The organism is Janthinobacterium salmonicoloratum (assembly GCF_051380845.1).
In the GTDB taxonomy this organism is placed as follows: domain Bacteria; phylum Pseudomonadota; class Gammaproteobacteria; order Burkholderiales; family Burkholderiaceae_D; genus Janthinobacterium; species Janthinobacterium lividum_F.
Map to the genome: position 1 here is coordinate 227452 of NZ_JBNYXV010000002.1, position 56235 is coordinate 283686.

The 56235-nt window shown below is 60.3% G+C and carries 59 protein-coding genes and 1 pseudogene (2 of these 60 cut by a window edge); 9 read left to right on the forward strand and 51 right to left on the reverse strand.

Annotated elements, in window-relative coordinates; all coding sequences use genetic code 11:
* The 5 genes in view from mutM to ACQ4WY_RS14215 are tightly spaced (at most 43 nt apart) and all read left to right on the forward strand, a layout consistent with a single transcriptional unit that may run on beyond the window.
* Window positions 1-319, forward strand: the 3' portion of a protein-coding gene (gene mutM / locus ACQ4WY_RS14195; protein ID WP_436504663.1) for a bifunctional DNA-formamidopyrimidine glycosylase/DNA-(apurinic or apyrimidinic site) lyase. It extends 518 nt beyond the left edge of the window; 319 of the gene's 837 nt are visible here — the last part of the coding sequence; its start codon lies off the left edge, out of view; it ends in the stop codon at window positions 317-319.
* Window positions 320-341: 22 nt separating this feature from the next.
* Window positions 342-2243, forward strand: coding sequence for a dynamin family protein (locus ACQ4WY_RS14200; RefSeq protein WP_436504664.1), 1902 nt, complete (start codon window positions 342-344; stop codon window positions 2241-2243).
* 43 nt (window positions 2244-2286) lie between these two features.
* Entirely contained in the window at window positions 2287-3450 is a 1164-nt protein-coding gene (mutY, locus tag ACQ4WY_RS14205) for an A/G-specific adenine glycosylase (protein ID WP_436504665.1), read from the forward strand.
* Window positions 3450-5243: a sensor histidine kinase gene (locus ACQ4WY_RS14210; protein WP_436504666.1), complete on the forward strand. Its 1794-nt coding sequence runs from the start codon at window positions 3450-3452 to the stop codon at window positions 5241-5243. The genes mutY and ACQ4WY_RS14210 overlap by 1 nt, the downstream gene beginning before the upstream one ends.
* Window positions 5240-5863, forward strand: coding sequence for a response regulator transcription factor (locus ACQ4WY_RS14215; protein ID WP_436504667.1), 624 nt, complete (start codon window positions 5240-5242; stop codon window positions 5861-5863). Before ACQ4WY_RS14210 ends, ACQ4WY_RS14215 begins: the two co-directional genes overlap by 4 nt.
* Here the strand turns inward: ACQ4WY_RS14215 and ACQ4WY_RS14220 are convergent.
* The 10 genes and pseudogenes from ACQ4WY_RS14220 to pilM all read right to left on the reverse strand — a co-directional run bounded on the left by ACQ4WY_RS14220 (window position 5860) and on the right by pilM (window position 19811).
* Complete coding sequence (locus tag ACQ4WY_RS14220; RefSeq protein WP_436504668.1) at window positions 5860-9069, reverse strand: molybdopterin dinucleotide binding domain-containing protein; 3210 nt, start codon at window positions 9067-9069, stop codon at window positions 5860-5862. The genes ACQ4WY_RS14215 and ACQ4WY_RS14220 overlap by 4 nt on opposite strands.
* A gap of 10 nt (window positions 9070-9079) precedes the next feature.
* Window positions 9080-10192: an NrfD/PsrC family molybdoenzyme membrane anchor subunit gene (gene nrfD / locus ACQ4WY_RS14225; RefSeq protein WP_436504669.1), complete on the reverse strand. Its 1113-nt coding sequence runs from the start codon at window positions 10190-10192 to the stop codon at window positions 9080-9082.
* 3 nt (window positions 10193-10195) lie between these two features.
* Window positions 10196-10906 carry a sulfate reduction electron transfer complex DsrMKJOP subunit DsrO gene (gene dsrO / locus ACQ4WY_RS14230; protein ID WP_071079747.1) on the reverse strand — a complete coding sequence of 237 codons (711 nt, stop codon included), beginning with the start codon at window positions 10904-10906 and terminating at the stop codon, window positions 10196-10198.
* A 145-nt stretch (window positions 10907-11051) separates the two neighbouring features.
* Entirely contained in the window at window positions 11052-12200 is a 1149-nt protein-coding gene (locus tag ACQ4WY_RS14235) for a deoxyguanosinetriphosphate triphosphohydrolase (protein ID WP_436504670.1), read from the reverse strand.
* Between the two features lies 1 nt (window position 12201).
* The gene (gene aroKB / locus ACQ4WY_RS14240) at window positions 12202-13821 is read right to left on the reverse strand and encodes a bifunctional shikimate kinase/3-dehydroquinate synthase AroKB (RefSeq protein ID WP_436504671.1); all 1620 of its coding nucleotides are present in this window, start codon (window positions 13819-13821) and stop codon (window positions 12202-12204) included.
* A gap of 39 nt (window positions 13822-13860) precedes the next feature.
* Complete coding sequence (locus tag ACQ4WY_RS14245) at window positions 13861-16038, reverse strand: Ig-like domain-containing protein (RefSeq protein WP_436504672.1); 2178 nt, start codon at window positions 16036-16038, stop codon at window positions 13861-13863.
* Between the two features lie 112 nt (window positions 16039-16150).
* A pseudogene (locus tag ACQ4WY_RS14250) lies at window positions 16151-17476 on the reverse strand (type IV pilus secretin PilQ); the annotation flags it as partial.
* A gap of 92 nt (window positions 17477-17568) precedes the next feature.
* On the reverse strand, window positions 17569-18606 hold the full coding sequence (locus ACQ4WY_RS14255; RefSeq protein ID WP_436504673.1) for a pilus assembly protein PilP: 1038 nt from the start codon (window positions 18604-18606) through the stop codon (window positions 17569-17571).
* Between the two features lie 15 nt (window positions 18607-18621).
* Entirely contained in the window at window positions 18622-19164 is a 543-nt protein-coding gene (locus ACQ4WY_RS14260) for a PilN domain-containing protein (protein ID WP_436504674.1), read from the reverse strand.
* A gap of 14 nt (window positions 19165-19178) precedes the next feature.
* Window positions 19179-19811, reverse strand: a complete 633-nt coding sequence (gene pilM, locus ACQ4WY_RS14265) for a pilus assembly protein PilM (protein WP_436504675.1) — start codon at window positions 19809-19811, stop codon at window positions 19179-19181.
* Between the two features lie 300 nt (window positions 19812-20111).
* Between pilM and ACQ4WY_RS14270 the strand changes: the two genes are divergently transcribed.
* Window positions 20112-22457 (forward strand): penicillin-binding protein 1A, encoded by a 2346-nt coding sequence (locus ACQ4WY_RS14270; RefSeq protein ID WP_436504676.1) that lies wholly within the window; start codon window positions 20112-20114, stop codon window positions 22455-22457.
* A 57-nt stretch (window positions 22458-22514) separates the two neighbouring features.
* Here ACQ4WY_RS14270 and cyaY read toward each other — a convergent pair whose 3' ends face one another.
* A complete protein-coding gene (cyaY, locus tag ACQ4WY_RS14275; protein WP_436504677.1) occupies window positions 22515-22853 on the reverse strand; it encodes an iron donor protein CyaY in 339 nt (112 codons plus the stop codon).
* Between the two features lie 40 nt (window positions 22854-22893).
* Between cyaY and lptM the strand changes: the two genes are divergently transcribed.
* The gene (gene lptM, locus ACQ4WY_RS14280) at window positions 22894-23076 is read left to right on the forward strand and encodes an LPS translocon maturation chaperone LptM (protein WP_034778304.1); all 183 of its coding nucleotides are present in this window, start codon (window positions 22894-22896) and stop codon (window positions 23074-23076) included.
* Here lptM and msrQ read toward each other — a convergent pair.
* From msrQ to ACQ4WY_RS14305, 5 genes are all read right to left on the reverse strand, one after another.
* Entirely contained in the window at window positions 23073-23726 is a 654-nt protein-coding gene (msrQ, locus tag ACQ4WY_RS14285) for a protein-methionine-sulfoxide reductase heme-binding subunit MsrQ (RefSeq protein ID WP_436504678.1), read from the reverse strand. The two genes, lptM and msrQ, sit on opposite strands and share 4 nt — an antisense overlap.
* Before the next feature lie 8 nt (window positions 23727-23734).
* A complete protein-coding gene (gene msrP / locus ACQ4WY_RS14290; protein ID WP_436504679.1) occupies window positions 23735-24712 on the reverse strand; it encodes a protein-methionine-sulfoxide reductase catalytic subunit MsrP in 978 nt (325 codons plus the stop codon).
* A 72-nt stretch (window positions 24713-24784) separates the two neighbouring features.
* Window positions 24785-25936 (reverse strand): c-type cytochrome biogenesis protein CcsB, encoded by a 1152-nt coding sequence (gene ccsB, locus ACQ4WY_RS14295; RefSeq protein ID WP_353659145.1) that lies wholly within the window; start codon window positions 25934-25936, stop codon window positions 24785-24787.
* A 49-nt stretch (window positions 25937-25985) separates the two neighbouring features.
* A complete protein-coding gene (locus ACQ4WY_RS14300; RefSeq protein ID WP_436504680.1) occupies window positions 25986-28082 on the reverse strand; it encodes a cytochrome c biogenesis protein ResB in 2097 nt (698 codons plus the stop codon).
* 184 nt (window positions 28083-28266) lie between these two features.
* The gene (locus ACQ4WY_RS14305) at window positions 28267-28938 is read right to left on the reverse strand and encodes a c-type cytochrome (RefSeq protein ID WP_436504681.1); all 672 of its coding nucleotides are present in this window, start codon (window positions 28936-28938) and stop codon (window positions 28267-28269) included.
* A 186-nt stretch (window positions 28939-29124) separates the two neighbouring features.
* Between ACQ4WY_RS14305 and yihA the strand changes: the two genes are divergently transcribed.
* Window positions 29125-29868: a ribosome biogenesis GTP-binding protein YihA/YsxC gene (gene yihA / locus ACQ4WY_RS14310; RefSeq protein WP_034778293.1), complete on the forward strand. Its 744-nt coding sequence runs from the start codon at window positions 29125-29127 to the stop codon at window positions 29866-29868.
* Window positions 29869-29947: 79 nt separating this feature from the next.
* Here yihA and ACQ4WY_RS14315 read toward each other — a convergent pair whose 3' ends face one another.
* The 5 genes from ACQ4WY_RS14315 to ACQ4WY_RS14335 form a co-directional block, all read right to left on the reverse strand.
* Window positions 29948-30835: a hypothetical protein gene (locus ACQ4WY_RS14315; protein WP_436504682.1), complete on the reverse strand. Its 888-nt coding sequence runs from the start codon at window positions 30833-30835 to the stop codon at window positions 29948-29950.
* A 271-nt stretch (window positions 30836-31106) separates the two neighbouring features.
* A complete protein-coding gene (locus ACQ4WY_RS14320) occupies window positions 31107-34217 on the reverse strand; it encodes an efflux RND transporter permease subunit (RefSeq protein WP_436504683.1) in 3111 nt (1036 codons plus the stop codon).
* A complete protein-coding gene (locus ACQ4WY_RS14325; protein WP_436504684.1) occupies window positions 34214-35386 on the reverse strand; it encodes an efflux RND transporter periplasmic adaptor subunit in 1173 nt (390 codons plus the stop codon). The genes ACQ4WY_RS14320 and ACQ4WY_RS14325 overlap by 4 nt, the downstream gene beginning before the upstream one ends.
* A gap of 88 nt (window positions 35387-35474) precedes the next feature.
* Window positions 35475-36833 (reverse strand): ATP-binding protein, encoded by a 1359-nt coding sequence (locus ACQ4WY_RS14330; RefSeq protein ID WP_436504685.1) that lies wholly within the window; start codon window positions 36831-36833, stop codon window positions 35475-35477.
* Complete coding sequence (locus ACQ4WY_RS14335; RefSeq protein WP_034753223.1) at window positions 36830-37558, reverse strand: response regulator; 729 nt, start codon at window positions 37556-37558, stop codon at window positions 36830-36832. Before ACQ4WY_RS14335 ends, ACQ4WY_RS14330 begins: the two co-directional genes overlap by 4 nt.
* A 186-nt stretch (window positions 37559-37744) precedes the next feature.
* Here ACQ4WY_RS14335 and ACQ4WY_RS14340 point away from each other — a divergent pair, with 186 nt between their 5' ends.
* Window positions 37745-38278 carry a Spy/CpxP family protein refolding chaperone gene (locus tag ACQ4WY_RS14340; protein WP_436504686.1) on the forward strand — a complete coding sequence of 178 codons (534 nt, stop codon included), beginning with the start codon at window positions 37745-37747 and terminating at the stop codon, window positions 38276-38278.
* 71 nt (window positions 38279-38349) lie between these two features.
* On the opposite strand, the gene dsbD is transcribed toward ACQ4WY_RS14340, so the two are convergent.
* From dsbD to creD, 30 genes are all read right to left on the reverse strand, one after another.
* The gene (dsbD, locus tag ACQ4WY_RS14345) at window positions 38350-40302 is read right to left on the reverse strand and encodes a protein-disulfide reductase DsbD (RefSeq protein ID WP_436504687.1); all 1953 of its coding nucleotides are present in this window, start codon (window positions 40300-40302) and stop codon (window positions 38350-38352) included.
* Between the two features lie 173 nt (window positions 40303-40475).
* On the reverse strand, window positions 40476-40868 hold the full coding sequence (gene rplQ / locus ACQ4WY_RS14350; RefSeq protein WP_131688284.1) for a 50S ribosomal protein L17: 393 nt from the start codon (window positions 40866-40868) through the stop codon (window positions 40476-40478).
* Window positions 40869-41002: 134 nt separating this feature from the next.
* Window positions 41003-41980: a DNA-directed RNA polymerase subunit alpha gene (locus tag ACQ4WY_RS14355; RefSeq protein ID WP_008444343.1), complete on the reverse strand. Its 978-nt coding sequence runs from the start codon at window positions 41978-41980 to the stop codon at window positions 41003-41005.
* Window positions 41981-42082: 102 nt separating this feature from the next.
* Complete coding sequence (gene rpsD / locus ACQ4WY_RS14360; protein ID WP_010394478.1) at window positions 42083-42706, reverse strand: 30S ribosomal protein S4; 624 nt, start codon at window positions 42704-42706, stop codon at window positions 42083-42085.
* Window positions 42707-42963: 257 nt separating this feature from the next.
* The gene (gene rpsK, locus ACQ4WY_RS14365; protein ID WP_010394475.1) at window positions 42964-43368 is read right to left on the reverse strand and encodes a 30S ribosomal protein S11; all 405 of its coding nucleotides are present in this window, start codon (window positions 43366-43368) and stop codon (window positions 42964-42966) included.
* Between the two features lie 17 nt (window positions 43369-43385).
* Window positions 43386-43751 (reverse strand): 30S ribosomal protein S13, encoded by a 366-nt coding sequence (gene rpsM / locus ACQ4WY_RS14370; protein WP_046681666.1) that lies wholly within the window; start codon window positions 43749-43751, stop codon window positions 43386-43388.
* Between the two features lie 14 nt (window positions 43752-43765).
* Window positions 43766-43879: a 50S ribosomal protein L36 gene (rpmJ, locus tag ACQ4WY_RS14375; protein ID WP_010394471.1), complete on the reverse strand. Its 114-nt coding sequence runs from the start codon at window positions 43877-43879 to the stop codon at window positions 43766-43768.
* Between the two features lie 42 nt (window positions 43880-43921).
* A complete protein-coding gene (infA, locus tag ACQ4WY_RS14380; protein ID WP_005663428.1) occupies window positions 43922-44140 on the reverse strand; it encodes a translation initiation factor IF-1 in 219 nt (72 codons plus the stop codon).
* An 18-nt stretch (window positions 44141-44158) separates the two neighbouring features.
* The gene (gene secY / locus ACQ4WY_RS14385; RefSeq protein WP_010394438.1) at window positions 44159-45493 is read right to left on the reverse strand and encodes a preprotein translocase subunit SecY; all 1335 of its coding nucleotides are present in this window, start codon (window positions 45491-45493) and stop codon (window positions 44159-44161) included.
* A 32-nt stretch (window positions 45494-45525) separates the two neighbouring features.
* Window positions 45526-45957: a 50S ribosomal protein L15 gene (gene rplO / locus ACQ4WY_RS14390; protein ID WP_034753211.1), complete on the reverse strand. Its 432-nt coding sequence runs from the start codon at window positions 45955-45957 to the stop codon at window positions 45526-45528.
* 30 nt (window positions 45958-45987) lie between these two features.
* A complete protein-coding gene (rpmD, locus tag ACQ4WY_RS14395) occupies window positions 45988-46167 on the reverse strand; it encodes a 50S ribosomal protein L30 (protein WP_010394435.1) in 180 nt (59 codons plus the stop codon).
* Between the two features lie 10 nt (window positions 46168-46177).
* Window positions 46178-46696 carry a 30S ribosomal protein S5 gene (gene rpsE / locus ACQ4WY_RS14400; protein ID WP_010394433.1) on the reverse strand — a complete coding sequence of 173 codons (519 nt, stop codon included), beginning with the start codon at window positions 46694-46696 and terminating at the stop codon, window positions 46178-46180.
* Between the two features lie 9 nt (window positions 46697-46705).
* Window positions 46706-47068 (reverse strand): 50S ribosomal protein L18, encoded by a 363-nt coding sequence (rplR, locus tag ACQ4WY_RS14405; RefSeq protein WP_010394431.1) that lies wholly within the window; start codon window positions 47066-47068, stop codon window positions 46706-46708.
* A 13-nt stretch (window positions 47069-47081) separates the two neighbouring features.
* Window positions 47082-47615, reverse strand: coding sequence for a 50S ribosomal protein L6 (gene rplF, locus ACQ4WY_RS14410; RefSeq protein ID WP_034778281.1), 534 nt, complete (start codon window positions 47613-47615; stop codon window positions 47082-47084).
* 10 nt (window positions 47616-47625) lie between these two features.
* Window positions 47626-48021, reverse strand: coding sequence for a 30S ribosomal protein S8 (rpsH, locus tag ACQ4WY_RS14415; RefSeq protein WP_034753208.1), 396 nt, complete (start codon window positions 48019-48021; stop codon window positions 47626-47628).
* Window positions 48022-48035: 14 nt separating this feature from the next.
* Entirely contained in the window at window positions 48036-48341 is a 306-nt protein-coding gene (gene rpsN / locus ACQ4WY_RS14420) for a 30S ribosomal protein S14 (protein ID WP_010394423.1), read from the reverse strand.
* Window positions 48342-48343: 2 nt separating this feature from the next.
* Window positions 48344-48883: a 50S ribosomal protein L5 gene (gene rplE, locus ACQ4WY_RS14425; protein WP_010394421.1), complete on the reverse strand. Its 540-nt coding sequence runs from the start codon at window positions 48881-48883 to the stop codon at window positions 48344-48346.
* 6 nt (window positions 48884-48889) lie between these two features.
* Window positions 48890-49204, reverse strand: coding sequence for a 50S ribosomal protein L24 (gene rplX, locus ACQ4WY_RS14430; RefSeq protein ID WP_010394419.1), 315 nt, complete (start codon window positions 49202-49204; stop codon window positions 48890-48892).
* Window positions 49205-49213: 9 nt separating this feature from the next.
* Window positions 49214-49582 (reverse strand): 50S ribosomal protein L14, encoded by a 369-nt coding sequence (gene rplN, locus ACQ4WY_RS14435; protein WP_008444317.1) that lies wholly within the window; start codon window positions 49580-49582, stop codon window positions 49214-49216.
* Window positions 49583-49835: 253 nt separating this feature from the next.
* Window positions 49836-50108: a 30S ribosomal protein S17 gene (gene rpsQ / locus ACQ4WY_RS14440; RefSeq protein ID WP_010394415.1), complete on the reverse strand. Its 273-nt coding sequence runs from the start codon at window positions 50106-50108 to the stop codon at window positions 49836-49838.
* Window positions 50105-50296: a 50S ribosomal protein L29 gene (rpmC, locus tag ACQ4WY_RS14445; RefSeq protein ID WP_010394412.1), complete on the reverse strand. Its 192-nt coding sequence runs from the start codon at window positions 50294-50296 to the stop codon at window positions 50105-50107. Before rpmC ends, rpsQ begins: the two co-directional genes overlap by 4 nt.
* Before the next feature lie 12 nt (window positions 50297-50308).
* A complete protein-coding gene (gene rplP, locus ACQ4WY_RS14450) occupies window positions 50309-50728 on the reverse strand; it encodes a 50S ribosomal protein L16 (protein ID WP_034753201.1) in 420 nt (139 codons plus the stop codon).
* Window positions 50729-50730: 2 nt separating this feature from the next.
* A complete protein-coding gene (gene rpsC / locus ACQ4WY_RS14455) occupies window positions 50731-51555 on the reverse strand; it encodes a 30S ribosomal protein S3 (RefSeq protein WP_034753199.1) in 825 nt (274 codons plus the stop codon).
* 9 nt (window positions 51556-51564) lie between these two features.
* Window positions 51565-51897 carry a 50S ribosomal protein L22 gene (gene rplV, locus ACQ4WY_RS14460; protein ID WP_170840583.1) on the reverse strand — a complete coding sequence of 111 codons (333 nt, stop codon included), beginning with the start codon at window positions 51895-51897 and terminating at the stop codon, window positions 51565-51567.
* Window positions 51894-52169 (reverse strand): 30S ribosomal protein S19, encoded by a 276-nt coding sequence (rpsS, locus tag ACQ4WY_RS14465; protein WP_008444295.1) that lies wholly within the window; start codon window positions 52167-52169, stop codon window positions 51894-51896. The genes rplV and rpsS overlap by 4 nt, the downstream gene beginning before the upstream one ends.
* Before the next feature lie 10 nt (window positions 52170-52179).
* A complete protein-coding gene (gene rplB / locus ACQ4WY_RS14470) occupies window positions 52180-53007 on the reverse strand; it encodes a 50S ribosomal protein L2 (protein ID WP_034753198.1) in 828 nt (275 codons plus the stop codon).
* On the reverse strand, window positions 53007-53324 hold the full coding sequence (gene rplW / locus ACQ4WY_RS14475; RefSeq protein ID WP_010394398.1) for a 50S ribosomal protein L23: 318 nt from the start codon (window positions 53322-53324) through the stop codon (window positions 53007-53009). Before rplW ends, rplB begins: the two co-directional genes overlap by 1 nt.
* Window positions 53321-53941 (reverse strand): 50S ribosomal protein L4, encoded by a 621-nt coding sequence (gene rplD, locus ACQ4WY_RS14480; RefSeq protein WP_034753197.1) that lies wholly within the window; start codon window positions 53939-53941, stop codon window positions 53321-53323. Before rplD ends, rplW begins: the two co-directional genes overlap by 4 nt.
* Window positions 53942-53944: 3 nt before the next feature.
* Window positions 53945-54601, reverse strand: coding sequence for a 50S ribosomal protein L3 (gene rplC, locus ACQ4WY_RS14485; protein WP_010394393.1), 657 nt, complete (start codon window positions 54599-54601; stop codon window positions 53945-53947).
* A gap of 364 nt (window positions 54602-54965) precedes the next feature.
* Window positions 54966-56235, reverse strand: the 3' portion of a protein-coding gene (creD, locus tag ACQ4WY_RS14490) for a cell envelope integrity protein CreD (protein ID WP_436504688.1). The gene runs 122 nt beyond the window's last position; 1270 of the gene's 1392 nt are visible here — the last part of the coding sequence; its start codon lies beyond the right edge, outside the window — the gene reads right to left on this strand; it ends in the stop codon at window positions 54966-54968.

Consider the following 56235-nt stretch of genomic DNA (forward strand, 5'->3'; position numbering starts at 1 on the left):
CGTCGGCGTGGGCAATATCTATTGTTCCGAAAGCCTGTTCCGCGCAGGGATCAACCCGAAGACGCCGGCACGGCGCATCGGCCTGGCCCGCTATGAAAAACTGGCGCAATCGATCCGCGACGTGCTGGCCGAAGCCATCGTGCAAGGCGGCAGCACCCTGCGCGACTTCATCGGCGTGAACGGCCAGTCCGGCTACTTCCAGCAGACGTATTTCACGTACAACCGCGCGGGCAAGCCATGCCGCGTCTGCGGCGCGCCTATCCGCCAGATCGTGCAGGGACAGCGTTCCACGTTTTACTGCGTGAATTGCCAAAAGTAAGCACACTCACAGAGGGAGTCAGATGGTCAGGGACTTGGAACAATACAGTGCATGGCGCCAGGACGTGCAGGCCGCCTTGCAGGCATACCGGCAAGCCGCCAGCGCGGCGGGCCTGGTCGACGGCGCTTCCGCGCTGCGCCTGGCGCGCTGTGCCTCCCGCCTGCTCGATGACCGCCTGTCGGTGGCCTTCGTGGCGGAGTTCTCGCGCGGCAAATCCGAGCTGATCAACGCCATCTTCTTTGCCGGCTATGGCCAGCGCATCCTGCCCTCGGGCGCGGGCCGCACCACCATGTGCCCCACCGAGCTGCTGTACGACGCGGCTTGGCCGCCATCGATCCGGCTGCTGCCCATCGAAACGCGTGCGCAGAACCTGTCGACCAGCGACTACCGCGACCTGCCCGCCGCCTGGACCGTCCTGCCCCTGAACATCGAAGCGGGCGGCGACATGCAGGAAGCCATCCGCCAGGTCAGCCTGACAAAAAAAGTCAGTCAGGAGGAGGCGGCGCGCTACGGCCTGTACGACGCCGACGATGCGGACGCCCCCGCCATGCTCGACGAGGACGGCCAGGTGGAAATCTCGATGTGGCGCCATGCCATCATCAACTTCCCCCATCCGCTGCTGAAACAAGGCCTCGTCATCCTCGACACGCCGGGCCTGAACGCCATCGGCACGGAACCGGAGCTGACCCTGAACCTGATCCCGAATGCGCACGCGGTGCTGTTCATTTTGGCGGCCGACACGGGCGTCACGCGCAGCGATATCGAGGTATGGCGCAACCATATCGGCGCCGGCGCGGGGCGCCTGGTGGTGCTCAACAAGATCGACAGCATGTGGGACGAATTGCGCGGCGATGCCGAGGTGGCGCTGGCCATCGAACGCCAGCAGGCCAGCGTCGCGCATCTGCTGGCACTGGACGCTGGCCAAGTATTTCCCGTCTCGGCGCAAAAGGCCCTGGTGGGCAAGATCAACCACGATGCGGCGCTGCTGGAAAAGAGCCGCCTGCTGCCGCTGGAGACGGCCCTGTTCGAGGAGCTGATCCCCGCGCGCAAGGACATCATCCGGCGCCAGCTGGCGTTCGACCTAGACGCCATCGAAGCGGCGCAGCAGGTGCAGGCGGCGGCCCGCGCGCGCGGCATCGCCGAGCAGCTGCACGAGCTGCACAGCCTGCGCGGCAAGAACCAGAGCGTGATCGCGCACATGATGCGGCGCATCGATATCGAGAAGAAGGAATTCGACAGCAGCCTGTTCAAACTGCAGGCCACGCGGGCCGTATTTACCCGTTTGTCGACGGAACTCTATACGAGCCTGGGCATGGACATCGTGCGCGACGATATCGATGGCGTGCGCGCGGCCATGCAGCGCAGCCGCTTTTTCACGGGCCTGCGCGAAGCCGTGCGCCAGTATTTCGAGCGCATCGCCAGTAACCTGGACCGCTCGGAAGGCAAGACGGCCGAGATCACGGAAATGATGAACGTGATGTACCGCAAATTCGCCTCCGAACATGGCCTGGCGCTGGCCTTGCCGATGCCGTTTTCACTGGCCCGCTACCGCCAGGAGATCGCCGATATCGAAGCCGTCTATCATAAACAGTTCGGCACGGCGACCCTGCTGACCACCAGCCGGGTCGTGCTGATGGAAAAATTCTTCGACACCATCGCCTCACGCGTGCGCCGCAGTTTCACCAACGCCAACAACGACGCCAGCGCCTGGCTGAAAGTCATCATGGCGCCGCTCGAAGCGCAGATCGTCGAGTACAAGGAACAGCTGAAACTGCGCTTTGCCTCGATCCAGCGCATCCACGACGCCACCGGCAGCCTGGAACAGAAAATCGCCGGTTTCGAAGCCAGCCTGGCGGCGCTCGAACGCGACAAGGCGCAGCTGGCGCAATTGCTTGCCGCCTTGCGCGCGGCAAGCGCAAGCTGAAACACGCACTAACAACACGCACTACAAAACACTGGAACCCTGCATGAAACGTCTGCTGCATCCGCTCTCGCCCGCCACGGGCGCGGCCCCCTTTGAAGACTATATCGACCCGACTTTTTCCGCTACCGTCATCGCCTGGCAAAAGCAGCATGGCCGCCATGCGTTACCGTGGCAAAACACGCGCGACGCCTACCTGATCTGGCTATCCGAAATCATGCTGCAGCAAACGCAGGTCACCGCCGTGCTCGGCTATTACGCGCGCTTCCTTGAACGCTTCCCCACCCTGCGCGACCTGGCAGCAGCCCCGGTGGAAGACGTGATGGCGCAGTGGAGCGGTCTTGGTTACTACACGCGGGCGCGCAACCTGCACAAATGCGCGCAGCGCGTGGTGGCCGAATACGACGGCATCTTCCCCAGCGACCCGGCCCTGCTTTCCGATCTGCCCGGCATCGGCCGCTCGACGGCCGCCGCCATCTCCGCGTTTTCCAGCGGCACCCGCGCGGCCATCATGGACGGCAACGTCAAGCGCGTCTTCGCACGCACATTCGGCATCGATGCCTATCCGGGCGAAAAACGGGTCGAGGAAGCCATGTGGCGCCGCGCCGAAGCGCTGCTGCCTGAAACAGGCATCGAAGCCTACACGCAGGGCCTGATGGACTTCGGCGCCACACTCTGCACGCGCAGCAGCCCAGATTGCGGCCGCTGCCCGCTGCAGCCGCGCTGCGTGGCCTACGCCACCCAGCGGGTCAAAGACTTACCCGTGCGCAAACCGAAGAAAACCAGCCCGGAAAAGCACGCCATCATGCTGGCCATCGTCGACGATGGCCAGGTGCTGCTGGAGCAGCGCCCGGGTTCGGGCATCTGGGGCGGCTTGCTGTCGCTGCCGGAACTCGATGGCCACGTGCTGGCCGGCGAAGACTCTCCGCGAGAGATAGACCCGCAAGCGCTGGCGCGCGCCGTGGCGCCGTTCGGCGAGATCGAAACGCAGGAACGGCTGCTGCCCATCGTGCACGTGTTTACCCACTACAAACTGCACATCGTCCCCTGCCGCATCACCCTGGCGCGCCGCCTGGCGCTGGCCGGGGAAGCGACGCACGTCTGGTACGACGGCGCGAAAATCGCCGACGCGCCGCTGCCCGCGCCCATCAAGAAACTGCTGCTGGACCTGTTCGGCGATGCGCGTTCGGCGCAACGCAGCATGTTCTAGTGCGGCGTTTTTTACTGTTCGCGCTGACGGCGCTGTGTTTGCACGGCGTTCAAGCGGCTGACGAGCTGCCAGAGGTACGCATCGGTGTACTGGCCTACAAGGGCGGCGACGCCGTGCAGCAGGACTGGTCGTACGTGACGCGTCACCTGCAGGCCAGCATCCCCGGCATCCGTTTCATCCTGGCCGACTACGACCAGGCTGGCCTGACGCGCGCCGTGCAGTCGCAAGCGGTCGCCTTTGCCATCACCAGCAGCGGCCACTACGTGGCGCTCGAACACAGCGATGGCGCCAGCCGCATCGCCACCCTGGAATCACCATGGACGGATTCGCCGCGCCAGGCCATCGGTTCGGCCATCGTCGTGCGCAGCGCGTCACCGCTGCATGATCTGGCCGACCTGGCGGGCAAGAACGTGATGGCCGTGGCGCCCGACGCGTTTGGCGGCTACCAGATCGCCGCGCGTGAACTGCTGGAAGCGGGCATCGATCCCACGCATGATTTTGCCAGCCTGCGCTACAGCGGCTTTCCCTCGCAGCAGATCATCGACGCCGTGCGTGCGGGGCACATGGATGCAGGCATCGTGCGTACCTGCCTGCTGGAACAGATGGTGGCGCGCGGCGAAGTGCGCGCCGAGGAACTGCGCGTGATCACCACGCGCCCGATTCCCGGCTTTCGCTGCGCCAGCTCGTCGCGGCTGTATCCTGACTGGCCCTTCGTGGCCCTGCGCCAGACACCGCCCGCACTGGCAAAAAAAGTGGCGCAAGCCCTGCTGGCCATGCCGCGTACCGATGAAGGCTATAGCTGGACGGTGCCCAGCGATTACCAGATCGTCGATGAGTTGTTCCGCGAATTGCGCATCGGCCCCTACGCCTATTTGAACAAGCTGACGTTCGAGACGGCGCTGCGCCGCTACTGGGGCTGGATGCTGCTGGTACTGGCCTTGCTCGTGGCCTGGGCCGTGCACACGGTGCGCGTGGAATACCTGGTCAGCCGGCGCACGGAGCAATTGCGCGCCGCCCAGCACCAGCAGCGCGCGCTGGAAGAACAGGCGCGCCAGCGCCAGGCCACGCTCGATCACACGGCGCGCCTGGCGATTCTGGGCGAGATGGCCAGCGCCATCGCACACGAATTGAACCAGCCGCTGGCCGCCATCGGCAATTTCGCGCGCGGCATGGCGCGCCGCATCACGGCAGGCAGGCTCGATGCGGCGCCCCTGCTCGATGGCGCGCAGGAAATCGCCACGCAAAGTGAACGCGCGGGCGCCATCATCCGTCACATCCGCACGATGGCGCAAAAGCGTCCCGCACACAGCACGGCCTTCGCCCTGGCCGACGCCGTGGAGCAAGCGGTATCGCTGTTCCGCGCGGCCCATCCGCAAGCGAAGATCGACTGGCGCCACGACCGCGCCAGTCTTGAGGCGCGCGTGCTGGCCGACCCGCAGCAAGTGCAGCAGGTGCTGCTCAATCTGCTCAAGAATGCGCTCGATGCGCAGGTGGAGAACGACAATCCGCAGCATGCCATCGGCGTGCTGCTGCACCGGGAAAACGGCGCCTGCACGGTGGCCGTGCGCGACGCCGGCTGCGGCCTCGATGCGGCGCAGATGGCGCGCCTGTTCGAGCCTTTCTTTACCACCAAGGCCGAAGGCCTGGGCCTGGGCATGTCGCTCAGCAAAAGCATCATCGAATCGTTCGGCGGCAGCCTGTCGGCGCACGCCAACGCCGATGCGCCGGGCTTGACGGTCTGGTTCCGCCTGCCCGAAGATAGCAGCATGGACGCAAACAAGGAAACACCATGAATGAAAGCGATGCCATCATCTTTGTCGTCGACGACGATGCCGCCATGCGCCGCTCGCTGGCCTATCTGTTCGATTCGGCCGGCTGGCAAGTGGAGACGTTTGAATCGGCGCGCGATTTCCTGCAGCGCTATGAGGGCCATGCGCCCGGCTGTTTGCTGCTCGACGTGCGCATGCCCCTGATGAGCGGACTGGAATTGCAACAGGAGTTGAATAACAAGAGCGGGCACGCCATATCTCTGCCCGTGATTTTCCTCAGCGGACACGGCGACCTGGCCATGGCAGTGCAGACGATGAAGGCAGGCGCCTGCGATTTTTTGGAAAAGCCGTGCAAGGACCAGGTATTGCTGGACGCCGTCAGCCGGGCCGTGGCCCGCAGCGTGGAAGAAAGCCGCAGCGCCGCCAGCGCGAATACGGCGCAAACGGCGCTGGCCAGGCTCACCGCGCGCGAGCGCGAAGTGGCACTGTTGATGGCCGAAGGCAAAGCCTCGAAAGTCATCGCGCGCGAGCTGGGCATCAGCGACAAGACGGTGCAGGTGCATCGCCATAACACGATGGAAAAACTGGGCCTGCATTCAGCAGCCGAGGTGGCCCGGCTGCTAATGGCCAGCGGGGAGATTTAAGCCCGCACGATACGCGCCGGCAGTCCTTGCCGCACCGACGTGCCCGAGACGGGATCGACAAACACATTCTTGTCGCCGCGGCTCGGATCCGTCAGCCCCAGGTCGTTCAGGTTGATGCCCGCGCCGATGGCCGGTTCATCGGGCTGGCGCAGCTTGCCGATGCGGTGGGCGCGCGCGCCGTGCTCCTTGTGGCCGAAACCGTGTTCGATGGCGATCACGCCCCGCTGCACGCCATGGCGCAGCATCACCGTGGCCCTGGCCCTGCCGCCCGGCGTTTCCAGATAAATGGCATCGCCATTTTCCAGCTTCAACCGCGCCGCATCGTCAGGATGCACCGCGACGGGATTGTCCGGATGGATGCCGCGCAAGCGCCGCGCGCCGATGCTGTACGAGTTCTGCAGCGCCGATTTAAAACTGATCAACTCGAACGGCCATTCGCTGGCCGGGTAGGTTTTGCGCACAGGCGTGCCGTCGGCAAACGCCGCCACTCTCCAGGCGGGCGTACCGGGGAAACGCTTGCCGCTCAAGCTGTTCTTGCTCACGCCCAGGCCCTCGTTGTACAGCATCATCGGCTTCAGATAGCGGTGCGTGGACCAGTCCTGCGGATACGGCGTCTCTTCAGCCACCGGTGCAGGAGCCACGGGTGCCTTGGGATTTGCCGGCGGCGGCAGGCGCAGGCCGAACATCTCGCCATAGCTCTGGTAGCGCCCTCCCCGCGCCAGCATGAAGGCTACCTTGCGCCACTCTTCCGGCTTCAGGGTGCGTTCCAGTTCGGGGCGGATGCGCGCCACGCCAGACAGATCGATATCATCGTCGCTGGCGTCAGGCACGGACGTTTTCCCTTGCCAGGCGATGTTGGCGCCTCCACGCAGATACCAGTCTTCCGCGCGCTGCAAGGGGAAGCGCTGGCCATCCATGTCCTGCAAGGCTTCCGGGCCGAAGCCGGGCAAGGCCATCGTTTTTGCCAGCGCGATGAAGAACGATTCCATGCAGATGGTCTGGCCGTCCGGCGTCTTTTGCACGCGCGGCTCGACCACGGGCCAGCGCGCCGTGCTCATTTTGACAGGCATGCCGCCCCAGGCGCCGGCCCAGCCCCAGCTTTCATACAGCAAGGTATCGGGCAGCAGATAGTCGGCAAACGCCGAGCTTTCATTGATGAAGGGGTCGATGGCGACGATCAGGGGAATCTTCTTCGGATCGGCCAGCTCCGTGCCGATCTGCGCGCGCAAGCCCGTGATACCGTAGACAGGATTGCAGCTCCACAGGATCAGCGCCTTCAGGGTGTACGGGTAGCCATTCATGGCGCTGGTGAGCCATTCGGTCGCCAGCGCGGGCGCGTTCGGATACCACGGCGCCCTGGCCGGATACGCCTTGCCCGCTTCTTTCTTCAGCTTGAATTCCGAGGTTTTTTCATAGGGAACATTGCGTCCAATCGGCATGCCGGTCGCCTTGATCTCGCCGTCGAAACTCTCGAGGTTATAGCGCGGACCGGGTCCCGCATCCTTGAAGCTGCCGCCATTGACCAGGGTGCCACCCTTGCGGTTCAAATTGCCGATCAGGGTGTTGAGCATGACCAGCGCATACGCGTTATAAAACCCCGCACCCGACATCATGCCGCCATGCGCATTGACGGCTGCGCGTTTGCCGTGGCTGGTCAGTTCCTGCGCCAGGCCCTCGATGATGTCGCGCGCGATGCCGCAGGCGCTTGAATACTCATCCATGCTATGGCGCTGTGCTTCCTCGTTCAGCATCGTCATGGCCGTCCTCAGGTGCAGCGGCGCGCCTCCCACGTCAAGCGGACCGTCGAAGAACAGCCGCGCCTCGCCCTTGGCGGCGTTGTGCGGCGCGATCGCTTGCGTGGCGGCGTCGATCACGCAAAATGCGTCGCCATCCTTGTAGCGCTCCTCTTCCGCCAGTTCCACCGCGCCGATGTCCGACGCGCGCAGGTAGCGGCCGTCGCGCGGATGGCCCTTCTCGTTGATGATCAGGTGCGTGGCATTGCACCAGGCGGCCTCGCCCGCCGCTTCTGCCACCTTCAGGTTCGGCTGCACGAGGAAGTTACGGTCATAGCGTTCGTGCTCGATGATCCAGCGGATCATGGCCATGGCCAGCGCGCCATCCGTGCCCGGCTTGATCGGTACCCAGCGGCTGCGGTCTCCTGCGGCCAGGCTGTCCGCGTTCGTCAGCACGGGGTCGACGACGACGTAGCTGAATTCGCGCTTGCCCGAGCGGGCCTTGGCGATCAGGGTGCCCTGGCGCTTGAACGGATTGCCCGCATTGCCGGGCGCCGTGCCGACGAAAATGCAGAATTCCGTGTTTTCCAGGTCCACTTTTGCGTGCGGCATTTTCTTCATGTCGCCGAACATGGCGCCCGAGCCGCTGCGGTAGGCGCCGCCGCAATACGAGCCGTGGTTGACCAGGTTCAAACTGCCGTACGACTGCTTGAAAAAGCGCGTGCCGAGCGCCAGGCGCCCATCGTCAGTGCTGCACATCAAGCCCACCTGGTTGACTTGCGGGCCCAGTTCCGGCTGCGCCGGATCGATCGGCTTTTCCAGCTCGCGCAAGGCACGCAAGCCCTGTACGTGGCCTTCGCCAAACAGGTCGCCGCCTTCCGTCACTTCCTTGACCAGCTGGTCGAAGGCGATCGGTTCCCACTGGCCGCCGCCGCGCGGTCCCACGCGCTTCATGGGCGCCAGCACACGGAACGGCGACTCCATCTGTTCCAGCACGCCATTGCCGCGGCCACAAGCGGTGGAGCGCCCTTTCAAGCCCTTTTCCTGGAAGCGCGAGAGCGACACAAAGCTGTCGCGTATCGAGGTCTGGTAGGGCAGCGCCGGGTCGGCCGACAGGGGGCTGTACGGATTGCCCGCCACGCGCAACACCTTGCCGCTTTTTTTATCCAGGCGCACGCGCACGCCGCAAAACGTGGTGCAGCCCATGCACATGGTGTAGCTGACCTGCTGATCGGGATTGACCGTCAATTTCCCCGTCGCCGTGTCGACGGAAAACTCGGGTTGCAGGGAATTGCCGTGCAGTTTCTGCACAGGTTTATCTTTGCCCAGCGCATGGTCGACCATGCGGCCTGCCGTGGTGGAAAAACTGGCGGCAAACGCGGCCAGGCCGCCGCCGATGGCGCCATAGCGCAGCAGCTTGCGGCGTTTTTCGTTTTCGTCTTCGGGGACGTCGTTATGTACTTGATCGTTCATCTTTAACTCCTCAGTGCGTGGCCATGGCGGGACGGCTGCGTGCAGCGACGACGCGTCCGGCCCATGGCAAAAATTCCAGCATCAGCAACAACAGCGCGATCCACAGGCCGGCCGTGCCGATGATTCCCATCAAGCCATCGTTCCCCATCGGCAGGTGGTAGTCGTACAGGCCCGCGCCCGTTTTCGGGATCGTCTGGCCGCCGATAAAAATCGTCCAGCGCATCATCCAGGCGCTGTGCAGCGCGATCAGGCCATTGACCAGGCCACTCGTGGCGGGACGCCAGATGGCCAGGGCCATCGGCACAATGGACGACAGCACGGCCCAGACTGCGGTGAACTGCCATTGCGGCATGCCCGCCACCTGGGTAAAGGCCATGCTGTGGCTGGCGCTCACGCCGGAGAGACTGACGAACAGCCAGCCGCCGCCCAGTGCCAGCACCAGCGCCAGCGACAGGGCCAGCGCGCGGTTCAGCGACACTTCCAGGGCCTGGTCGCGGCCCGGCAGGAAACGGTTGAACAGCAGCGCCAGTCCGATCGCCCCGACAAAGGCCGTGGCGGCAAATTGCGCCGGCAGGAAAGGCGTGAACCACAGGGGACGGGCGCGCACCACCATCACTTCCATGCCCGTATACAGGCCCACGACAAAGGCGGCGAGCAAGGTGAAGGCGGCGGCGACGCGAATCGCGCGCAGCGAAGCTGCGCCGCCGCGTCCCAGCAGGCGATAGGCGAAGGCCAAACGGTCCTGTCCCTGCCCCCGCGTGGCAAAGTCCACGCGCAGCGCCAGCCACGCGTACAGCATCAAACAGCCCAGATACAGGGGAATGAAGAACGAGCCCCACGACATCCACGACTGCGGCTGGAAGTAAATATAGAAGTGGTAGAAGCGCCCCGGCCCGTGCAAGTCGGCCAGCAGCGCCACGGGCGCCGTCATGCCGCAGACGAGGGACGCCAGCAGCGCGATGCGCCCCAGGCGTTCATACGCCTTGCGGCCGAAGACGAAGTACGGCAAGGTCAGCATGAAGCTGCCGTAACTGAGGCCGATGAGGAAAAAATACTGCACCGCCCACGGCAGCCATGCCGCTTCGCGCGTGACGTTGAGAATTTCGGTGATGTGGCTGTCCATGGTTTATTTCCCGTGTTTGCTCGGTTGCCAAAGAGTCGCTTCGCCCTCGACGTGGCCGGCGAAGCGCGTGTCCAGTCCCAGGTAGAACACGTGGGGCTGGGTACCCTGCTCGGGTTTCAGCACCTTCACCTTGTTCTCGGTGAGCAGCTGATGCACCATGCTTTCCGGATCATTCAGGTCGCCGAAGATGCGCGCGCCGCCCACGCAGGTTTCCACGCAGGCCGGCAGCAAACCTTCGTCGACCCGGTGCGCGCAGAACGTGCATTTGTCGGCCTTGCCCGTCTCGTGGTTGATGAAGCGCGCGTCGTACGGGCAGGCTTGCACGCAGTAGGCGCAGCCCACGCAGCGGTCGCCGTCGACGACGACGACGCCATCCTTGCGCTGGAAGGTGGCGCCCACGGGACAGACGGGAATGCAGGGGGGATTGGCGCAGTGGTTGCACAGGCGCGGCAGCATGTAGGTGCCGCAGCGGTTCTCTTCCTTGACTTCATAGGTCGAGACGACGGTGCGGAAGCTGTTTTCCGGCACGGCGTTTTCCATGATGCAGGAGACCGTGCAAGCCTGGCAGCCGATGCATTTCTGCACATCGACCACCATCGCCCAGCGCTGGCCGCCTTCGCCCTTGGTGGCAGCCTTGCCGGGCAGCGGCGCGATGGCCGCTCCGATGGTTACGGCTGGCAAGGCGCGCAAGAAACTGCGGCGCGATTCAATCATGACACTCTCCTTGACTATGGGCGGCAAGCCCTTGTTGACTTGCTGCCATGATAGAAAAGAAAGTGTTACGGGGATATTGGGGTGATAGTGCGGGGACCTAGATGATCATGCCAATTGACAGGGGAAAGGAATAGGCGTAATGCGCTTACAGTTCGTCGAGCGAATACAGCCGGCGGTGCTCGCGGATCGCGTAGCGGTCCGTCATGCCCGCGATGTAGTCGGCGATCTTGCGCGCCTGCTGCGTGACGTCGCCATCCTTATCGTGGCCAATAAGTTGATAGTCGGGCGGCAGCAGGGCCGGTTCGGCCATGAAACTGTCGTACAGTTCGCGCACGATGCGGCTCGCTTTGACGCGCATGCGGTTGACCTGGTAGTGACGGTACAGGTTCGCTCGCAAAAAGCGTTTCAGGTCCGTCGCATCACGGCGCATGGCGTCCGAAAAACGGATCAGCGGGGGACTGGCGCGCACTTCGCTGACGTCGCGCGGCGCGGCGTCAGCTATCAAACCTGTCGACGTGACGATCAGATCGTCGGCCAGGGCCGTGATCAGGCGGCGCAGGGTTTCGTAGATGGCGCGCCGGCCCGACAGGCCGGGAAACGCCTGCTGCACGTCGCGCCACAGGCGGCCGAAAAACTCCACCTCTTCCAGTTGGGCGATGGTGATCAGGCCGGAGCGCAGGCCGTCGTCGATATCGTGGCTGTTGTAGGCGATTTCATCGGCCAGGTTGGTCAGCTGCGCTTCCAGCGTCGGTTGCGTGCGGTCGATGAAGCGCTGGGCCACGGGACCCAGTTCGCGCGCATGCGCCAGCGAGCAGTGTTTCAATATGCCTTCGCGCGTCTCAAACATCAGGTTCAAGCCATCAAAAGCGCCGTAGTGCTCTTCCAGCGTGTCGACCACGCGCAGGCTTTGCAGGTTGTGCTCGAAGCCGCCGTGCTCCTGCATGCATTCATTGAGCACGTCCTGGCCCACGTGGCCGAACGGCGTGTGGCCCAAGTCATGCGCGAGCGCGATGGCTTCGACCAGGTCTTCGTTCAGGCGCAGGTTGCGCGCGATAGAGCGGCCCACTTGCGCCACTTCCAGGCTGTGCGTCAAACGCGTGCGGAACAGGTCTCCCTCGTGGTTGAGGAAAACCTGGGTCTTGTATTCGAGGCGGCGGAAGGCCGAAGAATGGATGATGCGGTCGCGGTCGCGCTGGAACTGGCTGCGCGAGGCGTGTGGCGCCTCGGCAAAGCGACGTCCCTGCCCCTGTGCCGAGTGAGCTGCGTAGGGAGCAAGGAAGTCTTCTGGCAGCATGTTATTGCACTCCGGCGGCCAGGGTGGCCAGCACTAGTTCGTGCGGCGCGGACGTGATGCACGGGCTGCCCAACGGTTTCAACAGGATGAACTTGATGGCGCCGCCCTCGTTCTTCTTGTCCACTTCCATCAGTTCCAGCCAGCGCTCGACACCGAGGTCCGGCGCCTTGATCGGCAGGCCGGCGGCGGCGACGAGCTTGCGCACGCGCTCCACGGCTGCCTGGTCGATATAGCCCATGCGGCAGGACAGGTCGGCCGCCATCACCATGCCGCAGCCGACGGCTTCGCCGTGCAGCCAGTGGCCGTAGCCGAGGCCCGCCTCGATGGCGTGGCCGAAGGTGTGGCCGAAGTTCAGGATGGCGCGCAAGCCGCCTTCGCGCTCGTCCTGGCGCACCACGTCGGCCTTGATTTCGCACGAACGGGCGATCGCATACGCGAGGGCGCCCTTGTCGCGCGCCATCAACTTGGCCATGTTCGCCTCGATCCAGTCGAAAAACGCCGCATCGATGATGGCGCCATGCTTGATCACTTCGGCCAGGCCGGCCGACAGCTCGCGCGCCGGCAGGGTTTCCAGGGTCGAGGTGTCGGCGATCACGGCGCGCGGCTGGTAGAAGGCGCCGATCATGTTCTTGCCCAGCGGGTGGTTGATGCCCGTCTTGCCGCCGACGGAGGAATCGACCTGCGCCAGCAGGGTGGTGGGCACCTGCACGAAGCCGATGCCGCGCATGTAGCTGGCCGCCGCATAGCCGGTCAGGTCGCCGATCACGCCGCCGCCCAGCGCCACCAGGGTGGTCTTGCGGTCGCATTTGTTGGCCAGCAGCGCGTCGAAGATCTGCATCAGGCTGGCCCAGTTTTTATATTCTTCGCCGTCCGGCAGGACGATGCAGATCACCTCGCGGCCATCGCTGGCCAGCGCCGCCTGCAGGCGGCCCAGATACAGGGGCGCGACGGTGGTATTGGTGACGATGGCCACCTTGTGGCCGCTGATATGGCGCAGCAGCGCATCGGCGTCGGCCAGCAGGCCGGGACCGATGGCGATCGGATAACTGCGTTCGTCGAGGTCTACGCTCAACAACATTTTGGATTGCTCGTTCATCGAAGGCTCTGCATGAATGACGCAGTTGGGCGAAGCCTCGCATTCGAGGCTGGCCAGCTGCATCAGGATGGTCTGAACCATCGATTGTACGTTAGGACGGCCCGTGTCGATCACAATGTCGGCCACTTCCATGTAGTGGGGCTCGCGCTGTGACGTCAATTCTTCCAGCTTGCGGCGCGGGTCGGCCGTCTGCAGCAGGGGGCGGTTCTTGTCGTGGCTGGTGCGCGCGAGGATGTTGCTGACGCTGGCGCGCAGGTACACGACCGTGCCCCGCTCCTTCAGATAGGCGCGGCTGTCGGCGTTGAGGATGGCCCCGCCGCCGGTGGCCATGACGATGCCTTCCTGGGCGCTCAGGTCGCGAATGACTTCGGCCTCGCGCCGGCGAAAGCTGGCCTCGCCCTCGATTTCAAAGATCCATGGGATGGTCGCTCCCGTGCGTGCCTCGATTTCGTGGTCGGAATCGACAAAGCGCAAGCCCAGCTTGCGGGCCAGGATGCGCCCGATCGTGGTTTTGCCGGCGCCCATGAGGCCTACTAAAAACAGATTTTGCATGTGCTGCGACAGTTAATTTGGATTACGACAATCAGTGGCTTGCCCATACGGACTATTGACGCCTGGAGGTGAAACATCCACGCGGTTAAAGTCCGAAGCCAGCCCCGGAAGCAAAGTGTAACCGACATAAGTTGCCTCCGTCCCGGAACTATTGCCACGAATCGTCAATTCGACGTCCAGCCAGTTGGCTCTGTCGCGCGGATAAGTCAGGGTGACGATTGCTGTTCCCGTGCTGTCGGTCTTGCCTCCGGTCGACAGATTGAGCGGAATGCCCGGATCGAGACGGCCATTGAGGTTGAAGTCGTTATTCGGATTGAAGGTGCCGCTGCGGTCTCTGTCTTCATTGTCGCACTTCAGCGCGGCCGCCACCACCCACGACTGGGCAGCCTGGGAATATTGCAGATAGCCTTTGTAATAATAGCGGGGCCAGGCGGCGGCGGTGATGATCACATCCGGCACGGGGTTGCCGGCGGCGTCCGTCACAAACACGCTATACGTCTTGCGATAGGTGCTGCTGTCAGAGGCGTCAAGTGCATTGCCGCTGCCGGCACTGATGAACAGCGATTTTTTCGTCACCGTCAGCTTGACCGTGGCGGCATTGCTCGACACGCCCTGCAGTTGCGCCTTGACAACGACGCCATCGACACCGGTGGTGCCCTGCCCCGCGATGTAGCTGACCGTGGCCACGCCATCGCTGTCCGTGGTCGCCAGCGAAGGCGAACTCAGGGAGCCATTGCTGGCATCGGCCTGGATCGAGAAGCTCACTTGTGCATTCTTGACCAGGTTGTTTTCCACCGTGCCATCGTGCACGATGGCACGCAAGGCGCTGCGCTGCGCCGTGCTGCCGGCCGTATTGGCGCCGATGACTGCCGGGTCGGCTTGCAGGCTGATCGTGGCCTGGGCCGTCAATGGCGCAACAAACTCCACCTCGGACTGCACCGAGGCGCCGCTGCCTTCGTACTGCGCCGTCAGGGCGGTCAGGCCGGCGCCGCTGGCCTGTACGTAGGCAATGGCATTGCCTCCCACCAGCGCCAGCGGCGCCTGCAATGGCGTGCCGCAGGCGGCATCCTGGTAGATGGCGCCGCGCGAGGTACTGAAACGCACATTTCCCGTTTGTGGCACGCCAGCCACATCGCTATGCACCGTCACCGCATAGCAGGTGTTCGTGTTCAGGGTGCTCAACGCAACATTGCTGCCCGACACTGCATTGATCGTGAAGTTCGATGCATTAATTGAAATTGGCAACACGACGCTGTCACCCTGCGCCTTGACGCTGATGCTGTCGCTGCTGCCCGCTTGGGCGTTGTAGGTCAATACTAGCTGGCCGTTGTTATCGGTCAACGCGGGACTAGCGCCGCCGCCCTTGACCGTGATGGCATTGCTGCGGGCACTGAATGTCACCGGCTTGCCAACGAGGGGATTGCCGCTCGAGTCGACCAGCTTGACCACCATGTCAGTGCTCGTCTTCAGGTTCACCGTCGAAAAGGCATTGATGACCAGTCGGGTGCCGCTGACGCCGATGTCCGTGCTGGCCGTTTGCGCGCCTGCACTGGCCGTGACCTTGATCGTGCGCAAGCTGGCGTCGCCCCCCGTATTCAGGCTGACCTGCGCCTGTCCCTGCGCATTGGTACTGACCTTGGTCGCGCCCAGCGCGCCCGAATCGGCGCTGAATGTCACGCTGGCATTGGGCACGACAGCATTGTTGGCATCCTTGACAAAGGCGATCATGTTGACGGCGGTACCGCCCGATGAAGCCAGGGTGCCACCGGAGGAAGTCAGCAGCAAGCTGGCAATGCCGGAAGTGACGGGCACCACTTTCACCACTACAGGGGCCGATTCAACGCCGCCACTGCTGGCCTTGATGGTAATGTCGCGCAAGCTCGCATCGCCTTTCACACTGAGTTTTTCCGTCACCGTGCCATTGGTATCCGTCACGCGGTTGGTGTTGCTGATGATGCCGGAACTGGCGGTGAAGGTCACCGTCTGGCCTGTCATGGCATTATTGCCGGGATTTTTCACCACGGCCGTCAGCACGACTTCCGTGCCGTCCGCGCCTGAGGCAACAATCGTTGTTGCACCAGCAACCAGTACCACACTGCCAACGCCGGCATTGGCGCCATCCTTGACGCCCAGAGTCGGATCACCACCACCGCCGCCACAGGCGGCCAGTACTGTGCTAATGACCAGCAAAACCAGCCAAGTCGATACCCGACTCCAATAAGTGTTGCCCCAAGATACATTCCGCATAGTCGCCATCAGTCCGCTTTCGTTTGCATTGTTACTTAAACGTAAAGATGTGACATTAACGTGTTGCTGGCCGATCTGCCACTATTTTCGGCGTAATAAACACCATCAGTTCCGTTTTTTCTTGACTGCGGCCCGTGCTGCGGAAAAAAACACCGAACACGGGGATGTCGCCAAGAATCGGCACCTTGCTGTCCGTGCCCCGTTCGGATTGCTGATAAATGCCGCCCAGCACCACCGTGCCACCGTCTTCCACCATCACTTGCGTGCGCACGTGCTTGGTGTCGATGGCGAAGCCGGAACGCGTTTCCTGGCCCACGCTGTCCTTGTTGACGTCCACTTCCAGCACCACGTTGCCGTCCGGCGTGATCTGCGGCGTCACTTCCAGGCGCAGGTTCGCCTTGCGAAAAGTGATCGACGTGGCGCCGCTGCTGGTGGCCACCTGGTATGGCAGCTCGATGCCCTGCTCGATCAGCGCCAGCACCTTGTCGGCCGTTACCACGCGGGGGCTGGAAATGATCTTGCCCCTGCCGTCCGCTTCCAGCGCGGACAGTTCCAGGTTCAAAAAGCGGTTGGCGGCCGCCGAGAACAGGCTCAGGGCGAAACTGGCCGGCTGCAAGCCATTGATGCTGGCGGCCGGCAAGTTGACAAATTGCGTGTTCGGCACGAAGGCGCCGGCGCCGGCCACCGTTTGCCCCGTCGCCTCGCCCACGCCCTGATAGCTGCCGCCGATGGCTGCGCGGCGCCCGCTGCTGCCTAGGGAAAAGCCGGGCAACTGGCCCGCTGCCAGGCGCTGGTCCGTAAAACCCAGGCGCGCGCCCAGGTTGCGGCTGAAACTGTCGTTCGCCTCGACGATGCGCGCCTCGATCATCACTTGTCGCGTAGCAATATCTGTCTTGGCGATCAACTGACGGATCTGCTCCAGGCGCGCCGGCACGTCGGTGACGAACAGCTGGTTCGTGCGCGGCTCGATCAGCACGCTGCCACGGCGCGACAGCAGCCGGCTGCGCCCTTCCCCCGCGTCCAGGCCAAACACGGTGCGGAATGCTTCGGCCTTCTGGTAATTGAGCTGGAAGATGGCCGACTGCAAGGGTTCCAGTTCCGCGATCTGCGCGCGCTGCTCCAGTTCCAGTTTTTCGCGCGCCAGCATTTCCTCGCGTGGCGCAATCCACAGCACGCTGCCATTGCGCCGCAGGTCGAGGCCCTTGGCCTGCAGCAGCACGTCGAGCGCCTGGTCCCACGGCAAGTCGCGCAGGCGCAGCGTCACATTGCCCGCCACGCTGTCGCTGGCGACGATGTTTTGCCCCGACGCATCGGCCAGGATGTGCAGGGCCGCGCGCACGCCCACGTTCTGGAAATCGACGGAAATCTTCTCGCCCGCGTACAAACGCGGGGCCGACACGTGCACCACGGCCTCCTGGGCGAGACTGCTGGCATGCAGACACAGCATGGCGGCCAAGAGCATGCGGCGCGGTCTCATGGCGCCGCCTCGGGCAGGCTGGCCTTCGCCCCCGCCACCTGCAAGGCCAGGCTGCCGCGCCGCTCGCGCCAGGGGCCATCGGCCTCGCGCAGCAGTTCACGGTACTGCACGGCCTGTTGACTGATGTCCGTCACCACGCCGTGGTCTTGCCCCAGGTACTGGCCCACCGCCACCCGGTACACGCGCTGGCCCGCCAGCAGCAGCGCGCTCAGGCGCCCGTGCTGTTGCACGCTGCCGACCATGCTGATGGCCGGCAAGGCCAGGCTTTCCAGCGGTTCGCGCACGCGCCGCGGGTCAGGTCCCTCCACAGCGACCCGCTGCCCCGGCGCACTGGCCGGCGGCAAGGCGCCAAAGGGATCGGCCAGGGCGGCGGCCGCGTACGGCTGCGGCGCGACAGCGGCAAGCGGACGCCATGTTGGCGCCGCTGCGGGTGCAGGCGTGCCTGCCTTGGGCGCCAAAGCCGCTTGCGCTACCCGTTCCCCCGCTTCGGGCAAGCGATACGCGTGCAGCACGGCATCGAGGGTCAGCAAGCGATCCTTGCCGAGGGTCAAGGCCAGCGCATGCACCGTAACGATGCGCGGCAGGCGCGCCAGGTCCGCCAGCAGCGCGCCCATGGCGTGATAGCCGCCGCGCAACTGTATGGCGATCGGCAAGGCGACATAGGGCGCTTGCGGCTGGGCCGCGCCCGGCTTGAACAGCGAAAATTGCAGGCCGCGCGACTGGCCTGCGGCATTGATCTCCGTCAACAGCAGCGCCATCGCTTGCTGGTCGGGCAGTTGCTGTTCCAGGCGGGCCAGCTCGGCACCGGCCTGGCGCTGCTGTGCGCGCCATTGCGGCAACTGCTTCGCCCTGGCCTGCGCCGACAGATAGGCGGCGCGCAAGCGGGCCTCCTCGCCTTGCGCCACCTGCACGGCCGCACGCAGTCCATCCAGCCACGCCAGATGCAGCAGGGCTGCCACCAGCGTGCCGGCCAGGGTGGCACCAGCGAGGCGCGCGGGTAGCGGCCACAGCGACGCGGTCTTCAAGCTCAGCATGATCAATCTCCAGGACTAGGGTGCCAAAGCCAGCCGTACCGTCCATTCCACGGCGCCATCGGCCGCACCGCGCACTTCCAGCCGCACTTCGACCAATTCCGGCCGGGACCAGGGCGCCGCTTGCTGCAGCGCCAGCAGCAGTGCCGCGACTTTATCCTGCGACACAGCCTGTCCTTGCAAGCGCACCATCGCCGTTTCCTGGCGCACGCTATGCAAGGCCACGCCAGCCGGCATCGCCCGGGCCAGCGCGTCCAGCATGCGCACCCAGGCGTTGCGCTGCTCTTGCAGACTGGCCATGGCTTGCTGGCGCAGCAACAGCGCCGCCGTCTCGCCCTGCACCCGCTGGCCAGCGACAAGCACGGCATCGACTTGCTGCATGGCACTGCGCCAGTCCTCCTGGCGGCGCAGCTGCGCGCCGAGCTGGTACTGCAGCCAGGCACCTGCCGCCAAGGCCAGCAGCAATCCCAGCAGCGCCCCACCCGCCAGTTGCCATAGCAGCAGCTGAATACGCCTGCGTCGTGCCGCCTGGCGATAGGGCAAAAGGTTGATGCGTTGCACTGGCGCCCGGCGCATCATCGGGCGTACCGGTGCAAGGCCAGGCCCCAGGCCAGCTGGTAGGCCACGCCACCGTCGGGCAAGACTTGCCAGCCACCCTGCGCCAGCGCCGCCTGCAAGGCCAGCGCCTCGCTATCCATGACGACAGCCAGCAGGCCCGCCCCCCTGGCCGCCTCGAGACGGCGCTGCACGCTGGCGCGCCGCGCCGCCACCAGCAACACGTCGATCTCCTTGCCTGGCGCTCCGGCCAGCGGCGACGCGGGGCCGAGAATGGAAAAATCCAGGCTGGCGTCTTCCAGCGCAAACGGCATGTATTGCGCCGCTTCCAGTTCCACGAGGATTTCCAGCTGTTCCTCCGGCAATCCCGCGGGCAGGCGGATCGCATGCGTGATCAGGGCCGTGGCCGGCATGGCCAACGCCACCCGCGTACAGGTGCTGCCACTGTCGCGGTGGGCCTGGCGCAAGGCATCGGCCAGGCCCACCATGTCCTCGACATTGCCCTCCGATATCACGCCGGGCGTCAGCGCGGCGGCGCCGCAATGCCGGCACGACAGTTTTCCCCGCCGGCGCCTCAACTCGACCACGCGCACGGCGTCGTCCGCGATGTCGACGCCCAGCAAGCCGTTGCCAAGAAAATTGCTGATGGACATGTTTTTCATAGAGAAACGTCAGCGTGGGAGGGATTCCTGCCATCCGAAAGCCTAGTCCCGGCGGCGCCGGCTTGTAAACGGATTTCACGCCGGAGTCTGCGACGCGCGGCGCCTATCTGGCCGGTCCGTGATCTGGCGCAGAATAATTGTTACCAAATCCTGGTTGCCAGCGGGCCAATACACGCTTATATAGAGTATCGGCAAATTTCGACACTCCCCCGGCAAGCGCCACAGCGCGCTGCCACCCCGGCAAGCTCGCTTATAATTGGCCGGCATAATTAACCGAAAGACATACGACGCATGACATCTTCAAAATCCGCTGGCCCCGCTGGCTCGAAGCCGCCCACCAAGGGCAGCAAACCCAAACGTTTCCTGCTGATGGCCCTGGTATCGCTGCTGGGCCTGGGCATCGTCGGCGTCTTGCTGGTGGTCTTTGGCCTGGCCATGGCCTATCCCAACCTGCCGGCGCTCGATACCTTGACCGATTACAAGCCAAAGATGCCACTGCGCGTGTTCACGTCCGACAGTGTGCTGATCGGCGAGTTCGGCGAAGAGCGGCGCAACATGGTGCACATCAAGGATATTCCCGATGTCATGAAGAAAGCCGTGCTGGCCATCGAAGATGACCGCTTCTATGAACATGGCGGTGTCGATTACTTGGGCATCACGCGTGCGGCCCTGCACAACCTGACGGGCGGCGCCAAGCAAGGCGCCTCGACCATCACGCAGCAGGTGGCGCGCAATTTCTTCCTGTCCAGCGAACAAACCTTGAAACGCAAGGCGTATGAAGTCTTGCTGGCCTGGAAAATCGAGAAAAACCTCAGCAAGGACCAGATCCTCGAAGTCTATATGAACCAGATTTATCTGGGACAGCGCGCCTACGGTTTCGCCTCGGCCGCGCAAATCTACTTCGGCAAGAACATCCAGGACCTCACCGTGGCCGAAGCAGCCATGCTGGCTGGCTTGCCGAAAGCGCCGTCGGCCTACAACCCCGTCGTCAATCCGAAGCGCGCGCGCATGCGCCAGCAATACATCCTGCAGCGCATGGCGCAGCTGGGCTACATTACGCCAGAGCAATATACGGAAGCCAAGAATGAAGAGCTGAAAGTGAAAACCGACAGCAGCGCCTTCGGCGTGCACGCGGAATACGTGTCGGAAATGGCGCGCCAGCTGGTCTACGAGCAATTCAAGGAAGATACCTATACGCGCGGCCTGAACGTCTACACCACCATCACCAAGGCCGACCAGGATGCCGCCTACATTGCCTTGCGCAAGGGCGTGATGGATTACGAGAAACGCCACGGCTACCGTGGCCCGGAAGCCTACATCGAGATTCCGAAAACCAAGGCCGAAGCGGATGACGCGATCGAGACGGAACTGGCCGACCATCCGGACAGCGACGACATCATCGCTGCGATGGTGCTGCAGGCCTCGCCCAAATCGTTGCAGGCAGTCACGTCGGCCGGCGAGGAAATCACCATTACCGGCCCTGGCCTGACCTTTGGCGCGGCCTGGCTGTCGGAAAAAGCGGCGCCGAACCGCCGCATCAAGCGCGGCGCCGTGATCCGCGTCATGCAGGAAGGCAACACCTGGGTCTTGACGCAAATGCCGGAAGTGCAATCGGCGTTTGTGTCGGCCAGCACCACGGACGGCGCCATCCGCGCCATGGTGGGCGGCTTCGATTACAACCGCAACAAGTTCAACCACGTCACGCAGGCATGGCGCCAGCCCGGTTCGGCCTTCAAGCCCTTCATCTATTCCGCTTCGCTGGAACGGGGCCTGTCGCCAGCCACCATCATCAACGATGCGCCGATCTCGTTCGACGCGGGCCAGACGGGCGGCCAGGCGTGGGAACCGAAGAACTACGACAGCAAATACGACGGTCCGATGACCATGCGCAAGGGCTTGATGAAATCGAAAAACATGATTTCCATCCGCATCCTGCACAAGATCGGCGCCAAGTATGGCCAGGAATATGCGACGCGCTTCGGCTTTGATGCGGACAAGAATCCACCGTACCTGACCCTGGCCCTGGGCGCCGGCAACGTGACGCCGCTGCAGATGGCGGGCGCGTATGCCGTCTTCGCCAACGGCGGCTACAAGATCAACCCTTACCTGATCGCCAAGGTGACCGATAGCGACGGCAATATTCTGTCGCAAGCCAAGCCGGACCTGGCGGGCGAGGAAGCCAACCGGGTCATCGATGAGCGCAATGCCTTCATGATGAACAGCATGCTCAACGACGTCGTGCGCTTCGGCACGGCCAATAAAGCCATGGCCTTGAAGCGCCCTGACCTGGCCGGCAAGACGGGCACGACCAACGATTCCATCGATGCGTGGTTCGCCGGCTACCAGGCCAAGCTGGTGGGCATTGCCTGGATCGGCTACGACCAGCCGCGCAACCTGGGTAACCGGGAAACGGGCGGCGGCCTGGCCTTGCCGATCTGGATCAGCTACATGGCGAAAGCCCTGAAAAGCATTCCCGTCGAGGAACGCGCCGTGCCGGAAGGCCTGATCCACGTGGGCGACGAGTATTACTATGCGGAAAATCCACCGGGCACGGGCGTAGGCAGCCTGGAAGGCGCAGCGCGCGGCACGCCGGAGGAAGAGAAAGCCAAGGAAGCCGTCAAGAATGAACTGTTTTAAGTTCGTTTGACGCAAAAAGGGCAGCCTGAAGAGGCTGCCCTTTTTTATTGCGCGCGGCTAAAACAATTGCTTCAGCACGACAGGTGTACCCGCCTGCTCGCTGGCCATGCCGGACAGGGCCGCAAACAATTCGGAGCCATCGCGCGTATTGATCCACTCGTCGCCCACGCGCTTGTAGTGGAAACCGCCGGAACGGGCCGCCACCCACATTTCGCGCATGGGGGCCTGGCTGTTGACGATGATTTTCGTGCCGTTATCGATGAATTCGATTTCCAGCACATTGCCGCTGCGGCTGCATTCGACGTCGAGCACGTCTTCATCGTTCAGCCGGTCCAGCGCCGCCTCGATCTGGGTCAGGGTGGCTTCGGCCAGGGCCAGGAATTCCGATTCGCTCATGCTACACTCCAAAGATCTTAATCAAACCGTGATTCTAATCGTGAAGTCATCCTCAGCGTTTTATATCGGCACCGCCATTGTGGTTTCTAGCGTCCTGGCTGGCTGCGGCCAGCCCGGCCCCCTGTACCTGCCCAAGCCGCCAGCGGCCAAAGGCGCGCCAGCCAAAGGCCCGGTCGAACCGGCGCCCGTGCCGCCGCCGCCGGTCATCGTACCAGCCACCTAAACGGAACGCACCGGGGTGGCTGTCTTGGCCGCCCTGGCACTCTTTTCTCGCTTGTTCCAGGCAAAATACACGCGTATTAGCAGCAGTAGTGCGACGATACTGCCGAACAGGATCGGTTGCGCGAAATTGTGCTTGCCCGCCTTCATCCACCAGAAGTGCAAGATGCCCAGCGGCGCGATGACGTAGATCAACCGGTGCAGCCACTGCCAGCGCTTGCCGCCCAGCCGTTTTACCATGCCATTCGTGCTCGTCACGGCCAGTGGAATGAGCAAGACAAAGGCGATGAAGCCCACGGTGATGAACGGGCGCTTGAGCACATCCTTCCACATTTCCTGCACATCAAAGAAGTGATCGAACCATAAAAAAGTGGTGAAGTGCAGCGCCGCGTAGAAAAAGGCAAACAGGCCCAGCATGCGCCGCAGCTTGATCAGCCAATTCCACTGCGTGAGGCGCCGCAAGGGCGTGACCGCCAGGCTGATGCACAGGAAATACAGGGTCCAGTCGCCCGTGCCGCGCGTGATGAATTCCAGCGGCTCCACCAGCTGCCCCGTGTAGGTCAGCCAGACCATGCGTGCAAACGGCAGCAGCGCCAGCAAAAAGATCAGGCTTTTCAGCAGCGACAACTGCTTGCTCGTGGGATTGATGGCCATGGTGTCCCTTAAAAGAACTTCTTCAGATCCATGCCCGCGTACAAGGAAGCGACATCGTTGTAACCGTTGAACATCAGCGTCTTGCGCTTGCGCGTAAGAAAACCGTCTTCGCCGATGCGCCGCTCGGAAGCTTGCGACCAACGCGGATGATCGACGTTCGGGTTCACATTCGAGTAAAAACCATATTCGGACGGCGCCGACAGGTTCCACGACGTGCGTGGTTGCTCCTTGACGAAACGGATCTTGACGATGGATTTGGCTGACTTGAAACCATATTTCCACGGCAAGACCATGCGCACGGGCGCGCCATTCTGGTTCGGCAAGGTTTCGCCATACATGCCCAGGGTCAGCAGCGCCAGCGGATGGTTCGCCTCATCGATGCGCAAGCCTTCCGTATAGGGCCACTGCAGCACGCGGCTGCCCACGCCCGGCATCTGTTTCTTGTCAACCAGGGTGATGAATTCCACGTACTTGGCATTGCCCGTCGGCTCGACCTTCTTGATGATTTCCGAGAAAGAATAACCGACCCACGGGATGACCATCGACCAGCCTTCTACGCAGCGTAGCCGGTAGACGCGCTCTTCCAGCGGCGCCAGCTTCAGCAGCGCGTCGAGATCGAGCGTCATCGGCTTTTTCACTTCGCCTTCGATGCTGACCGTCCAAGGCCGCGTGCGCAGGGTACCCGCGTTTTGCGCCGGGTCGCTCTTGTCCGTGCCGAATTCGTAGAAATTGTTGTAGCTGGTGGCGTCTTTATAGGCCGTCTGCTTTTCCAGCGCCGAATAGGCGGGATTGAGTTTGGCAGCCAGTTTGGGATTGGTGCCTTGCGCGAAGGCCTCGCGGCTGGCCATTTCCAGCAAGGCCGCGCTGGACATCGAGCCCAGCGCGACTTGCTTGATGAAGCTGCGGCGCGATTCAAACACGGCGCGCGGCGTGATTTCTGAGGAATACGGCAACTCAATGCCGTTGGGACTGCGCTTGATCAACATGGCGGCTCCGGGAAAAGGTGATTATTTCTACCTTACACCAGTTTTCCCGGGCCGTTCATGACGCTTCTGTCATTAAAGTTTGCCGTAAGAATGCAGACCCGAGAGGAACATGTTGACGCCCAGGAAGGCAAACGTTGTCACCAGCAAGCCCACCAGCGCCCACCACGAGGCGACGCGGCCGCGCAAGCCCGTCATCAGGCGCATGTGCAGCCAGGCTGCATAGTTGAGCCAGACGATCAGCGCCCACGTTTCTTTCGGGTCCCACGACCAGTAGCCGCCCCACGCTTCGGCCGCCCACAGGGCGCCCAGGATGGTCGCTACCGTGAAGAAAGCGAAGCCCACGGAAATGGCCTTGTACATCACATCGTCGAGCACTTCCAGCGACGGCAGGCGGTCGACCAGGTAGCCGCTCGATTTGAGCAGATACGCCGCCGCCACCATGGCCGAGAGGGCGAACGTGCCGTAGCCGATGAAGTTGGCCGGCACGTGGATCTTCATCCACCAGCTTTGCAGGGCCGGCACCAGCGGCTGGATCTCGGCCGCGTCGCGCGTAACCGTGTACCACATCAGGAACACCACGGCCGCCGAAATGACCAGCATGACGAAGGCGCCCAGCTGGCGCGTCGCGTAATGCTGCTCGTAGTACAGGTAGAACATGGCCGTGATCAAGGAAAACAGGATGAACACTTCATACAGGTTCGACACGGGGATGTGGCCCACGTCGGCGCCGATCAGGTAAGACTCGTACCAGCGCACCAGCATGCCCGTCAGGCCCAGTACCACGCCGGCCCAGCACAGCAGGGAGCCGACGGACGAGCCGAATTCCGAGCGCGCCACCAGGCCAATCCAGTAAAACAGGGTCGACAGCACGAACAGGGTACCCATCCACAGGATGGCGGACTGGCTCGACAAGATGTATTTCAGGAAGAATTTCTGGTTCGCCATCTCCAGGTGGCCGGCGTACAGCTCGATGGCGAACAGCGACAGCACGGCCGCCAGGGGGATCAGCCAGCGCACGGGCTTCCAGTACCAGCCCAGCCACGCGAACGTGGGCGCCGCGGCCAGCAAGATGGCTTTTTCATAGATATCCATGAAGGCGCCAAAGCGCATCAGGCCGAACAGGGAGGCGGCCAGCAAGCCGGCGCCATACAGCCAATCAATCAGGCTCAGGCGCTTGAAAAATCCTGGTTCCTGCGTATATATTTGCTTGTTTGCCAATTCCATCATTTTCTCCATTCCCAGCGATGCTGCAGCGTCCCGGACACAGCGCAGCTTACGCCGATTGCGGCAGCTTTGCCTTCAAAGTCTCAAATTCTTTTTCAAAATCCAGCGTCTTGCGTTGCGTGCTCATGGCCATCAAGGCCTCGCTGCCGCCCTCGCCATCCTTGATCCACACCCACAGGCGGCGCTCGCGGATGTAAAACATGGAAAACACGCCGATCACGAGGAACAAACAACCGAGGTACACCACGCTCTTGCCCGGCGAACGCGTCACCTGCAGCACGGACGCCTTGATTTCCGTAAAGTCGTCGAGTTGCAGATACACGGGCGCGCCATAGAAGAAGCTGTCGGATAGCGCATTCGTGGCCAGTTGCAGGAAGCGGCCGTGCTTGTCATCGGCCTCGATGGCTTTCAAGCCATCCTGGGCGCGCGCCGCCTGCCACAAGTCCCACAGGCTGCCATTCAAGATCTTCATGAAGATATCGGCCGCTTTTTCTTGCTCAGCGGCAGGAATTTTCTCCAGGAAGCGTGAAATGGCGAGGAAACCACCCTCTTGCCCATTGCCGGCAAAAATACCCAGGCTTTTCGCCGCCGACTCCTGCAGCTGGCTGCGCAAGGCTTCCGCGCCCGCCTGCGGCATGGCGCGCGCCGCATAGCGCGTGGCGGCCTGCTGGCGCAACGCGGGATCTTGCAGCGCGGCACGCAAACGCATCCACTCGTTTACGCTGTAATTGTCATCGGCGGGAATGCGCAGATAGCTGAACGGGTCGCTGGGGTTGACGCGCATGCCGGCCAGGAACACCGTCGTGCCATCCACGGTGACAGGCTGCATGTAGTTCTGATACTCGCGCGCCTGGCCCGTCTTGTCGCGCAATTTGTATTGCACCGACGGGCCCACGTTCTTGAGATCCTTGTTATTCGCGTTCTTCGCGGCCGAGCCAAGGCGCTTGTCCAGGCCCACAGAGAATTTCTCGTTAAAACTTTCCGCCTTGTTGACGGCGCGCACATCCTGGCCGGCGCTGAGGTTTTCCACGTTAAACGGACGGAAAGCCGACCATTCCACCGTGTAGGAATTGCCATCGCTGCGCTCGAGCGGCGTGCTGCCACCCACTTCGCCGCCGATATCGAAGCGTTTCGTCGTCTTGCCCGTCATGGGAAAACCCGTCAACTTGAGTTTGCTGCCACCATCCTCAAAGCTGGACTGGTACAGGGCCAGGCCCTTGTACAGCAGGGGCTGGTTGACTTTGATGGTTGCAGGGAACGTCTCGCCCGTTGCATGGTCAGTGATGACGACATCGCTGGCAAACAGTTTGGGCATGCCGGTGCTGTAGAAATCGATGTGGAATTTTTTCAGCAGGATGGTGATGGGCAGATCCTGGATCAGCACGCCATCGGCCTGGGGAATGATGGCCGTGTTGCTCGACGAGCCTTCCGGGATCATGGTATTGCCGCGGAAAGTGGGATTCGACAGGCTCAAACGGTGCTGGGCAGGAATGTCGGCGATCACGCCGCTGCCGGAAAACGGCGTCTTGCCAAAGAACCATTGCTGTACACGGATCGGCATCTCCGAATCGAGCAAGCCGCCCACGCAGATGATGACGATGGCGCCGTGGGCAAAGATATAGCCCCATTTATTGGCGGCGCCCCGCTTGGCGGCCACCAGGGTGGCATTGTCCTTCTCGACCACCTTGGCCCCGTAGCCGGCGTCTTTCAGGCGCATCACCATCTGCTGCGCCAGCACGGCGCGCGGCAGCGGCGCCTGCCATTCCATCTTGTGATGGAAATTGCGCAGCGATTGCTCGCGCACATTGTCGCGCCAGCTGCGCATGTCCTTGAGCATCTTCGGCGCATTGCGCACGATGCACAGCGAGGTCGAGGCGACGAGGAAACCCATGATCACCAGGAACCACCAGGCCGAATACACGGAATACAGGCTCAACTTGTCGAAGACGGCGAACCAGAACGGCCCGAACTGGTTCACATAATTGGGCATGGGCTCGTTTTGCTTGAGCACGGTGCCGATGATGGAAGCGACGGCGATCAGGGTCAGCAGGCTGATGGCAAAGCGCATCGACGAGACCAACTCGACAAATTCAGCCAGGCTGCGGCGTTGGGTCTTTAACTCGATTCCGGTCGTGCCTGTGCTCATACGTGGATACTCATACGGGATATGCAATCTTCAAGAAAATGTGGCATGGAGCAGATAGTTTCTCCGCGCAAGGCGGCAGCATACTCCTGTTTAGCCCTTGCCATAAAAAAGGGCAGCCTGTTGAGACGGCCGCCCTTGTTCATGCGCGCTGGTGCGCCTGGCAATCTTTTGCCACTATGAAAACTTACTTCAGGCCGGCGATATAATCGGCCACGGCGGCGATCTCGTCATCCGACATACGGGCGGCGATGGTGTGCATTTGCGCGCTGTTCTTGCGGGCATCAGCCTTGGTGCTGCGGAACATGGTCAGCTGGGCCACCGTGTAATCCTGGTGCTGGCCGGCGATGCGCGGATACTGGACGGGAATGCCATTGCCCGTCGCGCCATGACAGCTGGCGCAGGCGGCAACTTGCTTGGAAGCAATGCCACCACGATAAATTTTCTTGCCCAGGTCGATCGTGTCCTTGTTTTTCGCGGCGCCCGGCTTGGACAGCTGCGCACCCAGGTAGGCGGCGATATTCTTCTTGTCGGCGTCGCTCAGCATCTTCGCGTACGTCGTCATGACGGGCTGGTTGCGCTCAGGCGTGGTGAAGTCGACCAGTTGCTTGTAGATATAGCTTTCGTGCTGGCCGGCCAGCTTCGGATTGACCGTGATGGTCGAATTGCCGGCCGCGCCATGGCAGGATACGCAGGCAGGCAAGCCACGCGTCGCATCGCCATCGGCGTACAGGGTAGCGCCCTTGGCAGCGTCAGCCTTGACGGCCGGTTTCGGTGCTTCGACCGCCGAAGCAGTTGCCGATACAGCCAGCAAAGCGAGCAGCATGGATTTGATAAACGGTGAAAACGCACGATTCATTCAGGCACCCTGAGACAGTGAGAAATTAGTGGTGGACATTGCCGCGCCCTGTGGATTTTTGCTTTATTTTCAGGGCCGCAAGCCGCATCGCTGCTACGCCGGCAACAATAAACAACCCCTTATTGTACAATAGCTTCTTGGCGTTATCGCTCCCTTATCGCTCCCTTTTGTTGCTTTACTACTCCCATGTCAAAACTCTGGCAAGCCCGCTTCTTTACGACCGTCAACCAATTGCGTGACCTGCCCGATACCACGGTGCCGGAAATCGCCTTTGCCGGCCGCTCCAATGCCGGTAAATCGACCGCCATCAACATCTTGTGTAATCAGAAAGGCTTGGCGTTCGCCTCCAAGACACCTGGCCGTACCCAGCACATCAACTACTTCTCCATCGGCGGCGCCCACGTGGCGCAGCACCGCAAGGATGCCACCATCGTCGAAGAGATCGAATGCCTGCTGGTCGACTTGCCTGGCTACGGCTACGCGGAAGTCTCGGGCTCGGCCAAATTGCACTGGCAGCGCCTGTTGGGCGACTACGTGCAGCGCCGCGAGCAATTGGCCGGCCTGATCCTGATCATGGATTCGCGCCGTCCGTTCACCGACCTGGACATTCAAATGCTGGAATGGTTCGCCCCGACGGGTAAACCGATCCACTGCATCCTGACCAAAGTCGATAAGCTGAACCGCAATGAATCCGTGAATGCCTTGCGCCAGGCGAAAGCCAAGCTCGACAGCTATGTGGATGAAGACGGCGTCGGCTTCCCGTTCACCGTGCAACTGTTCTCGGCGTTGAAACGCGTCGGCATCGACGAAGCCAACGACAAGATCATGGAACTGGCCGGCATCAGCGAAGATGGCGCGGCCCAGATGGTCGAACTGATCGACATGGAAGACGACGTCGAACCGGAAGCGGGAACCGACAAACCGGCTTGATCGACATCAACGCTGCGTAAAAAAAGGCTGCCCGTTCACACGGTGCAGCCTTTTTTATTGCCGTCAGTTTCCCGACCGCCTAACGCCGTCCCGGCCCTGAGCGCTTCTCGGAAAAGAATTCCTGGCGCAGGAAGGCCATCAGCTCGGCCGTGTCTTCCACGCGGGCACTGAGGTTGACGTTACGTCCCAGGCGCCGCGATTCCCAGACGAAGTCGCCGGGCTTTTCGGCACGGATCAGCTGGATCATCTTCTTCACGATGGCCGTTTCGATATCGGGTTCATTGCCCAACTCCACTTTTTCCTGCTTCAGCCAGTTGCGCTTGAAGTTGCCATTCCAGCCCTTGAACTTGACTTCGGCACTGAACGAGGTCTGGTTGACGATGGAAAACACGCCGCCCGAATCCTCGCGGTCGCTGCCGGAATTGCGTCCCTGGGCGCCGGCGATATTCGCCTTGGCCACGCGCATGGCGCGGTCGTTTTCGCTTTCCTCGGCCGGCGGCGTGGGATTTTGCGCCTCGCGCTGCTTGCGGCGCTGCTCGATCATCGAACTCATGTCTTCAGCCGGTGGCGGCGGCAATGGCACTTTCGACACCAGCGGTGGCGTGAATGTTTCCAGTTTTGGCTTGTCGCGCGGCACATCCTTCGTCACCACGCGCTTGCTCGGCGCCGGTGGCGGTTTTACCTTGGCCACTTTCGTGTCCTTCGGTTTCGGCGTGGGTTTCGGCTGCGGCTTCGGTTGCGGTTTGTCTTTCAGCGGCGCAATGTAGACCATCGCGCTTTCCTTCTTCGGCGGCGGGATCTTTTCGATCGTGTCGCTGCGAAACAACGCATACGCCGCCAGCAGCACGTGCAGCAAGACGGACACGCCGAGCGCCACCTTGCGCATGGTGCTGGTCTTGGACCCGTAGGCCGGTGGTGGCTGGATCACTTGCCCGCAGGTGGGGCAAACATCGGAATCGGCAGCCATCAAATGGGTCGTGTCATGCAAAATGAATCGTGCTTTCTGTGTAGCGACAAAAGTAATCTTACAGGGCAGCCATAGTGCCAGAGTCCCTTGCTTTTGGGAACACTTCCTCGGCCTTTCCAACCCGAAGCGTACAGGATAGCGACATTCCTTGCAGCGGTATCAGAGTACCCGAGCCATCTCTTGACGGTTGTTACCGTATGTATCACAGCCCATACAAAACCGGCGCCGCATTCACTGAGGAACGGGGCGCCGGTGGTGGCCGTGCAGCGGCTCAGACCTTGTTGTCGAGCGCTACCAATTGCTCGTCCGTCAACGGCCCCGTGCCGCTGTACTTATCGAGGAACAAATAAATAACAGGCGTAATGAACAGGGTAATGACTTGCGAGAAGAGCAAGCCACCGACCACGGCAAGACCCAGCGGCTGGCGCAACTCGGCGCCGGCGCCCAGGCCCAGGGCAATCGGCAAGGCGCCCATCAGGGCCGCCGCCGTGGTCATCATGATGGGACGGAAACGCAGGATGCAAGCCTGGCGAATGGCCTCTGCCGGTGCCAGCCCGTCGTTGCGCTGCGCATGCAGGGCGAAGTCGATCATCATGATGGCGTTTTTCTTGACGATGCCGATCAGCATCAGGATGCCGATGATGGCGATCATGGTCAGGTCCATGCCGAACAGGCGCAGGGTCAAGAGCGCCCCCACGGCCGCCGACGGCAAGCCGGCCAGGATGGTCAGCGGGTGGATATAGCTTTCATACAGCACGCCGAGCAGCACATAGATGACGGCCAGCGCGGCTATGATGAGGATGATCTGGCTGGACTGCGAGCTCTGGAACACGGCCGCGTCGCCGCCATAGCGCGTGATGATGGAGGCCGGCAAGTTCATGTCCTTGGCCATCGCGTCGATCTTGCCCGTGGCGATACCCAGCGGCACGTCCGGCGCCAGGTTGAAGGCGATGGTGACGGCCTGCAACTGCCCCTGGTGATTCACGGAGGTGGGGCCTATCGTGCGTTCCACGTAGGCAATACTCGACAGCTTGACCAGTTCGCCCGTCTTGCTGCGCACGGACACGCGCGTGAGCGCATCGTCATACTGGCGGTCGGCCGTGGCCGCTTCCAGGATCACGTAATAGCTGGCTGCCGACGAATAGATGGTCGACACTTGCCGCTCGCCAAAGGCGCTGTACAGGGCCGTGCGGATATCGGACATTTGCACGCCCAGCAGGTTGGCCTTGTCGCGGTCGATCCTGAGGGACGCCTGCAAGCCCTTGATCTGCGAATCGCTGGTGACGTCGCGGAAAGCGGGATCCGTGCGCATGCCGGCAATAAACTTTTCCGCCCAGTCATTCAAGGCATCGGGACTGACGCTTTGCAAGGTGTACTGGTAGCGGCTCTTGCTCTGGCGCCCGCCCAGCTGCAAGTTTTGCACGGGCCGGAAATACACGGCCATGCCGGGCACGGTGCCCGTTGCGCGGCGCAGGTTTTCCAGCACCACGGGCATTTTCGGCCGCTCGCTGCGCGGTTTCAAGACCATGAACATGCGGCCCGTGTTGCCGCCACCGACGAACGAAGTCACATCCTGCACGCTGGGATCCGCCTTGAGCATGGCCGCCACGCGCGCTTGCAAGTCTTGCAGTGCCGCCGAGGAAATGTCTTCCGACGCTTCCGTATTGACCTGGATCTGGCCCAGGTCTTCCTCGGGGAAGAAACCTTTCGGTATCGTGGCGTACAACAGCACCGTCAGCGCAAAAGTACACACGGCAACGAAGAGCACCACATTGCGGTGCGCCAGGGCCTTGTCGAGCAGATGCACGTAACCGTTGCGTACTTTCGTGAAACCCGCTTCGAAATGGCGGCCGATGAAGGTTTTCTCGCCATGACTGGGGTCGCTGTCATTGTGCTCGCGCGAATCGGCCGGCAAGAAGCGGCTGGCCAGCATCGGCACCAGGGTCAGCGACACAATGGCGGACACCAGCACGGCCAGCGAGACGACGACAGCGAACTCATGGAACAGCAAGCCGATCACGCCCGGCATGAAGAAGATGGGAATGAATACGGCCACCAGCGAGACGGAAATCGAGATGATGGTAAACCCCATCTCTTTCGCCCCTTCCAGCGCCGCGCGTATCGGCTTCTTGCCCATCTCGATATGGCGCACGATATTTTCCAGCACCACGATGGCATCGTCGACGACGAGGCCCACGGCCAGGGTAATGCCCAGCAGAGAAACGTTGTCGAGGCTGTAGCCGAGCCAGTACAGCAGGGCCAGGGCGCCGAGCAGGGAAATCGGCATGGTGACAGCCGGAATGAAGGTAGCAGCCGCACGGTGCAGGAACAAAAAGATCACCAGCACCACCAGCACCACCGTCAGGGCAAGCGTCAAATTCACGTCGTGGATGGCTTCGCGGATCGACAACGAACGGTCGTTGACCAAGCTGATCTGTATCGACTGGGGCAATTGTTCCTTGAAGCCCGGCAGCAAGCGGCGCACGCCATCGACCACTTGCACGGTATTGGCATCCGGTTGGCGCTGCACCATCAGGCTGATCGAGCGCTCACCATTGAAACTGCCCACGGCCTTGATCGATTGAAAGCTGTCTTCCACCTCGGCCACGTCTTTCAGGCGCACGGGCTGGCCATTGCGGCTGGCGACGATCAGTTCGGCAAAATCGGTCGCTTTCATCATTTGCGGATTGCCCTGGATGGTCAGGGTCTGGCTCGGACCGTCAAGGATGCCCAGCGGGGAATTCGTGTTCGATGTGCGCAAGGCGGTGGCCAGCTCGTCCATCGTCAGGTTGCGCGCGTTCATCAGGTCGGCACGGGCGCGCACGCGCACGGCAAAGCGTTTCTGGCCATTCACGATGACCTGGGCGACGCCAGGCAGGGTCGACAGGCTGGGCGCGATCAGGTTTTCCGCATAATCGTTGAGGTCCGACAAGTTCAGCGACGGCGACGTCATCTGGATGAACAACACGGGCGCATCGGCCGGGTTGACCTTGCGGTAGGACGGCAAGTCCGTCATTTCCGTCGGCAACTGGCGCTGCGCGCGCAGCAGGGCCGCCTGCACGTCGACGGCCGCCTCGTTGACATTGATGCTGGCGTCAAACTCAAGTGTCAGCGAAGTATTGCCCAAGGTACTCGTGGAGGTGATCAGGCTCAGGCCAGAAATGGTGGAGAATTGTTTTTCCAGTGGCAAGGCCACCGACGAGGCCATGGTTTCCGGGCTGGCGCCGGCCAGGTCGGCGCTCACGTTGATGACGGGCGTGTTGTAGCTCGGCAAGGCCGCCACGGGAATTTGCAGGTAGGCCAGCACGCCAGCCAGGATGATGCTCAGGGACAGCAGCACCACCATGACGGGGCGGCGGATGCTCAGTTCGGACAGGTTCATGCTGGCTTGCCCTGCGGTGCGGCGGCGCCATCGGCAGCCTTGTGTTTTTCCACCAGGCGCACCTTGCTGCCTGGGCGCAAGTTCTGCTTGCCGTCGACGATGACTTTTTCATCGCCAGTCAGACCGGTGACGACGGCGCTCGGTCCGAATGCATACACGCGTGTCACCTTGCGCATCTTGGCCGTACTGTCCGCTTCCATCGAGTACACGAACGTGCCGGAGGTACTCGTGATGATGGCGTTCTGAGGGATCACCAGCGCATCCTTGAGGGTGCGCACGGTCAGCTGCGTATTCACATACTGGCCTGGCCACAGGTCGGTGCCAGCATTATTGAAACGGGCCTTGATCCTGATCACGCCAGTGGCCGGATCGACGGCATTGTCGATAAAGTTCAGTTTGCCATCGAGCTGCTTGCCACCGGCATCGGACAGCAGCGCCGTGACAGGCACCTCGCCCGCCTTTTGCGCCGCCAGCAAGCCCGACAGGCTGCTTTCCGGCAAGGTGAACGACACGTCAATCGGGTCGAGCTGGGTGATGCTGGTGAGCGAAGTGGTCGGCTGCACCAGGCTGCCCGCGTAGACATTGATGGCGCCCACCCTGCCCGCCTGCGGCGCGCGCAGGACGGTGTAGCTGGAGTCGACCTGGGCGGCGCGCAAGGCGGCCTGGTCGGCGGCCAGCAAGGCGCGTGCCGCGTCAAGCTGGCTTTGCAGGGTGTCCACGGCGCCTTGGGCGATAAAATTCTTGCTCAGCAAATCCTGGTTGCGCTTGAGCTGGCGCTCGAGGTCCTGCACCGAGGCGCGGTCGCGCAATACCTGCGCCTGCGCCTTGTCGACATTCGCGTGCTCGCTGCGCGCGTCCAGCGTAAACATCAGTTCGCCCTGCTTGACGAACTGCCCTTCGCGGATATGCACCTTGGTAATCGTGCTGGTTGTCTGCGGGTGCAAATCAACACTGCTGATGGGCATGACGCTGCCATTGGCTTGCAGCACCATCGGCACATCCTGGCGCAGCGGCGCGACCACGCTCACCGTCGTCGGCGCCTGTCCGCCCTTGCCCCCTTTGCCATCCTGTCCGCCGGTCGCCGCGCCGGACTGATGATTGAAATACCAGATGCCGCCACCGATACACAGGGCCGCACCGACGAGGATTGCCAGACTAGTCTTTTTCATTGTTCTGTCACGCTGTTGCAGCGCAGGGCTGCAGGTTGAATGTAGTTGCCAGGGGGGCATAAAGCACAATATTGTCGCACGGAAATGCTCACTTTCCTGCGTAATACTCTGGCACGATCAGGGTGACTTCCAGTCCACCGTCGACATGATTAAGCAGTGAAACCGTGGCGCCATGTTGCTCGGCAATATTGCGCGCGATGGTCAGGCCCAGGCCCGTGCCGCCCGATTCGCGCGAACGCGAGGTCTCGATGCGGTAAAACGGTTCGAACACCTTGGCCAGTTGATCTGGTGCAATACCTGGCCCGCCGTCGCGGATGCGGATGCGCGCGGTACCCGCGATGCGCTCGACGGTGACCTGCGCGTACTGGCCATATTTGACGGCGTTGTCGATCAGGTTCACCAGGCAGCGCCGCATGGCGATCGGGCGCGCCATCAAGGCCATGGCCGCCTGTCCACTGAGGGTAACTTTCTGGCCGGCATCGGCCGCGTCGGAGCAGACGCTGTCGAGCAGGGAATCGAGATCGAGCGCCTGCATCGCTTCCGTGCTATCCATCGAGCGGGCCAGGTCCAGCCCTTCCTTGACCATGCTCTGCATGGCCGACAGGTCTCCCACCAGGCGGTCGTACAATTCTGTATCGGCCACTTTTTCCAGGCGCAGGCGCAAACGCGTCAGCGGCGTCTGCAAGTCATGCGTGATGGCGGCCAGCATTTGCGTGCGCTGGGAAATATGCTGGCGGATGCGTGCCTGCATGGCATTGAAGGCGGCGCTGGCCTGGCGGATCTCACTGGCGCCGGACAGGGTCAGCGGCGGGTGGTTGATGTCGTTGCCCAGGTCTTTCGCCGCCTGCGCCAGCTGCTTGAGCGGGCGCATGGTCATGCGCGTGACCAGGTAGGCGAGGATGGCGATACTGATCAGGAAAGGCAGCAAGGTCATCCAGTCGTTATGTTCATTGAACGGCGGCTGCTGGCGCGGCGGCAAGACCATCAGGCGCAGCACGTGGCCATCCTGCATGCGCACGTCGAGGTTTTCGCACGTGCCGCCCCATGGCTTGGCGGAAAACATGCCCGGCGACTGGCGCGGCTTGACGCAGGCGGCCGGACGTTCGGCCAGCGCGCTGACCTTGAAACCTTCACCCAATTTGGCTTGCAGGGCGGTGGAAAATTCCGTCGGCGCGCCGGGCCTATGTTCCGTCTCGGGACGCAGTTCCAGGCGCACGCTGCCCTTGTTGGCCACTTTCAGGTAGGCGGCGCGCGAGGCCAGCGGCACCACGTCGGCCGCCATCACCAGCTGCTCGGCCCGCTCGACGGCGTGGTAGTCGCGGTATTGCTCGATGGCCCGCTGGCGTTCTCCCACGGCCAGCCACTGCGTCAGCGCGGCCGAAGCGACGATGCCGATCAGCAAGAACATGAAGACGCGGCCCGTCATCGATCCCAGGAAGGCCTTCACGCGTGCGGCTCCACATTGACCTGGCCGGCCAGCACGTAGCCGCCGTTGCGCACGGTCTTGATGATTTGCGGCAAGCGGGCATCTTCACCGAGCTTTTGCCGCAAGCGACTGATCTGGATATCGATCGAGCGGTCGAACGGATCGGCGTCGCGGCCCTGCGTCAGGTTCAGCAACTGGTCGCGGTTGAGCACGCGGTTCGGGTGTTCCAGGAACACGCGCAACAAACGAAATTCCGCGCCCGACAGCATGATCACCAGGCCGCTGGGATTGAGCAGGTGGCGCGCCGTCAAGTCCAGGGTCCAGCCGGAAAAGCGAATTTGCTGCGCCTTGTCCGACGGCACGTTCGACGGCATGGCATGGCTGCGGCGCAGCACGCTACGTATGCGCGCCAGCAATTCGCGCGGCTCGAACGGTTTCGGCAAGTAATCGTCGGCACCCATTTCCAGGCCCAGGATGCGGTCCAGCGGCTCATTGCGCGCCGTCAACATGATCACGGGCACCGTCGATTGCGCACGCAGCTTGCGGCACAAGGTCAGGCCGTCGTCGCCAGGCAGGTTCAAGTCGAGCACGATCAAATCGGGCCGCGTTTCATCGAGGATTTTCCACATGGCCGTGCCATCCGCCGCGCCCAGGGTGCGGTAGGCGTTCGTTTCCAGGTAGTCCGCCAGCAAGCTGCGGATATCGCGGTCATCGTCGACGATGAGAATTGTAGAAGTGGGTTCCATGGTACGAATTATCCCCACTTCCCCCACCCTTGCACAGCGCATTTGTATCGTCTTGTATATAGGGGACCCGAAGAAACATATAGATACAAACTGTCTGGCAGCGGACACTTCGGGGAAACATGGCGCGTCCAACATGGATTCATGTGCAGCAACATGTACATCCCTCACTTTTACAAAGGAATCCAGATGAACGCCTCAATGACAACCTTGCGCAAGAACTTGATCATCGCCATGAGCGTACTCGGCATGGGTGCGGCATCGCTGTCCGTCCAAGCCCAGGAAGCGGCTGCCAGCGCGCCTGCCGCCAGCACCCAGATGCAACATGAAGGCCAGCGCGGCCAGCATCGCGGTGGCAATCCCGCCGAACGCATGGCCAAATACCAGGCCCGCCTGCATGACAAGCTGAAGCTGACGGCGGCGCAAGAACCGGCCTGGGCCACCTTCACGGCCGCCAATGCGCCGAAAAAGCCGATGGGCGACTGGAAAGCCAAGCGCGAAGCGATGGCCAAGCTGTCGGCGCCGGAACGCATGGAGCAATGGATCGTCATGTCGAAGGAACGCATCGCCGGCCAGGAAAGCCGTTTGGCCTCGCTGAAAACCTTTTATGCCGTGCTGACGCCGGAGCAAAAGAAGGTGTTTGACGACAGCGTGCCTGGCGGCAAGCACGGCGGCCATCGCGGTGGCCACCATGGCATGCAGGAGCATCCCAAAGCCGGCTAAAGTTTAGCGGACGCAAGAATGGGAAAAGCCTGCAATGCAGGCTTTTTCTTATTGGCGAGACAAGTAAGCGCCTACTTTCCGTCAAGCTTGCGCAGAGAGGTCAGGAAAGTTGATGCATTCTGGAAGCCGATCACGCGCGACTGGGCGATTTCTTTCCCCTGCTGGTTGAACATGATGATGCCCGGCGGGCCGAACAGCTGGAAACGTTTCAGCATGGCCTTGTCGTCCGCGTCATTGGCCGTCACGTCCACTTGCAGCAGCACGGCTTGCCCCATCTTCTCGCGCACGGCGGGATCGACAAAGGTCAGCTTTTCCATCTCGATGCAGGACACGCACCAGTCCGCATAGAAGTCCAGCAGGGCCGGCTTGCCATTGAGCTGCGCCAGCGTCGCATCGAGCTGCGCCACGGTCTTTACGCGCGTAAACGGTTGCGCGTGTACTTGGCCACCACCGAGGTGCGCCAGCGGCGCCAGCGGGTCGCGGCCGCCGCTGGCCACGCCGACCAGTTGCATCGCGCCCAGCACGGCAAACACGAGGCCGACGGCCTTGGCAATCCAGGCGTTCTTCGCGCCGCTCTTGCCCACCAGCAGATACATGCCGTAACCGACGAACAGCACCGTCCAGCCCAGCATCTGCACGGCGCCCGACAGCACGGGCGAGACCAGCCACCAGGCCACGCCTAGCTGCAGCACGCCAAAGAAGCGCTTGACGGCATCCATCCAGGCGCCGGCGCGCGGCAGCAAGGTACCGGCCGACACACCCACCAACAGCAAAGGCACGCTCATGCCCACCGCCATGGCAAACAGGGCGCTGCCGCCGATGACGACGTCGCGCGTCTGGCTGATGTACAGCAAGGCGCCGGCCAGCGGCGCGGCCACGCATGGCCCCACGATCAGGGCGGAAATGGCGCCCATGACGAACACGCCCGCCAGGCGGCCCGACGATTGCTGGTTCGACACGGACGTCAATTTTCCTTGCAGGAAAGCCGGCACTTGCAGCTCATACAAGCCGAACATCGACAGCGCCAGGCCCGCCATCAGCAAGGCAAAGAAACCCAGCACCCAGGGGTTTTGCAGTTGGGCCGCCAGGCCTTCGCCCGCCAGGCCGGCCGCCACGCCCAGCGCCGTATAGACGATGGCCATGCCCAGTGCATACGTCAGCGACAGCAGCAAGCCACGCGAACGGCTGACCTTGGCGCCATCGCCGATGATGATCGACGACAAAATCGGCACCATCGGCAGCACGCATGGCGTAAATGCGAGGCCCAGGCCCAGCAGCATGAACAGCGGCACGATGACGAGCAGCTTGCCTCCCTTCAGGGCCGCTTCGATCTTGCCCATCTCGCTTTGCGCGGGCGCGGCACTGACGGCCACGGGCGCCACCGCTACCGGCTCGGGCGTGCTGGTGATATCGGCCTGGGGAATGCTCAGCACGGATACGCCAGGCGACGCCTGCGCCTGGGGGCCGTTGACGGCAGCCGTGTCGACTGCCGGCGCACCTGGCAAGGCGAATTTCGACGGCAGGCCGGCGCCGGGCGCCTTGCTCTGGCCGCCGCCACCGCCCACCAGCTGGGCTGTCACATCCTGCGGCGCATAGCACAAGCCCTTGTCGGAGCAGCCCTGTCCCGTCGCCTTCAGGGTAAAGGCGCCGGCCGCTTCCACGGGAATCGTGATGGTGAGGGTCTTGCGGAAGGTTTCCACGTTCTTCTGGAAGGTCTCGTCGAACTTGACCTTGCCGGTCGGATACACGGGCGTGCCCAGCTTGGCGCCCACAGCCTCGAACTTGAAGCGCTCGTGGTACATATAGTAGCCATCGGCAATCACATAGGTGACGGCGACGGTGGACGGGTCCTGCATGCGGGCGGAAAACTTGAAGGCCAGTTCGGGATCGAGGAATTCATCGTCGGCGCGGGCCTGGCTGGCGCCAAAGACGGCCATGGCCAGCAGCAAACAGGTGGCAAACCAGATCAGCAGTTGATGTAGTGGGGCGGCGCGCGCGGTGGCGCTGGAGGGGAAACGGGACATGAACGACCTTTTTCTGCGGCATCAGCTGTGCCATTCGACAAGAGTCGCGCGGAGCAGGCAGCGCTTGTGCCGGGCCGGCGCGAAAGAAGAATAGTACACCGCTGAAAGGATAGCTGCAGCAGAAAACAAAAAAGCCAGGCTAGGCCTGGCTTTCCTTGAAGCAATTACTGGGATTACTCGCCAGCAACTTCAACTGCTTCGGTCGTATCTGGACGATCCATCAGTTCAACGAACGCCATAGGAGCGTTATCGCCGACGCGGAAACCCATTTTCAGGATACGCACATAACCACCGTTACGGTTGGCGTAACGTGGGCCCAGTTCAGCGAACAGTTTCAAGACCATTTCACGATCGCGCAGGCGGTTGAAGGCCAGGCGTTTGTTTGCCAGGCAGTCAGTTTTGCCCAGGGTCAGAATTGGCTCGACAACGCGGCGCAGTTCTTTTGCTTTTGGCAGGGTGGTTTTGATCGCTTCGTGACGCAGCAGCGATACTGTCATGTTGCGCAGCATTGCCAGACGGTGGGACGAGGTACGATTCAGTTTACGGAGGCCGTGACCGTGACGCATGATAAATCCTTTCGGTGAGTGTTTAAATTCCAGCTCTTCGATCGATGAAGCTAGTGCAACATCGCGGGCCGGTTTGTTACTTCAAAAATAAAAGCCTGGGACACCTGTCCCAGGCAGTTTGCTACAACTACGAATTACTTTTCCAGGCCTGCAGGCGGCCAGTTTTCCAGCTTCATGCCCAAGGTCAAGCCGCGCGATGCCAGCACTTCCTTGATTTCGTTCAGGGACTTGCGGCCCAGGTTTGGCGTTTTCAGCAGTTCGTTTTCCGAACGTTGGATCAGGTCGCCGATGTAGTAGATGTTTTCCGCTTTCAGGCAGTTCGCCGAACGCACGGTCAACTCCAGATCGTCGACTGGACGCAACAGGATAGGATCGACCAGCGGAGCGCGCGATGGCGCTTCGGCGGCGGCTTCCGTGCCTTCCAGGGCAGCGAACACATTCAACTGGTCCACCAGAACGCGGGCCGACTGGCGGATCGCTTCTTCCGGCGAGATCACGCCGTTGGTTTCGATGTTGATGATCAGCTTGTCCAGGTCGGTACGCTGTTCGACGCGTGCCGATTCAACGAAGTACGATACACGGCGCACTGGCGAGAACGACGCATCCAGGATGATGCGGCCGATGGTCTTGTTCGTATCTTCCGACAGGCGACGCACGTTACCAGGAACGTAGCCGCGGCCTTTTTCAACCTTGATCTGCATGTCCAGCTTGCCACCAGCGGTCAGGTGGGCGATCACGTGGTCAGGGTTGATCAGTTCGACGTCATGCGGCAGGTCGATGTCGGAGGCCAGGATCGCGCCTTCGCCTTCTTTTTTCAGCGTCAGAGTTACCGAATCGCGGTTGTGGACTTTGAAAACCACACCCTTCAAGTTCAGCAACAGATCGACGACGTCTTCTTGCACGCCATCGAGGGAAGAATATTCGTGGACGACGCCAGCGATCGTCACTTCGGTCGGCGCGTAGCCTACCATCGACGACAGCAGAACGCGGCGCAACGCGTTACCCAATGTGTGGCCATAGCCGCGCTCGAACGGTTCCATCACGACCTTGGCGTGACCTGCACCGAGAGCTTCAACATCGATAATACGTGGCTTCAACAAACTGTTTTGCATGAAATGTCCTTTTCAATACCCTCGGCTCATTACACCGATAAGGCTGATGGCATTAGTAAAACGCCCACTCGATCGAGTGGGCGGAGGTAGTGCTAACTGCTATTAACGCGAGTACAGCTCGACGATCAGCGATTCGTTGACGTCGTTAGCGATTTCGTTACGCTCTGGCAGGGACTTGAAGGTACCTTCCATTTTCTTGGCATCAACCGAAACCCAGCTAGGCATGCCAACTTGTTCAGCCAGCGACAGTGCTTCAACGATACGCACTTGCTTTTTCGATTTTTCACGAACAGCAACGATGTCGCCAACTTTGACCGCGTACGAAGCGATGTTCACAACGATACCGTTCACGGTGAACGCTTTGTGGCTGACCAATTGACGCGCTTCAGCGCGGGTCGAGCCAAAGCCCATGCGGTAGCAAACGTTGTCCAGACGCGTTTCCAGCAACTTCAACAGCGTTTCGCCGGTGTTGCCTTTACGACGGTCTGCTTCAGCGAAGTAGCGGCGGAATTGACGTTCCAGCACGCCGTACATGCGTTTTACTTTTTGCTTTTCGCGCAGTTGGTTACCGTAGTCCGAGGTGCGGGCGCCGGATTTAACACCGTGCTGGCCTGGTTTGACGTCCAGTTTGCACTTGCTGTCCAGCGAGCGACGTGCGCTCTTCAGGAACAGGTCAGTACCTTCACGGCGGGAGAGTTTTGCTTTAGGTCCGATATAACGTGCCACGATACTTCCTTTTTTTAATGATAACGCCCCAGCCACATGCATGATCAAACACGCTGCTGCGGTTAGGCGCTAGTCTGACTCAGCTTCAATCAGACGGTGGCTGAAAACGAAAAACCCGCCAAATTGAATTTGACAGGCAAGAACAGCCGGGCAGTATAACCGTTTCCGGCTCCCTGCTCCAGCGATTTCACACAACTATACTGAGTTACAACAGACAGCAAAGCAGCTGGCGCCGAAGCGCCCTCTGCAACACTATCTTAGATACGACGACGTTTCGGTGGACGGCAACCGTTGTGCGGTACCGGCGTCACGTCCTGGATCTCGGTGATCTTGATGCCCAGGTTGTTCAGCGCGCGAACGGCGGATTCACGACCAGGACCTGGGCCCTTGATACGTACTTCCAGGTTCTTGACGCCACACTCAACAGCCACTTTACCAGCGGCTTCCGCGGCGACCTGCGCTGCGAACGGGGTCGATTTACGCGAACCCTTGAAGCCTGCACCGCCGGAGGTAGCCCACGACAGGGCATTGCCTTGACGATCGGTGATGGTAATGATGGTGTTATTGAACGAAGCGTGGACATGTGCGATGCCTTCAGCGACGTTCTTTTTAACTTTTTTACGCACGCGTGCTGATGCGGCGTTATTTTGCGACTTAGCCATAATTATTCCCTAGCGGATTATTTTTTCAGCGATTGAGCGGCTTTACGCGGTCCCTTGCGGGTACGTGCGTTCGTACGCGTACGCTGGCCACGGCAAGGCAGACCCTTGCGATGACGCATGCCGCGGTAGCAACCCAGATCCATCAAACGCTTGATGTTCATGGACAGTTCACGACGCAGATCGCCTTCGACGATGAATTTACCTACTTCATCGCGCAGCTTTTCCAGTTCGCTGTCATCCAGATCTTTGATCTTTTTGTTGGTTGCTACACCGGTCGATGCACAGATTTTCTCTGCGCGTGGACGGCCCACACCGTAGATGGCCGTCAGGCCGATAACGGTATGCTGATGATTTGGGATATTAACCCCTGCAATACGTGCCATTTGTTATTCCTCGATTAACCTTGACGCTGCTTGTGACGTGGTTCCACGCAGATAACGCGGACTACGCCTTTGCGCTTGATGATCTTGCAGTTGCGGCAGATCCGCTTGACTGATGCGAGAACTTTCATTTTTGGGCTCTTTCTTTCGCTTCTTTGGTTTGATTCAGTGTGTTACTTGGTACGGAACACAATGCGGGCTCGGCTCAGGTCGTACGGCGTTAACTCCACCGTCACCTTGTCTCCAGGGAGAATGCGAATATAATTCATCCGCATTTTACCTGAAATATGCCCGAGCACCACGTGTCCGTTCTCCAGCTTCACTCGAAATGTTGCATTTGGGAGATTCTCAAGAATCTCGCCCTGCATCTGTATGACGTCGTCTTTTGCCATTCGGTATGTTTACCGCGCTTAACGCGTCGGAATTCCGCCCTTGAAATTTGCTTTGCGCAGCAGCGAATCATATTGCTGCGACATCACGTAGTTCTGTACTTGCGCCATGAAATCCATGGTGACAACTACAATAATCAATAAAGAAGTACCGCCGAAATAGAATGGTACTTTCCACTGGGCTTGCATAAATTCCGGCAATAAACACACCAGGGTGATGTAGACTGCGCCGGCAAGTGTCAAGCGTGTCAGGATCTTGTCGATGTAACGGGCTGTCTGCTCGCCTGGACGAATCCCGGGAATGAACGCACCGCTTTTCTTCAAGTTATCCGCTGTTTCCTTGCTGTTAAAGACCAGCGCTGTATAGAAGAAACAGAAAAACACGATCGCCACTGCGTACAACAGCGCATGGATAGGCTCACCAGGCCCCATCGATGCTGCCAAATCTTTCAAGAACCGCACCGCAGGGTTAGCGTTGTCGGCGCCCTTTGAAAACCAGTCCACGATAGTGGCCGGGAACAAGATGATCGAAGAAGCAAAGATCGGCGGGATCACGCCGGCCATGTTCAGCTTCAACGGCAAATGGCTGGTTTGACCGCCATAAATCTTGTTGCCTACCTGGCGCTTCGCGTAATTGACCAATATTTTGCGCTGACCACGTTCGACGAATACAACGAAGTACGTTACCAGTGCTACCAGAATCACGATGAAAATCGCGCTGAAGCTGCCGATCGAACCATTCGACACCTGAGTGAACAAGCCACCCAACGCCGACGGCAGACCTGCTGCAATCCCGGCAAAAATGATGATCGAGATGCCATTACCCAAACCACGCTCGGTAATTTGCTCACCCAACCACATCAAAAACATTGTTCCGGTCAACAAAGTGACGACCGTCACGAAGCGGAATGCAAGACCAGGTTCCAACACCAGACCAGCTTGCGACTCCAGTGCGACTGCAATGCCTAACGCTTGGAACAGTGCCAGGGCAACCGTGAAATACCGGGTGTACTGGGTGATCTTGCGACGACCTGCTTCGCCTTCTTTTTTCAACGCTTCCATCTGCGGTGACACGATCGACAGCAATTGCATGATGATCGAGGCCGAGATATAAGGCATGATACCCAGCGCAAACACTGTAAAACGAGACAAGGCACCGCCCGAGAACATGTTGAACATGCCCAGGACGCCGCCTTCGTGCTCCTTGAACAGCGAGGCTAATTGTGTCGGGTCAATCCCGGGAACCGGGACGTGAGCACCGATACGATAAACCACCAATGCGCCAAGCAAAAACCAGAGCCGTCCCCAAGGGAAACCGGCCGCTGCACTTTTAGCAAGTTGTGGATTAGTCGCCAATTTTCGCTCCGATCAAGCTGTTAGCGGTCAACTCAGGCTACCGAGCCGCCGGCTGCTTCGATGGCTGCTTTCGCGCCAGCGGACACTTTCAAGCCCTTCAAATTCACCGCTTTGGTGATTTCGCCGGACAAGATCACGCGCACGTCACGGGCCAACACGCCCAAAACGCCAGCTTGCTTCAAGACCAGAATGTCGACATCGCCAACAGCCAGGTTGTTCAGATCGGACAGGCGCACTTCAGCTTTGAAGGTTGCGTGCATCGATTTGAAACCGCGCTTAGGCAGACGGCGTTGCAGAGGCATCTGACCGCCTTCGAAACCGACTTTATGAAAGCCGCCCGAACGCGATTTCTGACCTTTGTGACCACGACCCGAGGTTTTACCCAGGCCGGAGCCGATACCGCGACCGACGCGACGCTTGTAGTGCTTAGCGCCTTCGGCTGGTGCAATAGTATTCAATTCCATGATTTGCTCCGTTCGTGTAAGCCCGAAGGCTTACCCGACAACTTTAACGAGATACGATACTTTATTGATCATGCCGCGTACGGATGGGGTGTCTTGCAATTCGGAAACCGAATTTACACGACGCAGACCCAGACCGCGCACGGTAGCGCGATGCGATTCGCGCGTACCGATCAAGCCCTTGACCAATTGCACTTTGACTGTGTTTGTCATTTTGTCCACCTTAAGCCAGAATGTCTTCGACCGACTTGCCGCGTTTGGCAGCGATATCGGAAGCAGTGCTCATTTTCGACAGGCCGTCCAGCGTAGCGCGTACCAGGTTGTATGGGTTGTTCGAACCGGTGGATTTCGCCACCACGTCCGTCACGCCCATCACTTCGAAGATAGCGCGCATTGCGCCACCAGCGATAACGCCAGTACCAGGCTTAGCTGGGTTCATCAGGACCTTGGAGGCGCCGTGACGACCAACAACCGTGTGATGCAAGGTACCGTTTTTGAGCGGTACTTTGATCAGGTTGCGACGGGCTTCTTCCATTGCCTTCTGCACGCCAACTGGCACTTCTTTCGATTTGCCCTTGCCCATGCCGACGCGGCCATCGCCATCACCAACTACGGTCAGCGCGGCGAAACCCATGATACGACCACCCTTGACCACTTTGGTCACGCGGTTGATCGCGATCATTTTTTCGCGCATGCCATCATCCGGCTTGTCGCTTTGCATTTTTGCTTGCATTTTTGCCATGATTGATCCTTAGAACTTCAGACCGGCTTCGCGTGCGGCTTCTGCCAACGCTTTCACACGGCCGTGGTAACGGAAACCGGAGCGGTCGAACGCAACTTCGGTAATTCCTGCTTTCAACGCTTTTTCAGCGACGCGCTTGCCGATCAAGGCTGCAGCAGCGGCATTGCCGCCTTTGCCGGATTGGCCTGCCAGTTCAGCGCGAACTTCCGCTTCAGCCGTCGAGGCCGAAACCAGGACTTTAGCGTCCGGGCTGATCAGGTTGGCGTAAATGTGCAGGTTGGTGCGATGCACCGACAAGCGATTTACTTTCAATTCCGCAATCTTGATGCGGGTTTGGCGTCCGCGGCGAAGCCGTGATTCTTTCTTATCCATCGTCAGCCCCTAATTACTTCTTCTTGGTTTCTTTAAGCTTAACCACTTCGTCCGCATAGCGAACGCCCTTGCCTTTATAAGGCTCAGGAGCGCGGTAAGCACGAACTTCAGCGGCTACCTGGCCAACCTGTTGACGGTCGATACCTTTAATCAGGATCTCGGTCGGGGTTGGTGTTGCGCAGGTAACGCCAGCTGGCATGTCATGCACTACAGGGTGCGAGAAACCCAGGGACAGATTCAGCTTGTCGCCTTGAGCTTGCGCCTTGTAACCCACGCCTACCAGGTTCAGCTTTTTCTCGAAACCCTTGGTGACGCCAACAACCATGTTGTTGACCAGTGCGCGCAGCGTGCCGGACATGGCATTGGCTTCGCGGCTGTCGTTCGCCACGTCGAAACTCAGGGTTCCTGCATTGTTTTCCACTTTGACCTGGCCGGTGAGGGCCTGGGAAAGTACGCCCAGCGGGCCTTTTACGGTGATCGCTTGTGCGGAGATGGCGACTTCGGCGCCAGCTGGCACTACGATAGGCATTTTAGCTACTCGAGACATGTGTAACTCCTTAAGCCACGTAGCAAATAACTTCGCCGCCGACACCGGTAGCGCGTGCTTTGCGGTCAGTCATGACGCCTTGCGGAGTCGACACGATCGCCACACCCAAGCCATTCATCACAACAGGGATCTCGTCTTTACCCTTGTAGACGCGCAGACCCGGACGGGACACGCGCTCCAAGCGCTCAATGACGGGACGGCCAACATAATACTTCAAACCGATTTTCAGTTCCGCTTTGCCACCAGCTTCGGCAACAGCGAAATCTTCAATGTAACCCTCGTCCTTCAGGACGCTGGCAATCGCAATTTTGACTTTCGACGATGGCATGGCCACGGTCGTCTTTTGCACGCCTTGTGCATTGCGAATGCGGGTCAGCATATCGGCGATAGGATCGCTCATACTCATTGCATATTCTCCTATTACCAGCTTGCTTTTGTCATACCCGGAATTTCACCACGCATGGCGAATTCACGGAGCTTGATACGACCCAGACCGAATTTACGGAATGTGCCGCGCGGACGACCAGTGATGGCGCAACGGTTACGTTGACGCGTCGGGTTCGAGTTACGTGGCAGCGCCTGCAGTTTCAGGCGAGCTTCGTAGCGCTCTTCTTCCGATTTCGATTGGTCATCGACGATGGCCTTGAGAGCTTCGCGCTTAGGGGCGAATTTCGCCACCAGGTCAGCACGCTTGATCTCACGATTAATCAGTGACAGTTTGGCCATGATCAGTTCCTGAAAGGGAATTTAAAGGCGGCGAGCAAAGCTTTGGCTTCGTCATCGGTCTTAGCGGTTGTCGTGATGCTGATATTCATACCGCGCAACGCGTCAATCTTGTCGTATTCGATTTCAGGGAAAATGATCTGTTCCTTGACACCGATGTTGTAGTTGCCACGACCATCAAATGCACGGCCGTTCACACCACGGAAATCGCGTACGCGCGGCAGAGCCACGGTAATGAAGCGATCCAGGAACTCGTACATGCGAGCGCCGCGCAGGGTGACCATCGTACCGATCGGGTAACCTTCACGGATTTTGAAGCCTGCGATCGCTTTGCGGGACTTGGTGGTCACTGGCTTCTGGCCGGCGATCTTGGTCAAGTCAGCAACTGCGTGCTCGAGAACTTTTTTATCCGCGATAGCCTCACCAACACCCATGTTCAGGGTGATTTTGGTCAGGCGTGGAACTTCCATTACCGACTTGTAACCAAACTTGCTGGTCAGGTCGGCAACGACTTTTTCTTTATAGAATTCTTGGAGACGTGCCATGATTTCTTAAGCCTTCACTACTTCGCCGGAGGATTTAAAGACGCGGACTTTTTTGCCATCCACTTCTTTGAAACCCACGCGATCTGCCTTGCCAGTCGCTGCATTAAACAATGCAACGTTGGACACGTGAATTGGCATGGTCTTATCGACGATACCACCAGTTACGCCAGTCATCGGGTTTGGCTTAGTCGCTTTTTTAGCGATGTTAATGCCGTCAACCACGATATGTTCAGCATCGATACGCTGCTGTACCACACCACGTTTGCCCTTGTCTTTCCCGGTCAGAACGATGACTTCGTCGTTTTTACGAATCTTATCCATTACGACTCCTTACAGGACTTCCGGTGCCAGGGACACGATTTTCATGAACTTCTCAGTGCGCAGTTCGCGCGTGACAGGTCCAAAAATACGGGTACCGATCGGTTCCAGCTTGGCGTTCAACAGAACGGCGGCATTGCCGTCGAACTTCACCAGGGAACCGTCTTGGCGGCGAACACCTTTAGCGGTGCGCACAACCACGGCGTTATAAATTTCACCTTTTTTGACACGGCCACGTGGCGCAGCAACCTTAACGGTTACCTTGATCACATCGCCAATGCCAGCATAACGGCGCTTGGAGCCGCCCAATACCTTGATGCACATTACTTCTTTGGCACCGGTATTGTCAGCCACTTCGAGCCGGCTTTCAGTTTGAATCATAGTATTCTCTTTCCCAACTTAAGCCGAAGAATCCACACAATGTAGACCCACGGTCAGTCTTGGTCCCGCCAGAGCCGCCCTGCTGGGCTTCACTGTTTGGGTGCATGACCTTCATACATCAACTGACCGCGAATGCTACTGTCTGTGGCCAGACACTTTGCGGCGTTACATGAACGAAGCCCGCAAGTATTACATACAATTTGCGGGCCTGCAAGTACTAATTAAAACCCACCGCCGAAACGGTGGTTTTTATTTAAACGGTTGGTGCGGCTTGAACCACACGTGTCACCGTCCATGCCTTCGTTTTGGAGATCGGGCGACCTTCCTGGATCTCGACCGTATCACCGGCCTTGACTTGGTTGGTCTCGTCATGCGCGTGATACTTGTTCGAGCGCATGATGATCTTGCCATACAAAGGATGTTTTACGTGGCGCTCGATCAGAACGGTAACGGTCTTGTCCATCTTGTCCGAAACCACTTTACCGATCAGCGTGCGCTTGAGCGACTGTTTCACTGGTTCGTTCATTTGGCTTCCTTCAGATTCATTACCGTCTTCACACGCGCGATATCGCGGCGTACCTTCTTGAGCTGCGAAGTGTTGCTCAGCTGCTGCGTAGCGATTTGCATGCGCAGGCCGAACTGTGCCTTCAACAGGTCATTCAGCTCTTTTTGCAGAGCTGGCTGGTCCTTGCCGCGGAGTTCAGATGCTTTCATATACAACTCCAATTATTGGCCGACTTGGCGGATGACAAACGTCGTCGCCAGTGGCAGTTTAGCGGCGGCAAGACGGAAAGCTTCCCGTGCCAGCGCTTCATCAACGCCATCCATTTCGTACAGTACTTTGCCTGGCTGAATTTCAGCGACGTAGTACTCAGGATTACCTTTACCGTTACCCATACGGACTTCAGCCGGTTTGTTCGAAATCGGTTTGTCCGGGAAAATACGGATCCAGATACGGCCACCGCGCTTGATGTGACGCGTCATTGCACGACGCGCCGCTTCAATTTGACGCGCAGTGATACGACCGCGCGCAACTGCCTTCAGACCGAATTCGCCAAACGACACGGCGGTGCCGCGGCTGTGCGAAATACCGGTATTACGGCCTTTCTGCTCTTTACGATACTTTCTGCGTGCTGGTTGCAGCATGATTATTCTCCTGCTTTCTCAGCTGGTGCTGCTGCGGCGGCCGGTTTAGCGGCGGTACGCACACGTGCACCTGGTGCTGTGGATGGTTTCGCACCGGCACCGGCTGGACGTGGACGGCCAGCTGGCTTGCCATCGTCACGGCGTGGGCCGCGGCTTTTCTTCTCGTCAGCTGGGGTATCGATGACTGGTGCATCGCCGTTAGGCGCGCGGTCACCTTTGTATACCCACACCTTGACACCGATGATGCCGTAGGTGGTCGACGCTTCGCTGGTACCGTAGTCGATATCGGCGCGCAGGGTATGCAGAGGCACGCGGCCTTCGCGGTACCACTCTTTACGCGCGATTTCGATACCGTTCAGACGGCCGGACGACATGATCTTGATACCGAGAGCACCCAGGCGCATTGCATTTTGCATTGCACGCTTCATGGCGCGGCGGAACATGATCCGTTTTTCCAGCTGCTGAGCGATCGAATCGGCGATCAGTTGCGAGTCGATTTCTGGCTTGCGAATTTCTTCGATGTTCACGTGAACAGGTACGCCCATGATCTTGGTCAGCGCGGACTTCAGTACTTCGATGTCTTCGCCTTTTTTACCAATGACCACGCCTGGACGCGAGCTGTAGATCGTGAAGCGCGCGTTCTTGGCTGGGCGCTCGATAACGATGCGGCCAACGGAAGCGTTCTTCAGTTTCTTTTTCAGGTAAGCACGTGCTTTCAAGTCTTCGTTCAGCATGGCAGCGAAATTACCGTTGCCTGCATACCAGCGCGAAGCCCAGTTACGGGTGACCGCCAGACGGAAACCGGTTGGATGAATTTTCTGACCCATCGTGGCTCCTTAGTTACCGACAGTCACGTAAACGTGACAGGATTGTTTCGAAATACGGTCGCCACGGCCTTTTGCACGCGCGGTGAAGCGCTTCAGGACGGGGCCCTTTTCGACGTAGATCGTTTTCACGAACAATTCGTCGATGTCCGCACCATCATTGTGCTCGGCATTCGCAATAGCGGATTCCAGAACACGTTTGATGATCGCAGCACCTTTTTTCGGGCTGAATTGCAAGATGTTGAGTGCAGCGTCAACTTTCTTGCCACGGATCAGGTCAGCAACCAGGCGGCCCTTTTGGTCCGACAGGCGCACACCTTTGAGGATAGCTTTAGTTTCCATTATTTCTTAGCCTTTTTGTCAGCTGCATGACCCTTGAACGTACGGGTCAGTGCGAATTCGCCGAGCTTGTGACCAACCATGTTTTCGGAAACATAAACCGGCACGTGCAGCTTGCCGTTATGAACCGCGATCGTCAGGCCGATGAAGTCAGGCATGATTGTCGAACGACGCGACCAGGTTTTGATTGGCTTTTTGTCTTTGGCTGCTTGCGCGGCTTCAACTTTTTTCACCAGGTGGGCGTCACAGAACGGCCCTTTTTTCAATGAACGTGTCATGTGCTACCCCTTATTTCTTGCCGCGGCGCGAGACGATCATGGAAGTAGTACGCTTGTTGCTGCGTGTTTTCTTACCTTTAGTCTGTTGGCCCCAAGGCGAAACTGGATGACGACCAGCTGCTGTTTTACCTTCACCACCACCGTGCGGGTGATCGACCGGGTTCATGACCACACCGCGAACGGTAGGACGAACACCGCGCCAGCGCATCGCACCAGCTTTACCGATTTTACGCAGGCTGTGCTCGGCATTGCCGACTTCACCAACCGTTGCACGGCACTCGATGTGCACGCGACGTACTTCACCCGAGCGCAGACGCACTTGAGCGTAGGTACCTTCACGTGCCATCAGCACAACGCCAGCGCCAGCGGTACGTGCCATTTGGGCACCTTTACCTGGCAGCATTTCGACGCAATGCATCACGGTACCGACTGGGATGTTACGGATTGGCAAGCAGTTACCCGATTTGATCGGTGCTTCCGAACCGTTCATCACGCTGTCGCCAACGGCCATGCCTTTGGTTGCGATGATGTAGTGACGCTCGCCGTCGGCGTAGCACAACAGAGCGATATTCGCGGTGCGGTTTGGATCGTATTCGATACGTTCCACTTTCGCTGGAATACCATCTTTGGTGCGCTTGAAGTCGATCAAGCGATAGTGTTGCTTGTGACCACCACCGATATGACGGGTGGTGATGTGACCGTTGTTGTTACGACCAGCGGTCTTGGATTTCTTTTCAACCAGGGCAGCGAACGGACGACCTTTGTACAGGTCGGCATTCACCACCTTCACCATGCCGCGACGGCCTGGCGAGGTTGGTTTCATCTTAACGAGTGCCATTATGCAGCCTCCTCGGAGAAGTTGATTTCCTGGCCAGGCTTCAGGCACACGAAAGCACGCTTGGTATGGTTACGACGACCGTTGAACTTGCCGGTGCGCTTTTGCTTACCTTCGCGGTTTGCAGTTTGCACGGACAGAACTTCAACCTTGAACAGCAGTTCGACCGCTGCCTTGATTTCAGGCTTGGTTGCATCCGGCAGTACGCGGAATACAATTTGCTCGTTCTTTTCCGCGACCATGGTGGCCTTTTCGGAAATCACGGGCGCCAACAGCACCTTCATCAAGCGTTCTTCGCTATGTTTCAAAATCGCGCTCATGCCAGCATCTCCTCAATCTTGGCCAATGCAGCTTTGGTGACCAGGATCTTCTTGTAGAACACCAGGGACATCGGGTCTGCGTGACGTGGCTCAACGACGAGTACGTTAGGCAGGTTGCGCGATGCCAGTTCCAGGTTTTCGTTCAGAACGTCGGTGATGATCAGAACCGAATCAAAGCCCAGGCCGTTCAATTTTTGCGACAGCAGCTTGGTTTTTGGCGCGTCGATCGTCAGATCGTCGATGACGATCAGGCGCTCTTCGCGAGCCAGCTGCGACAGGATCGAGCAGATACCTGCGCGATACATTTTTTTGTTCACTTTGTGGGTGAAGTTTTCGTCAGGCGAGTTCGGGAAAATCCGACCACCGCCGCGCCACAGTGGCGACGACGACATACCAGCACGAGCGCGGCCGGTACCTTTTTGGCGCCATGGCTTTTTCGTCGTGTGGTGAACTTCTTCACGGTCTTTTTGCTTGCGGTTACCACTACGTGCATTCGCTTGATAAGCGATGACGACTTGGTGGATCAGCGCTTCATTGTAGTCACGGCCGAAAATCGTATCGGCTGCAGCAACGTTCGAGGCGGCTTGACCTTGCGCATTCAGAAGCTTGAGTTCCATCGTTTAAGCTCCCTTCTTGGCTTTGGTTTTGATGGCTGGCGAGACAACTACCTGGCCATTTTTCGCACCTGGAATCGCGCCTTTGACCAGCAGCAGCTGACGGTCGGCATCGATACGGGCGATCACGAGGTTCTGGATCGTACGGTTAACGTCACCCAGATGACCGGTCATGCGCTTACCAGGGAAAACGCGACCTGGATCTTGTGCCATACCGATGGAACCTGGAACGTTATGCGAACGCGAGTTACCGTGCGTTGCACGGCCAGAAGCGAAGTGGTAACGTTTGATAACGCCTGCATAGCCTTTACCGATGGTAACGCCTTGCACGTCGATCTTTTGACCGACTTCGAACAGGGAAGCAGCGACAACATCGCCAGCTTTCAGTTCAGCGGCTTTAGCAGCGTCGACACGGAACTCTTTCAACAGAGTACCGGCTTCAACACCAGCTTTAGCGTGATGACCAGCAACAGCTTTGGTCACGCGGGAAGCGCGACGTTGACCGAATGCGACCTGAACAGCGGAGTAACCATCTGTTTCAGGGGTTTTGATTTGCGCAACACGGTTGTTCGATACGTCCAACACGGTGACCGGGATCGAATCCCCTTCATCCGTGAAAATGCGCATCATACCAACCTTGCGACCGAGAAGGCCTAGGCTCATTTTTTCTCCATTCCCACCTGCGATTGGGCGGGGCTTGTTTAACTACAAAGTAACGTAGGACTCAAAAAAGACGAATCCATACCGAAGCCGGCTAGTATATAGCACAAAAACCCTTGACGCAACAAGTTAACACGGGGTATGTCAAAGTGTTGCGCGACGCCCCTGCGGGAGTTGTCGGCGCGCCGAAAAAACGCTGCCGCAAGGCAACTTAACGAGCGCAAAGCACGGCGGCATGCGGCCTGGCACCGGGCACCATCAGCGGCAGGCACTGGCAGCCGCAGAAACAACAAGGGCGCGTACACCGCGTACGCGCCCTCTTCAGCTCGTCAATCATGCTTGTCGCAACTGGGGACGTATCGCTGCCCTACTCTTGCACTGGTCCTTTGCCAATCTGATACCAGTCCACCTTGCGCGTCGCCACCATGATGGCGGCAAGCACGGCGAACAACAGGATGCTGCCCATCACCAGCGCATTGTTTTCCGAGCTCAGCAAGCCATACAGGGCGCCATACAGCAAGGTCAGCGCCACGCCGAAGCCGATGCCGCGCCAGGCGTTGTGCAGCACGTGCACCAGATAAAAACTGGTCAGCGCGATACAGGCGGCGCTGGCGATCAGGTAGGCGGCCAGGAAGGCGATATGCTCGGCCAGGCCCACCAGCAGCAGGAAGAAGATCACCAGCGACAGGCCCACCAGCAAATACTGCACCGGGTGGATCGGCAGGCTTTTCAGGATTTCAAAGATGAAGAAGGCGGCAAAGGTCAGCGCCACGAACAGCAAGCCATATTTGGTGGCCCGGTCCGATTGCGAATACACATTCACCGGCTCGATGAAGCCCACGCTGAAGCGGTCCACCTGGCCCAGCGGCGCACTGTCTGGCACCTTGAATTCCCCCTCGATGGTGCTCAGCTGCGTTTGCGCATTGGTGGCCAGCGACGAGATATTCCAGGCCACATTGAAACCCTGGGCATCAATCTGGCGATTCTTCGGCGACGGCAGGAAGCGCCCGCCAAACTGCGGATGGGGCCAGTTCGACTTGATCTGGATCTGGCTGTTCTTGGCCACCGGCACGAAATGCTGGCGTTCGATGCCATCGAGGCCCAGGTCAAAGCTGAAGCGCACCTGCTGCGGCGCCGCCAGAGGCATGGCGCCCAGCGGCGCATGCAGGCCGCTGCGGAAGGCAAACAGATCGGTGCCCTGTTCGAACTCGATCTTCTGGCCGCCCCAGTCGATTTTCGGGATATTGCGGATGCCGCGCACGTCCTCGATGGACAGGGCGACGAAAGGCGTGCCCGGGGTCACGCGCGAGTCCGGCGACTTGCGCGGCAGCTGGCTGCTGGCCGGCACCGTGAAGTCGCCCTTGAAGGCATGCTGGCCGCTGTAGACCAGCACCTGGTGAATGCCGCGGTAGCGGCGGTCCGTTTCGATGTTGCCATTGATCTGCAGGTCATTCGGATACACGAGCAGGCGGCGCTGCACCATGCGGTGCAGCAACTCCGTGCGTACGGGCCCTTTCACTTCCTTGTCATCGCCCTTGGCCACTTCCACGCGCTCTTCGTACTGCTCCGTGTAGGGAATCACCAGGATGGGGCCGATGATGGTTTGTTCGCGCACCGAATCGGCGGCGATGCTGTTG

Coding starts and splice junctions, on each gene's coding strand:
- rplB (WP_034753198.1), bottom strand. CDS start 53,007: ATGGCACTCGTTAAGATGAAACCAACCTCGCCAGGCCGTCGCGGCATG.
- rplO (WP_034753211.1), bottom strand. CDS start 45,957: ATGGAATTGAATACTATTGCACCAGCCGAAGGCGCTAAGCACTACAAG.
- rpmC (WP_010394412.1), bottom strand. CDS start 50,296: ATGAAAGCATCTGAACTCCGCGGCAAGGACCAGCCAGCTCTGCAAAAA.
- ACQ4WY_RS14325 (WP_436504684.1), bottom strand. CDS start 35,386: ATGAAAAAGACTAGTCTGGCAATCCTCGTCGGTGCGGCCCTGTGTATC.
- ACQ4WY_RS14355 (WP_008444343.1), bottom strand. CDS start 41,980: ATGCAAAACAGTTTGTTGAAGCCACGTATTATCGATGTTGAAGCTCTC.
- rpsH (WP_034753208.1), bottom strand. CDS start 48,021: ATGAGTATGAGCGATCCTATCGCCGATATGCTGACCCGCATTCGCAAT.
- ACQ4WY_RS14255 (WP_436504673.1), bottom strand. CDS start 18,606: ATGCTGAGCTTGAAGACCGCGTCGCTGTGGCCGCTACCCGCGCGCCTC.
- rplN (WP_008444317.1), bottom strand. CDS start 49,582: ATGATTCAAACTGAAAGCCGGCTCGAAGTGGCTGACAATACCGGTGCC.
- rplW (WP_010394398.1), bottom strand. CDS start 53,324: ATGAGCGCGATTTTGAAACATAGCGAAGAACGCTTGATGAAGGTGCTG.
- rpsS (WP_008444295.1), bottom strand. CDS start 52,169: ATGACACGTTCATTGAAAAAAGGGCCGTTCTGTGACGCCCACCTGGTG.
- ACQ4WY_RS14200 (WP_436504664.1), top strand. CDS start 342: ATGGTCAGGGACTTGGAACAATACAGTGCATGGCGCCAGGACGTGCAG.
- aroKB (WP_436504671.1), bottom strand. CDS start 13,821: ATGGGCGCCGGCAAAACCACGATCGGGCGCATCCTGGCCCGCAAGCTG.
- msrP (WP_436504679.1), bottom strand. CDS start 24,712: ATGTTGATCAAGCGCAGTCCCAACGGCATTGAGTTGCCGTATTCCTCA.
- rpsQ (WP_010394415.1), bottom strand. CDS start 50,108: ATGAACGAACCAGTGAAACAGTCGCTCAAGCGCACGCTGATCGGTAAA.
- rplR (WP_010394431.1), bottom strand. CDS start 47,068: ATGGATAAGAAAGAATCACGGCTTCGCCGCGGACGCCAAACCCGCATC.
- pilM (WP_436504675.1), bottom strand. CDS start 19,811: ATGTCCATCAGCAATTTTCTTGGCAACGGCTTGCTGGGCGTCGACATC.
- dsbD (WP_436504687.1), bottom strand. CDS start 40,302: ATGTCCCGTTTCCCCTCCAGCGCCACCGCGCGCGCCGCCCCACTACAT.
- msrQ (WP_436504678.1), bottom strand. CDS start 23,726: ATGGCCATCAATCCCACGAGCAAGCAGTTGTCGCTGCTGAAAAGCCTG.
- mutY (WP_436504665.1), top strand. CDS start 2,287: ATGAAACGTCTGCTGCATCCGCTCTCGCCCGCCACGGGCGCGGCCCCC.
- ACQ4WY_RS14320 (WP_436504683.1), bottom strand. CDS start 34,217: ATGAACCTGTCCGAACTGAGCATCCGCCGCCCCGTCATGGTGGTGCTG.
- rplC (WP_010394393.1), bottom strand. CDS start 54,601: ATGAGCCTAGGCCTTCTCGGTCGCAAGGTTGGTATGATGCGCATTTTC.
- ACQ4WY_RS14300 (WP_436504680.1), bottom strand. CDS start 28,082: ATGAGCACAGGCACGACCGGAATCGAGTTAAAGACCCAACGCCGCAGC.
- cyaY (WP_436504677.1), bottom strand. CDS start 22,853: ATGAGCGAATCGGAATTCCTGGCCCTGGCCGAAGCCACCCTGACCCAG.
- ACQ4WY_RS14340 (WP_436504686.1), top strand. CDS start 37,745: ATGAACGCCTCAATGACAACCTTGCGCAAGAACTTGATCATCGCCATG.
- rpsN (WP_010394423.1), bottom strand. CDS start 48,341: ATGGCCAAACTGTCACTGATTAATCGTGAGATCAAGCGTGCTGACCTG.
- rplP (WP_034753201.1), bottom strand. CDS start 50,728: ATGCTGCAACCAGCACGCAGAAAGTATCGTAAAGAGCAGAAAGGCCGT.
- infA (WP_005663428.1), bottom strand. CDS start 44,140: ATGGCAAAAGACGACGTCATACAGATGCAGGGCGAGATTCTTGAGAAT.
- rplX (WP_010394419.1), bottom strand. CDS start 49,204: ATGGATAAGATTCGTAAAAACGACGAAGTCATCGTTCTGACCGGGAAA.
- yihA (WP_034778293.1), top strand. CDS start 29,125: ATGTCAAAACTCTGGCAAGCCCGCTTCTTTACGACCGTCAACCAATTG.
- ACQ4WY_RS14215 (WP_436504667.1), top strand. CDS start 5,240: ATGAATGAAAGCGATGCCATCATCTTTGTCGTCGACGACGATGCCGCC.
- rpmJ (WP_010394471.1), bottom strand. CDS start 43,879: ATGAAAGTTCTCGCATCAGTCAAGCGGATCTGCCGCAACTGCAAGATC.
- ACQ4WY_RS14220 (WP_436504668.1), bottom strand. CDS start 9,069: ATGAACGATCAAGTACATAACGACGTCCCCGAAGACGAAAACGAAAAA.
- ACQ4WY_RS14235 (WP_436504670.1), bottom strand. CDS start 12,200: ATGCTGCCAGAAGACTTCCTTGCTCCCTACGCAGCTCACTCGGCACAG.
- nrfD (WP_436504669.1), bottom strand. CDS start 10,192: ATGGACAGCCACATCACCGAAATTCTCAACGTCACGCGCGAAGCGGCA.
- rpsM (WP_046681666.1), bottom strand. CDS start 43,751: ATGGCACGTATTGCAGGGGTTAATATCCCAAATCATCAGCATACCGTT.
- rpsC (WP_034753199.1), bottom strand. CDS start 51,555: ATGGGTCAGAAAATTCATCCAACCGGTTTCCGTCTGGCGGTCACCCGT.
- ccsB (WP_353659145.1), bottom strand. CDS start 25,936: ATGGAATTGGCAAACAAGCAAATATATACGCAGGAACCAGGATTTTTC.
- rpsK (WP_010394475.1), bottom strand. CDS start 43,368: ATGGCTAAGTCGCAAAATAACGCCGCATCAGCACGCGTGCGTAAAAAA.
- dsrO (WP_071079747.1), bottom strand. CDS start 10,906: ATGATTGAATCGCGCCGCAGTTTCTTGCGCGCCTTGCCAGCCGTAACC.
- rplQ (WP_131688284.1), bottom strand. CDS start 40,868: ATGCGTCACGGTCACGGCCTCCGTAAACTGAATCGTACCTCGTCCCAC.
- rpmD (WP_010394435.1), bottom strand. CDS start 46,167: ATGACAAACACAGTCAAAGTGCAATTGGTCAAGGGCTTGATCGGTACG.
- rplF (WP_034778281.1), bottom strand. CDS start 47,615: ATGTCTCGAGTAGCTAAAATGCCTATCGTAGTGCCAGCTGGCGCCGAA.
- rpsE (WP_010394433.1), bottom strand. CDS start 46,696: ATGGCAAAAATGCAAGCAAAAATGCAAAGCGACAAGCCGGATGATGGC.
- rplE (WP_010394421.1), bottom strand. CDS start 48,883: ATGGCACGTCTCCAAGAATTCTATAAAGAAAAAGTCGTTGCCGACCTG.
- rplD (WP_034753197.1), bottom strand. CDS start 53,941: ATGGAACTCAAGCTTCTGAATGCGCAAGGTCAAGCCGCCTCGAACGTT.
- ACQ4WY_RS14315 (WP_436504682.1), bottom strand. CDS start 30,835: ATGGCTGCCGATTCCGATGTTTGCCCCACCTGCGGGCAAGTGATCCAG.
- ACQ4WY_RS14305 (WP_436504681.1), bottom strand. CDS start 28,938: ATGAATCGTGCGTTTTCACCGTTTATCAAATCCATGCTGCTCGCTTTG.
- ACQ4WY_RS14270 (WP_436504676.1), top strand. CDS start 20,112: ATGACATCTTCAAAATCCGCTGGCCCCGCTGGCTCGAAGCCGCCCACC.
- ACQ4WY_RS14335 (WP_034753223.1), bottom strand. CDS start 37,558: ATGGAACCCACTTCTACAATTCTCATCGTCGACGATGACCGCGATATC.